This window comes from Acinetobacter beijerinckii CIP 110307, from assembly GCF_000369005.1.
Classification (GTDB): Bacteria; Pseudomonadota; Gammaproteobacteria; order Pseudomonadales; family Moraxellaceae; genus Acinetobacter; species Acinetobacter beijerinckii.
Window position 1 is genome coordinate 1,286,966 of the sequence record NZ_KB849765.1, and the last position, 57,671, is coordinate 1,344,636.

The 57,671-nt window shown below is 38.8% G+C and carries 55 protein-coding genes and 1 tRNA gene (2 of these 56 running past the window's edge); 32 read left to right on the top strand and 24 right to left on the bottom strand.

Features of this window, described 5'->3' with window-relative positions; genetic code table 11:
* The 5 genes from F933_RS11650 to F933_RS11670 form a co-directional block, all read right to left on the bottom strand.
* A protein-coding gene (locus F933_RS11650) for a DUF6915 family protein (protein WP_005061377.1) crosses the window boundary here: on the bottom strand, window positions 1-601 show its 5' portion. Its footprint begins 17 nt before the window's first position; only the first 601 of its 618 coding nucleotides appear in the window; its start codon is at window positions 599-601; its stop codon lies beyond the left edge, outside the window.
* A gap of 212 nt (window positions 602-813) precedes the next feature.
* Window positions 814-1,140 (bottom strand): hypothetical protein, encoded by a 327-nt coding sequence (locus F933_RS11655; RefSeq protein WP_005061378.1) that lies wholly within the window; start codon window positions 1,138-1,140, stop codon window positions 814-816.
* Window positions 1,141-1,168: 28 nt separating this feature from the next.
* Complete coding sequence (locus F933_RS11660; RefSeq protein ID WP_005061380.1) at window positions 1,169-1,525, bottom strand: hypothetical protein; 357 nt, start codon at window positions 1,523-1,525, stop codon at window positions 1,169-1,171.
* Window positions 1,526-1,615: 90 nt separating this feature from the next.
* Entirely contained in the window at window positions 1,616-2,125 is a 510-nt protein-coding gene (locus tag F933_RS11665; protein WP_005061382.1) for a GNAT family N-acetyltransferase, read from the bottom strand.
* Complete coding sequence (locus F933_RS11670; protein ID WP_005061384.1) at window positions 2,122-2,721, bottom strand: TetR/AcrR family transcriptional regulator; 600 nt, start codon at window positions 2,719-2,721, stop codon at window positions 2,122-2,124. The genes F933_RS11665 and F933_RS11670 overlap by 4 nt, the downstream gene beginning before the upstream one ends.
* Window positions 2,722-2,912: 191 nt before the next feature.
* On the opposite strand from F933_RS11670, the gene F933_RS11675 reads away from it, so the two are divergent.
* The 7 genes from F933_RS11675 to F933_RS11705 all read left to right on the top strand — a co-directional run bounded on the left by F933_RS11675 (window position 2,913) and on the right by F933_RS11705 (window position 12,299).
* Entirely contained in the window at window positions 2,913-4,718 is a 1,806-nt protein-coding gene (locus tag F933_RS11675; RefSeq protein ID WP_005061386.1) for an acyclic terpene utilization AtuA family protein, read from the top strand.
* 20 nt (window positions 4,719-4,738) lie between these two features.
* A complete protein-coding gene (locus F933_RS11680; protein ID WP_005061387.1) occupies window positions 4,739-5,617 on the top strand; it encodes an SDR family oxidoreductase in 879 nt (292 codons plus the stop codon).
* Between the two features lie 3 nt (window positions 5,618-5,620).
* Window positions 5,621-7,234 (top strand): acyl-CoA carboxylase subunit beta, encoded by a 1,614-nt coding sequence (locus tag F933_RS11685; RefSeq protein ID WP_034711003.1) that lies wholly within the window; start codon window positions 5,621-5,623, stop codon window positions 7,232-7,234.
* 100 nt (window positions 7,235-7,334) lie between these two features.
* Window positions 7,335-8,492 carry an acyl-CoA dehydrogenase family protein gene (locus tag F933_RS11690; protein WP_005061391.1) on the top strand — a complete coding sequence of 386 codons (1,158 nt, stop codon included), beginning with the start codon at window positions 7,335-7,337 and terminating at the stop codon, window positions 8,490-8,492.
* Window positions 8,493-8,506: 14 nt separating this feature from the next.
* Window positions 8,507-9,337, top strand: coding sequence for an enoyl-CoA hydratase/isomerase family protein (locus F933_RS11695; RefSeq protein WP_005061393.1), 831 nt, complete (start codon window positions 8,507-8,509; stop codon window positions 9,335-9,337).
* A gap of 11 nt (window positions 9,338-9,348) precedes the next feature.
* A complete protein-coding gene (locus F933_RS16880) occupies window positions 9,349-10,356 on the top strand; it encodes a protein NO VEIN domain-containing protein (RefSeq protein WP_005061395.1) in 1,008 nt (335 codons plus the stop codon).
* The gene (locus F933_RS11705; RefSeq protein WP_005061397.1) at window positions 10,353-12,299 is read left to right on the top strand and encodes an acetyl/propionyl/methylcrotonyl-CoA carboxylase subunit alpha; all 1,947 of its coding nucleotides are present in this window, start codon (window positions 10,353-10,355) and stop codon (window positions 12,297-12,299) included. The genes F933_RS16880 and F933_RS11705 overlap by 4 nt, the downstream gene beginning before the upstream one ends.
* A 29-nt stretch (window positions 12,300-12,328) precedes the next feature.
* On the opposite strand, the gene F933_RS11710 is transcribed toward F933_RS11705, so the two are convergent.
* The 10 genes from F933_RS11710 to F933_RS11755 form a co-directional block, all read right to left on the bottom strand.
* Window positions 12,329-12,796 (bottom strand): hypothetical protein, encoded by a 468-nt coding sequence (locus F933_RS11710; RefSeq protein ID WP_005061398.1) that lies wholly within the window; start codon window positions 12,794-12,796, stop codon window positions 12,329-12,331.
* Window positions 12,797-12,953: 157 nt separating this feature from the next.
* Complete coding sequence (locus F933_RS11715; RefSeq protein ID WP_005061400.1) at window positions 12,954-13,883, bottom strand: lipase secretion chaperone; 930 nt, start codon at window positions 13,881-13,883, stop codon at window positions 12,954-12,956.
* Window positions 13,884-13,902: 19 nt separating this feature from the next.
* Entirely contained in the window at window positions 13,903-15,243 is a 1,341-nt protein-coding gene (locus F933_RS11720; RefSeq protein WP_005061403.1) for a sphingomyelin phosphodiesterase, read from the bottom strand.
* Window positions 15,244-15,591: 348 nt separating this feature from the next.
* Window positions 15,592-16,011 carry a roadblock/LC7 domain-containing protein gene (locus tag F933_RS11725; protein WP_005056043.1) on the bottom strand — a complete coding sequence of 140 codons (420 nt, stop codon included), beginning with the start codon at window positions 16,009-16,011 and terminating at the stop codon, window positions 15,592-15,594.
* Window positions 16,012-16,033: 22 nt separating this feature from the next.
* Window positions 16,034-16,576, bottom strand: coding sequence for a GTP-binding protein (locus F933_RS11730; RefSeq protein WP_005061406.1), 543 nt, complete (start codon window positions 16,574-16,576; stop codon window positions 16,034-16,036).
* A gap of 8 nt (window positions 16,577-16,584) precedes the next feature.
* Complete coding sequence (locus tag F933_RS11735; protein ID WP_005061408.1) at window positions 16,585-17,553, bottom strand: hypothetical protein; 969 nt, start codon at window positions 17,551-17,553, stop codon at window positions 16,585-16,587.
* Window positions 17,554-17,716: 163 nt separating this feature from the next.
* Complete coding sequence (locus tag F933_RS11740) at window positions 17,717-18,076, bottom strand: roadblock/LC7 domain-containing protein (RefSeq protein ID WP_005056037.1); 360 nt, start codon at window positions 18,074-18,076, stop codon at window positions 17,717-17,719.
* Window positions 18,077-18,457: 381 nt separating this feature from the next.
* Window positions 18,458-19,120 (bottom strand): hypothetical protein, encoded by a 663-nt coding sequence (locus F933_RS11745; protein ID WP_005061409.1) that lies wholly within the window; start codon window positions 19,118-19,120, stop codon window positions 18,458-18,460.
* Window positions 19,121-19,139: 19 nt separating this feature from the next.
* The gene (locus F933_RS11750) at window positions 19,140-19,565 is read right to left on the bottom strand and encodes a ClpXP protease specificity-enhancing factor (RefSeq protein WP_005056033.1); all 426 of its coding nucleotides are present in this window, start codon (window positions 19,563-19,565) and stop codon (window positions 19,140-19,142) included.
* A gap of 14 nt (window positions 19,566-19,579) precedes the next feature.
* Window positions 19,580-20,239: a glutathione S-transferase N-terminal domain-containing protein gene (locus tag F933_RS11755; RefSeq protein ID WP_005061412.1), complete on the bottom strand. Its 660-nt coding sequence runs from the start codon at window positions 20,237-20,239 to the stop codon at window positions 19,580-19,582.
* Between the two features lie 127 nt (window positions 20,240-20,366).
* Here F933_RS11755 and F933_RS11760 point away from each other — a divergent pair, with 127 nt between their 5' ends.
* Window positions 20,367-20,765, top strand: a complete 399-nt coding sequence (locus F933_RS11760) for a hypothetical protein (RefSeq protein ID WP_005061414.1) — start codon at window positions 20,367-20,369, stop codon at window positions 20,763-20,765.
* A gap of 64 nt (window positions 20,766-20,829) precedes the next feature.
* On the opposite strand, the gene rpsI is transcribed toward F933_RS11760, so the two are convergent.
* Together rpsI and rplM are read right to left on the bottom strand one after the other, a co-directional pair.
* Window positions 20,830-21,216 carry a 30S ribosomal protein S9 gene (gene rpsI, locus F933_RS11765; RefSeq protein WP_004652544.1) on the bottom strand — a complete coding sequence of 129 codons (387 nt, stop codon included), beginning with the start codon at window positions 21,214-21,216 and terminating at the stop codon, window positions 20,830-20,832.
* Window positions 21,217-21,228: 12 nt separating this feature from the next.
* On the bottom strand, window positions 21,229-21,657 hold the full coding sequence (gene rplM, locus F933_RS11770) for a 50S ribosomal protein L13 (RefSeq protein WP_005056027.1): 429 nt from the start codon (window positions 21,655-21,657) through the stop codon (window positions 21,229-21,231).
* A 266-nt stretch (window positions 21,658-21,923) separates the two neighbouring features.
* On the opposite strand from rplM, the gene F933_RS11775 reads away from it, so the two are divergent.
* The 18 genes from F933_RS11775 to F933_RS11860 all read left to right on the top strand — a co-directional run bounded on the left by F933_RS11775 (window position 21,924) and on the right by F933_RS11860 (window position 42,866).
* Complete coding sequence (locus F933_RS11775) at window positions 21,924-22,565, top strand: hypothetical protein (RefSeq protein ID WP_005061416.1); 642 nt, start codon at window positions 21,924-21,926, stop codon at window positions 22,563-22,565.
* Window positions 22,566-22,841: 276 nt separating this feature from the next.
* Entirely contained in the window at window positions 22,842-23,810 is a 969-nt protein-coding gene (gene pdxA / locus F933_RS11780; RefSeq protein ID WP_005061418.1) for a 4-hydroxythreonine-4-phosphate dehydrogenase PdxA, read from the top strand.
* Between the two features lie 32 nt (window positions 23,811-23,842).
* Window positions 23,843-24,655 (top strand): 16S rRNA (adenine(1518)-N(6)/adenine(1519)-N(6))-dimethyltransferase RsmA, encoded by an 813-nt coding sequence (rsmA, locus tag F933_RS11785; RefSeq protein ID WP_005061420.1) that lies wholly within the window; start codon window positions 23,843-23,845, stop codon window positions 24,653-24,655.
* Window positions 24,655-25,494, top strand: coding sequence for a symmetrical bis(5'-nucleosyl)-tetraphosphatase (locus F933_RS11790; RefSeq protein WP_005061423.1), 840 nt, complete (start codon window positions 24,655-24,657; stop codon window positions 25,492-25,494). Before rsmA ends, F933_RS11790 begins: the two co-directional genes overlap by 1 nt.
* A 149-nt stretch (window positions 25,495-25,643) precedes the next feature.
* Window positions 25,644-26,930: a glycosyltransferase family 4 protein gene (locus F933_RS11795; protein ID WP_005061425.1), complete on the top strand. Its 1,287-nt coding sequence runs from the start codon at window positions 25,644-25,646 to the stop codon at window positions 26,928-26,930.
* Between the two features lie 25 nt (window positions 26,931-26,955).
* Entirely contained in the window at window positions 26,956-27,507 is a 552-nt protein-coding gene (locus F933_RS11800) for a phosphatase PAP2 family protein (RefSeq protein ID WP_005056014.1), read from the top strand.
* Between the two features lie 94 nt (window positions 27,508-27,601).
* Window positions 27,602-27,802 carry a Fe-S cluster assembly protein IscX gene (gene iscX / locus F933_RS11805; RefSeq protein WP_005056012.1) on the top strand — a complete coding sequence of 67 codons (201 nt, stop codon included), beginning with the start codon at window positions 27,602-27,604 and terminating at the stop codon, window positions 27,800-27,802.
* 108 nt (window positions 27,803-27,910) lie between these two features.
* A complete protein-coding gene (gene ndk / locus F933_RS11810; RefSeq protein ID WP_005056009.1) occupies window positions 27,911-28,342 on the top strand; it encodes a nucleoside-diphosphate kinase in 432 nt (143 codons plus the stop codon).
* Window positions 28,343-28,464: 122 nt separating this feature from the next.
* Window positions 28,465-29,700 (top strand): dual-specificity RNA methyltransferase RlmN, encoded by a 1,236-nt coding sequence (rlmN, locus tag F933_RS11815; RefSeq protein ID WP_005061427.1) that lies wholly within the window; start codon window positions 28,465-28,467, stop codon window positions 29,698-29,700.
* A 23-nt stretch (window positions 29,701-29,723) separates the two neighbouring features.
* Entirely contained in the window at window positions 29,724-30,518 is a 795-nt protein-coding gene (pilW, locus tag F933_RS11820; protein ID WP_378236433.1) for a type IV pilus biogenesis/stability protein PilW, read from the top strand.
* Window positions 30,509-31,300 carry a helix-turn-helix domain-containing protein gene (locus F933_RS11825; RefSeq protein ID WP_005061429.1) on the top strand — a complete coding sequence of 264 codons (792 nt, stop codon included), beginning with the start codon at window positions 30,509-30,511 and terminating at the stop codon, window positions 31,298-31,300. The genes pilW and F933_RS11825 overlap by 10 nt, the downstream gene beginning before the upstream one ends.
* A 22-nt stretch (window positions 31,301-31,322) precedes the next feature.
* A complete protein-coding gene (ispG, locus tag F933_RS11830) occupies window positions 31,323-32,438 on the top strand; it encodes a flavodoxin-dependent (E)-4-hydroxy-3-methylbut-2-enyl-diphosphate synthase (protein WP_005061430.1) in 1,116 nt (371 codons plus the stop codon).
* Window positions 32,435-33,727: a histidine--tRNA ligase gene (gene hisS / locus F933_RS11835; protein WP_005061431.1), complete on the top strand. Its 1,293-nt coding sequence runs from the start codon at window positions 32,435-32,437 to the stop codon at window positions 33,725-33,727. Before ispG ends, hisS begins: the two co-directional genes overlap by 4 nt.
* Before the next feature lie 31 nt (window positions 33,728-33,758).
* Entirely contained in the window at window positions 33,759-34,457 is a 699-nt protein-coding gene (locus F933_RS11840) for a YfgM family protein (RefSeq protein WP_005061432.1), read from the top strand.
* A complete protein-coding gene (gene bamB / locus F933_RS11845; protein WP_005061433.1) occupies window positions 34,457-35,599 on the top strand; it encodes an outer membrane protein assembly factor BamB in 1,143 nt (380 codons plus the stop codon). The genes F933_RS11840 and bamB overlap by 1 nt, the downstream gene beginning before the upstream one ends.
* 393 nt (window positions 35,600-35,992) lie before the next feature.
* Window positions 35,993-37,402 carry a ribosome biogenesis GTPase Der gene (gene der / locus F933_RS11850; RefSeq protein ID WP_005055994.1) on the top strand — a complete coding sequence of 470 codons (1,410 nt, stop codon included), beginning with the start codon at window positions 35,993-35,995 and terminating at the stop codon, window positions 37,400-37,402.
* A 58-nt stretch (window positions 37,403-37,460) separates the two neighbouring features.
* Window positions 37,461-38,114: a 4'-phosphopantetheinyl transferase family protein gene (locus F933_RS11855; protein WP_005061435.1), complete on the top strand. Its 654-nt coding sequence runs from the start codon at window positions 37,461-37,463 to the stop codon at window positions 38,112-38,114.
* 219 nt (window positions 38,115-38,333) lie between these two features.
* The gene (locus F933_RS11860) at window positions 38,334-42,866 is read left to right on the top strand and encodes an AAA domain-containing protein (protein WP_005061437.1); all 4,533 of its coding nucleotides are present in this window, start codon (window positions 38,334-38,336) and stop codon (window positions 42,864-42,866) included.
* 102 nt (window positions 42,867-42,968) lie between these two features.
* Here the strand turns inward: F933_RS11860 and secF are convergent, their stop codons facing one another.
* The 7 genes from secF to queA form a co-directional block, all read right to left on the bottom strand.
* Window positions 42,969-43,937 carry a protein translocase subunit SecF gene (gene secF, locus F933_RS11865; RefSeq protein WP_005061438.1) on the bottom strand — a complete coding sequence of 323 codons (969 nt, stop codon included), beginning with the start codon at window positions 43,935-43,937 and terminating at the stop codon, window positions 42,969-42,971.
* Window positions 43,938-43,947: 10 nt separating this feature from the next.
* Window positions 43,948-45,849, bottom strand: a complete 1,902-nt coding sequence (secD, locus tag F933_RS11870; RefSeq protein ID WP_005061439.1) for a protein translocase subunit SecD — start codon at window positions 45,847-45,849, stop codon at window positions 43,948-43,950.
* 51 nt (window positions 45,850-45,900) lie between these two features.
* Window positions 45,901-46,230, bottom strand: coding sequence for a preprotein translocase subunit YajC (gene yajC, locus F933_RS11875; RefSeq protein WP_005055987.1), 330 nt, complete (start codon window positions 46,228-46,230; stop codon window positions 45,901-45,903).
* Between the two features lie 111 nt (window positions 46,231-46,341).
* Window positions 46,342-47,472 carry a tRNA guanosine(34) transglycosylase Tgt gene (gene tgt, locus F933_RS11880; RefSeq protein ID WP_005061440.1) on the bottom strand — a complete coding sequence of 377 codons (1,131 nt, stop codon included), beginning with the start codon at window positions 47,470-47,472 and terminating at the stop codon, window positions 46,342-46,344.
* Between the two features lie 432 nt (window positions 47,473-47,904).
* On the bottom strand, window positions 47,905-48,474 hold the full coding sequence (locus F933_RS11885) for a LemA family protein (protein WP_005055983.1): 570 nt from the start codon (window positions 48,472-48,474) through the stop codon (window positions 47,905-47,907).
* Window positions 48,475-48,537: 63 nt separating this feature from the next.
* On the bottom strand, window positions 48,538-49,566 hold the full coding sequence (locus F933_RS11890) for a hypothetical protein (protein WP_005061441.1): 1,029 nt from the start codon (window positions 49,564-49,566) through the stop codon (window positions 48,538-48,540).
* A gap of 176 nt (window positions 49,567-49,742) precedes the next feature.
* Window positions 49,743-50,780 (bottom strand): tRNA preQ1(34) S-adenosylmethionine ribosyltransferase-isomerase QueA, encoded by a 1,038-nt coding sequence (gene queA, locus F933_RS11895; RefSeq protein WP_005061442.1) that lies wholly within the window; start codon window positions 50,778-50,780, stop codon window positions 49,743-49,745.
* 181 nt (window positions 50,781-50,961) lie between these two features.
* Here queA and F933_RS11900 point away from each other — a divergent pair.
* The 6 genes from F933_RS11900 to F933_RS11925 all read left to right on the top strand — a co-directional run.
* Window positions 50,962-51,048, top strand: a tRNA-Leu gene (locus F933_RS11900).
* 111 nt (window positions 51,049-51,159) lie between these two features.
* On the top strand, window positions 51,160-51,786 hold the full coding sequence (locus F933_RS11905) for a hypothetical protein (protein ID WP_005061443.1): 627 nt from the start codon (window positions 51,160-51,162) through the stop codon (window positions 51,784-51,786).
* A 178-nt stretch (window positions 51,787-51,964) separates the two neighbouring features.
* Entirely contained in the window at window positions 51,965-53,236 is a 1,272-nt protein-coding gene (locus F933_RS11910; protein WP_005061444.1) for a sensor histidine kinase, read from the top strand.
* Window positions 53,237-53,308: 72 nt separating this feature from the next.
* Entirely contained in the window at window positions 53,309-56,056 is a 2,748-nt protein-coding gene (gene glnE / locus F933_RS11915) for a bifunctional [glutamate--ammonia ligase]-adenylyl-L-tyrosine phosphorylase/[glutamate--ammonia-ligase] adenylyltransferase (RefSeq protein WP_005061445.1), read from the top strand.
* A 29-nt stretch (window positions 56,057-56,085) separates the two neighbouring features.
* Window positions 56,086-57,012, top strand: a complete 927-nt coding sequence (locus F933_RS11920) for a branched-chain amino acid transaminase (protein WP_005061446.1) — start codon at window positions 56,086-56,088, stop codon at window positions 57,010-57,012.
* A 141-nt stretch (window positions 57,013-57,153) separates the two neighbouring features.
* On the top strand, window positions 57,154-57,671 hold the 5' portion of the coding sequence (locus F933_RS11925) for a nucleotide sugar dehydrogenase (RefSeq protein ID WP_005061447.1). The gene runs 643 nt beyond the window's last position; only the first 518 of its 1,161 coding nucleotides appear in the window; it begins with the start codon at window positions 57,154-57,156; its stop codon lies beyond the right edge, outside the window.

Genomic DNA, 57,671 nt, shown 5'->3' on the forward strand with positions numbered 1-57,671 from the left:
TTAATTCTTGCAGTTTGGCTGCACTTGGTGGGACGGCCATCCCATTATCCATCCACAGTTCAAAACGCATTGGATTAAAAAAGAAGTCTGGACTGATATCAAAATCAATAAACTTGGCTTCGCTTTTCCCCATCATTGGTAAAATAGTATTGATAAACCAACTATTATGTGTGATCAGCAAAGATTTTAGTTGTCCTGTCACTGATAATGGCGAGAGTAATGTAGCGGACAGCTTTGGGTCATCAATCACATCAGCGTGGAATTTTTCTAGGCGTTTAGCCAGTCCATCAGTCGGAATATCCTGCATTGCTGCAACAAAGTCTCCAATCGTTGGAATAAAGCGGTGATGGAAATCAACTAACAGATGATCTTTTTCACAAAGGTCTTTAACTTCTATGCTATTCCCAGCACTATTTTCAAAGTGGTGTCCAAAAATCGGAATAATCACTTCTTGCACGCCCCAAAAAGTATGCAAGATACGATGGCGATTGTCAGTGCATAGCATTTTGGTACTGTCGATTAGAGCATGAATATCAATATAATCTTCAAGCTCGCCCCCACGACGTTTCACCGAAATATTGGCATGTTGGACTGGATTCATTTGTACTATTTCTTGTAATCTTTTGATGTTTAAGCAGAATAGCAGTTTTTAATTTGAACGAGAATAGAGGAAAAGGGTTAGGCGTTAAGTTGTGTCGTTGGAAGTCGATATATTTTAAATTACAGGTTTTTTTAGTTAGATTAAGGTTGTTTAATGACTAATTTCTTTTGTAAAAATATCTAAAATATGAGTTTGAGAATTCTCTAATGTGATTAATATTTGAGACGGAGAAATTTGTTGAATAACATCAATCCACCAGATGACGGTGGATTTCGATGTAATTCAAAATATTGAGAGGTTTTTTGACCGTATTGATAAACAATGAATGGTTCTTTGATAAAGTAAATAATTAGTCCACATCCTCCAATCGCACACCATTTCTCATCATGATCAATGATTGCTACTTCTAGATTCCCATAAAAATCTCCTATTTCAATGTACTCATTTATACAATTTGATTGTAACGGTACAAGATAAACAGTTTCTTCAAGGTGGATAATTTTATAATTTTGAGATTGAGTCAGTTGAATATAATTCATTTGCGTTGTTATAAATCCCCACTTTTTCTTAGTCTAGCCATGCATTGCCAATATTCCGAATATACACCTCATCAGGTTCATCCTCATCTTGATAAAGATAACCATTATCTTTCAATATGTTGAGCTCAATGAGCTCTTTAACAAGCTCAGATGTTTTATCAGGATAAGACCAGAGTGCATGTCTATCTCCAGATTCAAATGGCCAATCTAGTCCCATATCTGATACAAGTTGAATCAGATCTCCTTGGTTATTTAATAAATACCACGTGACAATAGCTGATTGGGCTACGTTACCTGCTAATTCTTTTTTCTTATTGCCATTCAAATGAATAAACGAGATGATTTCTTTTTTAGTCTCATTCACGAGTATGTATTGAATTCCCATAAGATACTCATCTTTTCACTTAATAAACGATATTTATTTTCTGACATTAGCAATAAAAGTACCATAATCATACTTTAAGAAGCTTAACTTTTAGAATGCTTGATATTTTTTATCGGTCCAATCGGCATTTAAAATTGCCCAACGCTCATGATCTTTCCATTCTTTTCCACCAACACGCAGGTATTGGCGAGAAAACCCTTCTTTTATAAAACCTGCATTTGCGACAAGGCGAATAGAGGACATATTGTCTGGTTGGATATTGGCTTCTACTCGATGCAGATTCAGTGTTTGAAATGCTTCTTTTAAAACCAGTTGTAGTCCATGTCGCATATAGCCATGTCTTGCATAAGGATAAAAGGCTTCATAACCCAAGTAAGCAGAATGAAAGTAACCTCGAATGATATTGGATATATCAAAGGTGCCAACAATGGCATGATTTTCTGTTAAACACACAAAATAACGGTGTTCTTGAGTGAGATAGTGTTCAAAATCAGTGGGTGGATAGGTCCATGGTTGATGGAGTTGAATACTATTTTGGTAAGCTTGTTTGATTTCAACTAAATCGCTGAGTTGAGGCTTACGTAAATAGATAGCACTCATTTAACCGCCATTTCCCAGACCATTTCCGTCAATTCATCAATTTTAACTTTACCTTCAGGTCGGTACCATGTGACTGTCCAAGAAATAGAACCACCGACTAAACGTCGCCAAATAAACGCATCATGTTTAACCTTGCCTAGAGCGCGTAATTTCTCAATCACATCAAGCCAGACTTGCTCATATTCATTACGCATTTTCAAAAGATAATCTTGTTTTTCTTTAGAAAGCGCAAACCATTCATGTACCAGCACCGCCATAGCCGCACCAGTATCACCAGTAATTGAAATCAATTCAGCTCTGATTAAATCACGCAATTGCTGTTCAGGATCATTTGAGCGTTCAGCTGCTTCTTTAAGTCGTGCAAAGTTATAGATAATGGTTTGTTCCATCACAGTAGCAAGAATGTCATCTTTACTTTTAAAGTGATGGAAGAGACTACCTGATTGAATACCAATAAATTCACCAAGTTGGCGAACCGTAGTTTTATCATATCCTTGCTTATAAAATAGATAGGCGGCACCTAAGAGCAAACGTCCACGTGGGCTATCGTCAAAACATACGATTTTAGGTATTTGCTCAATTGAAGTTGCGATCATGCCTGTCTGTCTATCCCGTCTTATCAAAGTGTATTGTAACAAAATTCATTTCATTAATTGTCTTATCTTTTTATAACAAGCATTTGCTTGAATTTGTCTATTTTTGCTAATACAGCATATCATTATGCACTTTACAAACCAAGCACTTGCTTGGTAATGTTGTGTTGTTTTTAATAATAATGAGAAAGCTCATGACAAGCGTCAAGCAGGATGACCAAAAGTTAGTAAAAATTGGATGTGCTTCTGGGTTTTGGGGCGATACCAATACCGCTGCTTTTCAGTTGGTACATCTGAGTGATATTGATTATTTGGTCTTTGATTATCTATCTGAAATTACCATGTCAATCATGGCTAAAGCAATGATGACCGATCCTAACCATGGTTATGCATTGGATTTTGTTAGTCGTGTGATGTCTCCACTGATCAATAAAATCGCTGAAAAGAAAATTAAAGTGATCAGTAATGCAGGTGGGGTGAATCCCTTAGCTTGTCGTGATGCTTTACAAAAAATCATTAATGAAAAGGGCTTAGATTTAAAAGTAGCTGTGGTACTTGGTGACGATGTATTGCCAAAGCACACCGAGCTACAGCAAAAAAATATCAAAGAAATGTTTAATGGTGAGCCTTTGCCTGCACATGTGGCGAGCAGTAATGCCTATTTAGGTGCTGTTGCTATTCGTGACGCTTTAGATTTGGGCGCGGATATTGTGATTACAGGTCGTGTTGTTGATTCGGCTGTGGTACTTGCACCGTTGTTGCATGAATACAAATGGTCATTGGATGACTATGACAAACTTGCACAAGGCTGTTTAGCTGGACATGTAATTGAATGCGGTGCGCAATGTACGGGCGGTAATTTTACCGATTGGCGTTTGGTTGAAGGCTTTGACAACATGGGCTTTCCAATTGTTGAAGTCAGTGCCGATGCTTCATTCATTGTGACTAAACCACAGGGCACAGGTGGTTTAGTGTCGACCGCTACGGTTGCCGAACAGATTGTTTATGAGATTGGCGATCCTCAAGCTTACTATTTACCTGATGTGACCACAGATTTTAGCCAAGCTCATTTAGAGCAAGTCGGCGAGCATCGCGTAAAAGTGACTGGCGCAACAGGACGAGCGCCTACACCACAATATAAAGTCAGTGCGACCTATGCGGATGGTTATCGTGTCTTGGTTAGTTTCCTTATTGCTGGACGCGAAGCACCTGAAAAAGCCCAAGTGATTGCGGATGCAATCATCAATAAATGTGAACGTGTCCTCGCATTGCGTTCAGTACCGCCATTTAGTGAAAAATCTGTCGAAATTCTAGGGATTGAAAGTACTTATGGCGTACACGCCAAAGTCAAAGATAGTCGTGAAGTCGTGGTCAAAATTGCAGTCAAACATATGTTTAAAGAAGCGTGTATGTTCTTCGCTTCGGAAATCGCACAAGCTTCTACAGGTATGGCACCTGCATTAGCGGGCATTGTCGGTGGTCGCCCTAAAGCCTCAGCAGTGGTGAAATTGTTTTCTTTCTTGATTGATAAAGATCAAATCAAGGTTGAGGTTGATTTTGCAGGCCAGCGACATCCTGTTGAGATTCCTACTGGCTCAGCTACACAGAATTTCGCTCCCCATCCAACTGGCGAAGTCGCAACTTATCAAGGTGATGAAATCGAAGTGCCTTTGATTGAGATTGCTCATGCTCGTAGTGGAGATAAAGGCAACCATAGCAATATTGGTGTGATTGCGCGTAAAGCAGAATATTTGCCGTGGATTCGAGCGGCGCTCACTGAAGCAAATGTTTCAGACTATATGCAGCATGTTTTAGATCCTGAAAAATCGAATGTGATTCGTTATGAGTTACCTGCGATGAATGCATTGAATTTTATGTTGGAAAATGCGCTAGGTGGCGGCGGAATTGCCAGTTTACGTATTGATCCACAAGGCAAGGCATTTGCGCAGCAATTATTGGATATGCCAGTGAAAATCCCAGCAAAGTTGTTAGAAAAATAAAGTAAAGGATGTAGAGCAAAATGAGTTATCAATCAATTTTTAGAACCGATGCATTTGCCGATAAAGTGATTATCGTTACAGGTGGTGGTTCTGGTATTGGGCGCTGTACGGCACATGAGCTGGCATCTTTGGGTGCGCAAGTCGTGATCACAGGGCGAAAAATTGAAAAGCTGGAAAAAGTTAGCCAAGAAATCATAGAGGATGGTGGCAAAGTCCATTTCATCGTTTGTGATAACCGTGATGAAGAACAAGTCAAAAGTATGATTGCTGAAGTCATTGAAAAATTTGGCAAGCTCGATGGTTTAGTAAATAACGCAGGTGGGCAATTTCCTTCTGCACTTGAAAATATTTCTGCCAATGGCTTTGATGCTGTGGTCCGTAACAATCTGCACTCTACATTCTATTTAATGCGTGAAGCTTATAATCAATGGATGGCAAAGCATGGTGGCAGTATCGTCAACATGACCGCAGATATGTGGGGCGGTATGCCGGGTATGGGGCATTCAGGGGCGGCACGTTCAGGGGTAGATAATCTAACCAAAACGGCTTCGGTGGAATGGGGTAAATCAGGCGTACGTGTTAATGCCGTTGCACCAGGTTGGATTATTTCCTCTGGCATGGATAACTACAGTGGTGACTTTGCCAAAGTGATTATTCCAAGTTTGGCAAGCAACGTTCCTTTAAAACGTATGGGTACGGAATCTGAAATTTCTTCAGCGATTTGTTTTTTACTTTCTGATGCAGCGGCTTTTGTTTCAGGCGTGACTTTACGTATTGACGGTGCAGCTTCACAAGGTACGCGCATGTACCCATTGGCGGATGCCACCAACAATGAAGCATTTAATGGTTTTCACCGTGCCTTTATTCCAGATATTTTTAAAAATACAGATGGAGAATAAATGATGACTATTCTTCAATCTGAAATCGCTGTAGGTAGTGAGCAATACGAACAAAACCGTGAAGCGCTATTAAGTCAGCTTGCAGAAGTTCGTGCTGTACAGCAAAAAAGCATTGATAAATCGTATGCTGCAAAACCGAAGTTTGACAAGAAAGGCAAAATCTTGCCGCATGAACGTGTACGTTTATTGCTTGATGCTGATTCACCATTTATCGAGCTGTGTGGCTTAGTTGGCTACAACATGCATGATGATAAAGATGGTTCTGAAGCTGGTGGTGGCATCATTGCTGGGATCGGCTTTGTGAGTGGTGTACGTGCTTTAGTGTCTGCCAGTAATAGTGCCATCAAAGGCGGCACCATGTCGCCAATGGGTGTTCAGAAAACCTTACGTTTGCAAAAAATCGCGCTTGAACAAAAGTTACCGATGGTGACTTTGACTGAAAGTGGTGGGGCAAACTTAAATTATGCCGCAGAAGTATTTACCTATGGCGGAATGACTTTTGCCAATCAAGCTCGATTATCTGCAACAGGCATTCCGCAAGTCGCAGTCGTACATGGCAATGCAACCGCAGGCGGGGCATATCAACCAGGTCTATCTGACTATGTGATCGCGGTGCGCAAACAAACTGAAATGTTGTTGGCAGGTCCACCTTTGTTGCTGGCTGCAACAGGTGAAGTGGCGACAGCTGAAGAACTGGGTGGTGCTGAAATGCATACACAAGTGTCAGGGGTAGCAGAATATCTTGCTGAAAATGATGCCGATGGTATTCGTTTGGCAAGAGAAATTTTTGAGCATTTGAACTGGAAAGAACGAACCACACGTCTCAATCAAGAATACAAAGAACCTCGTTATTCAGCAGAAGAGCTATTAGGCATCATCCCGCAAGATCCAAAACAACCTTTCGATATGAAAGAAATTGTGGCTCGCATTATTGATGATTCTGACTTTCTGGAGTTTAAACAAGAATACGATGCTTTAACGGTATGTGGCTGGGCAAAAATGGGTGGGGTGCATATTGGTATTATTACCAATAATGGTCCAATTACACCACAAGGTGCAGTCAAAGCGGCACAGTTTATTCATCTGTGTGAGCAGACCAAACGACCACTTTTATTCCTGCATAACACCACAGGTTTTATGGTCGGAACAGATGCTGAACAGAACGGCATCATTAAGCATGGTTCGAAATTAATCCAAGCGGTTGCGAATGCGACTGTACCGAAAATTTCGATTATTGTGGCTGGCTCCTACGGTGCAGGCAACTATGCGATGTGTGGGCGTAGTCTCTCTCCAAGTTTTATCTTTGCATGGCCAAATTCACATGTTGCGGTAATGGGGGCAGCACAAGCAGGGAAAGTGTTGCGTATCGTCGCAGAAGGTAAACAGAAAGCTTCTGGAATGGAACCGAATTCACAAATGTTGGATTTCCTAGAGCAAAGCACTGCGATGAAATTAGAACAGCAATCGACTGCTTTGTTTAATACAGCAATGTTGCATGACGATGGCATTATCGATCCAAGAGATACGCGTAAAGTCCTGATCTTCTTGCTACAAACCATTTATGAAGCACAACAACGTGAGTTAAATCCAACTCGTTTTGGTGTATCGAGATTTTAAGAAATCTCCCCTAGCCCCTCTTTTAAAGAGGGGAACTCCTCCCTTTGAAAAGGGAGGTTGGGAGGGATTTAAAAATATTTAATGTTTAAGGAAAAAAATAATGAAATTTACCGCAGAGCATGAAGCATTACGCCGTACCGCACGTCAGTTTGTAGAAAACGAACTTAATCCGTTTATTCCCGAATGGGAAGCAGCGGGACGTTTTCCGATCCATGATGTGTTTAAGAAAATGGCAGATTTAGGTTTGCTAGGTATCTGTAAGCCAGAAGAAAATGGTGGTCTGGGTTTGGATTATTCATATAACCTTGTGGTGGCAGAAGAATTAGGGCGTGCTGCATGTGGTGGTGTTCCACTGGCGATCGGTGTGCAAACAGATATGGCGACACCTGCACTAGCTCGTTTTGGTAGCACAGAATTAAGAGAAGAATTTTTGAATCCTGCGATTCGCGGTGAATATGTGGCATCAATTGCAGTATCAGAAGTGCATGCAGGTTCAGACGTGGCAGCAATCAAAACCACTGCGAAAAAAGAGGGTGATGATTATGTGATTAACGGCAGCAAAATGTGGATTACCAATTCACTGCAAGCGGATTTCTTCTGTTTACTTGCCAATACCTCAGATGACAAACCGCATGTCAATAAATCCATGATTATTGTACCTGCGAAGACTGCGGGGATCAGTTTTTCAGAGCCACTGAATAAATTAGGTATGCGTTCAACGACAACTGCTCAAGTCTATTTCGATAATGTTCGAGTGCCGCAGCGTTATTTGGTTGGTGCAGAAGGCATGGGTTTCATGATGCAAATGATGCAGTTCCAAGAGGAGCGTATGTGGGCATGTGCTAATGCAGTAGGTGGTTTAGAAAAAGTCATTCAACAAACGATTGATTACGCTAAAGAACGTACTACCTTTGGTCAGCCCTTGATTAATAACCAGTATGTACATTTCCGCTTCGCCGAGTTAATGACTGAAGTTGAAGCATTAAAAGCGCTGACTTATCAAGCTTGTGAACAGCATATTGCTGGGGAAAATGTCACGATGTTGGCTTCGATGGCGAAACTCAAATCGGGACGTCTCACTCGTGAAGTGGCTGATACTTGTCTGCAATATTGGGGCGGCAATGGCTTTATGTGGGATAACCCTGCTTCTCAACTTTATCGTGATGGTCGCCTTGGTTCAATTGGTGGTGGAGCCGATGAAATTATGCTTGGAATTATTTGTAAGTTGATGGACATTTTGCCGAAGAAACAGAAATAAGACAGGGGAAGATCATGACGCTTTCAACTTCTCTAACTGATTTACAAGTGGATGACAGTATCCAACTTGAACAACAGGGCAGTATTTTAACGATATGGCTTAATCGACCTGAAAGTCGCAATGCCATGAGTCTCAATATGGTCAATGCGATTCAACAAGTCTTTACCTACATTGCAGATGATGTATCGATTCGTGCTGTGATTTTACGTGGCAAAGGCGGACATTTCTGTGCAGGCGGTGACATTAAGGATATGGCAGCACTCCGTGTTGAAGCGGCGAATGTGGGTAGCTTACAGCCATATGTTGATTTTAACCGTCGTTTCGGTGCCATGATTGAACAAGTTGATCAAGCGCCACAAACCGTGGTTGCGGTATTAGAAGGTGCGGTATTAGGTGGAGGTTTTGGCTTGGCTTGTGTTTCTGATATCGCGATTAGTCGCGATACGGCACAGTTTGGCTTACCTGAAACAGGCTTAGGTGTTTTACCAGCGCAAATTGCACCTTTCGTAGTGAAACGCATTGGGCTAACACAAGCGCGTCGTTTGGCATTGTTAGGTTCTCGTTTTAATGGTGAGACTGCACAGAAGTTAGGTGTTGTGCATGATGTTGTGCATGATGAAAATGAGCTTGAGCAGTTACTGACCAATACAATTCAAAAAATTAAACGTGCTGCACCATTGGCCTCTCGCAATACTAAAGCTTTATTACATCGTACTTTGAATGAGCCTTTAGATTCTCTACTGGATGACGCTGCACAGCAATTTGCGCAAGCTGTAGGTGGAGCTGAAGGTCAGGAAGGTACAATCGCATTTATTCAAAAACGTTTACCAAATTGGACAGAATAAAGGAACTAAAAATGGCTATTTTATTCTGTAATGTTGGGTGGATGGAAAAATATCAAGGTAATAGAGCATCTGACCAAATTCAGGGTGGTGGTTCTTTTGTTGAGATAGAAGGAAGTGGTGGAGAAGTCTGTAATTTTAGTCCTGATAAAGATATGTTATATGGTTTTGTCCAAACAAGAGGACAAATTAATATTGATAATCTAGGGGCAAGTAAAACAGATGAATTTATTAATGGTGTAACGGTTGTTTGGACTGCAACAAATCCAAAGACTAAAGGTACTTATATTATTGGTTGGTATAAGAATGCAACTGTATTTAGATATTATCAAAAATTTGAAGTTATTCCAAAAGTACAACGAGAAAATGGCATTGATTGTTATCGAATTAGGGCGTTAAAAGTAGATGCAAGATTGTTATCTACTGATGAACGTATCTATTCTATTCCCAGAGCAGGGCAAAGTGGTTTTGGTATGGGGCAAGAGCTAATTTGGTATGGTAAGGGGGAGAAAAATGCAGCACTTATCAAAGAAATTTATCAATTTATAGAAAGTAAAGAGCGTGTTATTGACGTAAAAAATAGATTAAATCGTAGTTATGACCAAGCAAAGAAAGTTCAAGTTGAGAAAGCGGCAATTGAGACAAGTTGTCAATATTTTGAAAGTCTTGGATATGACGTTAAAAGTGTTGAGAAAGATAATTTAGGTTGGGATATTGAAGCTATTGCAGGAAAATTGAAATTAAGAATAGAAGTTAAAGGACTTTCAGGCACAAATTTTACAATCGGACTGACGCCTAATGAATATTCAGCATTTTTACAAGAAGACTTAGATTACCGACTTGCAGTCGTCACGAATGCACTTGTAGAGCCTAAATTATGGATTTGTCGATTTAGTATAGAACAAAATGATTGGATTGCTGAAGCTGTTGATCGTGATGAGTATCAGACGTTAAATATTGACCAAAAAGTTAGTGCCATCATCGAACTAAAGACCAAAATTAGCAAGGAAAAAACTCAATGAAATTTTCAAAAGTTTTAGTCGCAAATCGTGGTGAAATCGCAGTTCGAGTGATGCAAACGGCCAAAGCAATGGGTTATCAAACTGTTGCGGTGTATTCAGATGCAGATGCAAATGCTCGCCATGTTCAAGTGGCTGATGAAGCTGTATACATTGGTGCTTCTAAAGTCTCTGAGTCTTATTTGTCGATCACCAATATTATCGAAGCCTGTAAAAAAACAGGTGCAGATGCGGTTCATCCTGGTTATGGATTTTTATCTGAAAATACCGATTTCGCCCAAGCGTGTAGTGATCATGGCATCACTTTTATTGGTCCAAATGCTGCTGCGATTCACTTGATGGGTAGTAAGCGTTTGTCAAAAATTGCCATGATTGAGGCGGGTGTACCTTGTGTACCAGGTTATGAAGGTGATCGACAAGATATCGAGTATTTGGCAGAGCAAGCAGAAAAAATTGGTTTCCCCTTGATGGTGAAGGCATCTGCTGGTGGTGGTGGGCGTGGTATGCGTTTGGTTCACCAGTCTGCTGATTTACTCGAAGCTTTAAAAACAGCGCGTTCAGAAGCCGAAAATGCATTTGGTTCAGGTGAACTAATTATTGAAAAAGCAGTGATCGCACCTCGTCATGTGGAAATTCAAGTATTTGGTGATACGCATGGCAATTACGTTTATCTATTTGAACGAGATTGTTCAATTCAGCGCCGTCATCAGAAAGTAGTCGAAGAAGCACCTTGTCCCGTGATGACACCTGAATTACGTCAACAAATGGGCGAGGCTGCTGTTGCTGCCGCCAAAGCTTGTGACTATATCGGTGCAGGTACAGTTGAATTCTTACTTGATCAATCAGGTGAGTTTTATTTCCTTGAAATGAATACCCGTTTACAGGTTGAGCATCCAGTAACAGAAATGATCACGGGCCTCGATTTAGTTGAATGGCAACTACGTGTCGCAAATGGTGAAACTTTACCTCTACAGCAGCATGAACTCACCTTAAATGGACATGCAATTGAGGTGCGTTTATATGCAGAAGATCCACGTCAGGACTTCTTGCCTCAAACTGGAAAAGTACTCAGTTGGAAACCTGTGGACTTACCCAATGTTCGGATTGATCATGGGATGTTAGAACAGGGTGAAATTAGCCCGTTTTATGATCCAATGGTGGCGAAGGTGATTGCTTATGGTAAAACTCGTCAGGATGCGATTCGTCTGTTAGCGCGTGCAGTAGATGATTGTGTACTATTGGGTGTGAACAGCAATAAACAGTTTTTGGTAAATTTATTACGTCATCCGATTATCGTGGCAGGTGATACCAATACCGCATTTATTCAACAACATTTTCAAGATGATGTCAGCCTACATCAGCAAGCGCCAAGTTTGGAGAACCTTGCGGTTGCTGCGGCATTGTTCACCCAACTGAACCAAGCGAAAGTTTCATGGCAAACAGGTATTTCTGTGCCTTTCCCATTAAAACTAAAATGTGCAGATCAACAACTGTCACTACAAGTCGAGATGGGTCAACAGCAAGTCACCGTGCGATTATGTGATCAACACTGTACGATTCAGGTTGTAGAAATAACTGATACTCAGATCATCTATAACGTTGATGGCGTGCGTCGAAAGTTGAGTTATGTACTTGATCAAAATCAACTCTATTTAGATACAGCTAATGGTAATTTAGTGATTGAAAATATCACCTATGCCGCACCTGAAGCTGCCGAAGTGGTGGGGGATGGTAAAATCCGTGCACCAATGGATGGTGCGATTGTGAATCTATTGGTCAACGCTGGAGATACCGTTAGCAAAGGTCAAACTCTGTTGATCTTGGAGGCGATGAAAATCCAGCAACAAATTAAATCTGATGTGGATGGTGTTGTTGATGAGCTCATTGGTCAAGTCGGTCAACAAGTGAAAAAACGACAATTGTTATTAAATGTCGCAGTTGCATAAGGCCTATTAATTAAAAAGCTAGGTTAGACCTAGCTTTTTAATAATTTTTCTACAGCAACGAGTGAGCTTTCTGAATTTCCCTTTAATTCTTGTGTTGCAAACTCTGCTAAAGCCTGTTCATGTGCCAATAAATATTGCAGAAAAGTTTGGGTTTGAGCATCGGCATGTTGATTCATTCGCTCAAATGTTTCCATAAAAGGTTTGGTACCTTGTTTAAGTAAATGCATCGCAACTTTCCACGGAAGTTTTGCCATCGCAATCCCTGATGCTTTAGCTTGTAATTTGATATGTGGTCGTATCTTTGCGGTATGACCATTTTGAATCAGAAACTGTTGTAACTTATGTAAAGTTTGAGTTTCTAATTGAGCCAAAACATTCCATTTATATTGTTGCTCAGTCGAGCGGGTATGCTTTGCTGCATTCAGAAAAACTAATTCACCTAAAATTTCAGATTCAAGCGCAGTATTTAAGTCATGTTGAAATTTTGGGTAATTCATTCCATTGATTCCTATCAATCTTTTTATTTAAGTTATTCATAAACTGATTTTATCACTTATGAGTTCGTTATGGTTGGAATTGAGACTAAGTGAAGGATGCTAATTAAAAATTAAGGATTTGAGTCATCTATACCAGAGATATTGATGACTCTATCATTTAAGAAAACATCTTGAGACGTAAGCTTTCCAAACGTTGTTGATATTGCTGTTGCCATTCTGTTTCGGATATTTGTGATTTGAGTGGTTGCATCTCTTGCTGGAGCTGCTTAACAGCTTGTTGATATTGATTGGCTTGTTGCTGCTGTTGAACTTCACGTTGATCACGTTGTTGAATCTCTTGTCGCTCTTGCTCAGTTAAATATTGCTGCTGTAATTTTTGTTTTAAGCGTGCAATTTCAGCAGGGTTATTTGAGCTTTGATTGAGCAGTTGAATCGCTTGTTCATAATGTCCAAGTTTACTGTCTTGCTCAATCATCGTTGGGTATTGACGTTGCAGTTCTTCAAAGGCTTTTAAACGTTGTTCTGCACTTAGATTGTTATCTTTAGCTAAATCATTATAAGCAAAACGATAATCTGCATAGTGACGTTCATCGCCAAATCCAAGTGTCGCTTCTTTTTGTCCTAAGGTACTTTCTCTGAGTTTCCAAATCGCATCAAAACGTTCCTTAGGCGATAATGATGTGGATAGCACCATACTTTGCATCTTTTGTTCATATTGCGGCAAGTGTTTTAATAGATTTTCTACTAAACGGGCAAAGGCTTGGTCAGGGTAATTGGCTAAGGCTTTTGCCAAAGCTGCATTGCAATCTTCAACATGACAATTCGCATTGAATTCATTCAAAAATTGAGTGATATTACCTGGTTGTTGTTGCAGCAACTTAAGTTGTTTGGAAAGGGATTCTTGTAAAAGCTCTTCTTTATTCTTATCTTGCATTGTTTCATCACTAGCATTTACGGATGAGTTGTTAGATTGTGCCGTAGTTTTGGACTGTTGGATTGCAGCGGAAGAGGCAGTGCTCTTCCAAACCACAATACTGACCAAGACCACTAAAACAATAATAATTGTTAGCAATAGTCTTTTATTCATATTTTCATCTACTTATCTGTTAGTAGTTAAATTGACCCATCACAGGGAAATGATCAGATAAATCCCAAGTCATAAAAACAGGATCAGCTGCAGAACGTAAAATACGGACATCGTTACGAGATTGAATAGGTTGACGATGTGTATTAGAAGAAACCACATAATCTAAATATTCAACCGTTGTTCCACCTGAACCTGCTGCACCAGCGAGTTTGTTCACACGAGGATCAAAAGTCGAAGCGGTGTAGCCAGTGCTTATCGGTGCGGTTGCGTTCAGGTTGTTTAACATATCTTGATAGTCTTGCGGCCATAAGAATTTATTTACATTAAAATCACCGCCCATCAAGACAGCATCAAAATTTGGAATATTTTGTTGATTGACCAACTGACGAATTTGCTGAAATTGAACCTGACGTAAAGCACGTGCTTCAGTTGTATCAAATGATGCGGTATGCGTTGAAGTTACATGATAGGCTTTACCATTTTTAATGATTTCAGCATATAAGACCCCTTTATCTGCAAAACAATCTGTGCCTGTGCAGTCTGGATAAATCATTTGTGCTGTTTTCACAATTGGATAGCGACTAACAATCACTAAACCACTATCAAATAAGTTATAACCTGATCCCACTGGAATATGTGTTTGATACGGATATTGTTGAGCTAATTGATTCAACATACCTGTACGGGATGAAGCAAAGACTTCTTGCATCAAAATTACATCATAACCTTTTACGTGATTTGGCAGTTCAGCCAAGCGTTCACTGATCTTGCTCGCGACCATAGGCAAAGCATAGATATTATAAGTCAGTACTTTTAATTCATCAGCACTACTTGAAACTGGTTCTTGAACTGTATTTTGATGAATGGTGTAGTGGAAATCATCATATCCACCCGTATATTCTGCTTTTACAGCAGCTTGAGCTGCTAAACCGCCATAGTTCGTATTTAATCGATAGACACTGCGATCTGAATACCAAGGAGAAGTTGTGGTCGCAGTTTGAATACCATGTTTAATATTACTGCCAGTCCAAGTGCCAGTCATCGTTTGTTTTAAGGTAACTTGTGAACCACCGCTACTGACGATCGTATCAAAATTATAGGTTTGTCCAGATTTTATTCCTGAGTAACGATTCATCCGTAATACACGTTTGGTTTCATACGGACCGATTTGTGTGGCTTCTTGTGCCCATTGATTACCTTGCTGTAATATTTGGCTACCTGTTTGGTTAACCTGAATAGATACAGTCTGCGGTGTTGTATTGGTTACAAATACATAAGAATCTGCTAGTGCATTTTGACTGGCAAAGCCGCCTATCAATAACGCCACCCCTGCGCCTAGTTTTAAGCTATTCAGCTTCATTTTTATCTCCATAGTGCTTAATTATTCATGAACAAAAGCCAATCAAGAAAGGTTGTAATTATTCATTAATGAAAATTTTTTGATTGATGTTTGTTCGAAAACTATAATAATGAAAAAATATTGCTAAATCATTTAAATTTAATGTCATTCATCTGATCTATTAAAAACAATATGTTAAGAGGAAATTGTTTGTACGTGAAAAAACTTATAATGATGTGATAAAAAAATGGTTAATTATCGAAATAGTTCATATTCATAAACGAAAATTGAAAAGTAACATATAAAACGATAGAAATAAAAAAACTGATAGGTGGTGACACCTATCAGTTTTTTAGTAAAGAGATTAGTTTAGGCTTGGTCAGCATCTACAATTGCTGCACTTGCTTGCTTTAGGCTATATAGAAGTTGCCCTAACAGGACATCTTTATTACTTAATGTCACCATGACCATTGGATGATGAGGGGCGGGTATCGACGTTAAAATGGCTTTGCCATTCTCTGCATCAAAGGTAATACTTTGACAACCAGTGAGTTGAATCTCATTCAGGAAAGCACTCACCATCGCTAAAATTGAACTACTCACGGCAGCTAACTTAGTGCTGTTATAAGGGTTCTTTTTATAAATAGAAGCAAGCTCAAATCCATCTGTCGAGCAAAGCATGATGTAATCAATACCACGAATATTGGTTAATATTTCGCTTGCTTGAGCTTTTGCCAAATGAATCAGTTCTTTTGGCGCGGTACGTTGTTGGCTTGGAATACTGAACATAATTCTTCTCTTTATAAAGTGATTAATTTGTTGCTCGTAAATTTACTTCTAAGGCTGCAATCAGCGATTCAACCATAAGTAAAATATGTTCTTGTTTGCGCGCATCGATAAAAAACAATGGATATTGATATTCATTTTGAATCAGCCAATCACGATAAATCGAAGTAGATTGGGCTTTGTTTTCATCAATATGAGTGATACCAATCGAGATATTTTTTGTATAATCTTTAAATGTATCTAAATATCCTTCCAGCTCTTCAAGTGCAACTTTGCTATTGTGATCGACCAAAATAATTGCACCAAGAGCACCCTGACAAATCACAGGCCAAATAAAATCAAAGCGTGCTTGACCTGGTGTTCCGTAAAGTCCAATTTTGGCACCGTCATCTAATGTAATTTCGCCATAATCAATACCAACAGTTGTTTGCATTTTATTATGGGCTTGGCTATCTGTATTAAAGGCTTCAGTAGCAAGGACAGGAACTTCAGAAAGTGATCTAATCGCTTCCGTCTTACCTGCACCCATACTGCCAGCAAATACAATTTTATATTGTTGAAGAATCATAAAAATCCTTAAAGCCCAAATCGACGTCTAATCTTGCCGAAAAATTTATTTAAAAAACCTTGTTGTTCAGCAGTCTGCTCAGTCGCCTGTGTTTTTAAATAATGGCTTTCTGATGCAGAAATAATGCCTCCGTTATTGGAAATAATGCAGGCTGAAATAAATTGTTGAACCGTTTCAATAGGAAGTTTCAATTGTGTTGCTACTTGTGAGAGTTGAGCTCCTTGTATAAAACATGCAGAGAGTAAAAGTGTAATTTTTCGATCTGTGCTTTGAGTCGGTTGAGGCCAGTACTCAATTTTGTAATATTCATTTTCGTTTGGTGCTAACTTTTGAAACTCAAGTGAATGCCAAAAAAGATTCCATAACCAATCTTGTAAGTCGTATTCGATCTTACGAGAGACTTTTGTAAAATCGAAAGTAGTCGCAAACTCATAATTAAAACTATAATTGGTTTGCGTAATCGTGCGTGTAGGTTCCAACCATGCAATTTGGCTGCGTGTATCAATGACGGCCAAAGTACCATGGTCATCAAATAGATGAAGCCGCGCATTTTCTGGATTTAACATCTCATTTAAAAACTTTGCATTCACGGCATTGTGTGTCGATTGGATTTCTACTTTGGGCTGCTGTGATTGTTGTTGAGTGAGATAACTTAAAAGTCTAAGTTGAATCCAATTTTTTAAAGCATCTGTTTGTTGAAATGGTAGATAAAGTGTATTGTTTTCTTCGATATTGCACGCACCTTGTCCTTTAGATACTTTTAAACAAGGTAGTTGCTTTGTTTCTATAATACGTTGGATACCTTCAGTATCAAAAAAATTTTCATTTATTAATAACAAGTCTATATTAGGATCGGCAATATTAATCCAATTAATGCCAAATTCATTCGGTATTGTTTTTCTAAGTTCTATTTTTAATTCATCTGAAACTTTTAAACTTATACCTGAAATTGCGATATTAATGCAATGTCCATTCATAGTATCACTTTAATATTTTATAAAATATTGGACTGCACAAAATTAGTCTAAAATAATAAAGACTAATAATAGGCTCTTGCATTATTTTAACTTTATTTATTTTATAAATAAAATTAAAATAAATACATAAAGCCTAATATATTAGAAGTCTTACCTGTGCTGGTTAAGCAAAGTCTAACTCTTTCTCAAATGTTTTGAGTTCATGGCGAGACATTGCTAGGTTTGACTTAGAGCGATCCAATACCAAATAAAGGAATAGATTGCCATTGCTTTCGAGTGGACGAATTAGGTGGTATGCCTTGCCGAGAGTGATTAAAATATCTTCAATATCATCATTTAATTTTAAAGAGTTTGCAACACGGCGTTTTGCTCGAACAACTTCGGTATTACCTGCTGCAGCTAATTCTAAATCAATTCCGCCCCCACCTTGAGTTGCTAACGCTAAACCACTTTCTGTGTCTACTAATGCCGCTGCAACGAAACCATCAATATTTGTTAAGCTTTCTAATGAAATTTTAGCCATGATATTATCTCTACTAATGCATCTTTGTTTATGAATTTATATTGGCTACTTTTGTTTAGATTAGTTTTCAAAAGCAGTTAATATCATTATAGGAAAGTCTTTTATTAAATCAATAATACTTTTAAATTATTAAAATCACAGGAATGAAAATAATTGACAATTTTTGTCAATAAAACAAATTAAAATATTAAATAAGGATAATATTTTTATTTTAGTGTGATGTGATTGGCATTAATTTTTGATATGATTAATATTATTTGATTGTAAATAAATGTAAATTATATTGATTAAAATCTGTAAAATTATTGTTTAATAAATTTAAAATTTTCTTAAGTTTATGATAAAGAAGAATAAAAATCCTTCTTTATCATTATTTAAATATTATCCCGCAATAAGTTGACTATATGAACAATATAAAAATATTAGAATGACCAATGCGATAATTGGCGAAATTATGTACGACCAAGAGGGTGGAGTGATGCTTTGCTGTTGATCATCATCAGTTGTATGCTGAAGAGGTTGAGCTTGCTGATGTACCAGCTGATTGAATTCTTGCATCGTGACTTCTAAAGACGTTTCAGGTTGCTCGATTGGTTTTGAACCAATCAGTTCGATGAGTTGATTGGTGGACCATACCCAATCTTCTGCTTGACCTGAAAGATGTTCGATCTGCCCGATAAGCAATTCACCCATGCCTGTTTGACCAAAGCTTCCAGTTTGATCTAATTGATTTAATTCAGTAAATTGTAAAGTGATGACTTCAGAAATACTAGACTCAAGTTCCGTAGCACTTAGCTTCGATTGGTTAGATTTAGAGGTGGTGAGGTGGCGAGCAACTTCTTGCACATAAAGTGGATCAGATGCTTTAATTTCTTGATAAAGTTTTTGAGGATTTCGTTTCCATAAGCTAATCAGTTGTCCTAGAGAAAGGACATTTACTTCATCAATAAAATTAATTTTCTCTTTGGTTGAGTATTTATTGAAAAGCTGCGGTTTCTGAATTTTGATTTGTTCAGAAAAATATTGCACTAAATCAAATGCCATGGGTCATATCCTCATTTTTTTAATCTAAAATTCTTAAAGAAGGCTTTTTCTTACTTGGTTTTGCTTCTTGTTGTGTTTCAGTTTCGCTTGTATTTGCTTCAACGTGAACATCTGCATATTCACTTGGTTCAAAAAATAGACCTTGACCATTCTCTCTTGCATAAATTCCTAATACCGCACTGATAGGAATATAAATATCTTTAGATACACCACCAAATCTTGCAGAAAAACTAATCGACTCATTACTCATCTGAAGTTGATGAACTGCATGTGGTGCAAGATTTAATACAATTTGTCCATCTTTTACAAATTGCTGAGGCACTTCAGTGTAAGGTTGAGTTGCGTCAACCAGTAAATAGGGCGTAAGTTGGTTGTCGCAAATCCATTCATAAATGGCACGAGCAAGATAGGGGCGAGTGGGTGTGAAGGTCGTTTGCTCAGACATAATGTATAAACTAACTAAATCATTGAAATTAATTCATTGTAGCTGTTTTTTTCTTGTGCTGTCATTGATTTAATAAAAGATGGTCGGTTAAAGATACGATGACAATACAAGAAAATAGGGCGGCAGTGTTGTTGCGGAAGATCAATTCCCATGCTTTTTAGGCGTATGAAAATAGGTGCTAACATACAATCTAAAATAGAAAATGTTTCTGACATGAAAAAAGGAAAGTGTTGAAATAAGGGTGTGAGCGAAATGAGAGTATCTCTCAGTTCTTTTTGAGCTTTTTGCTTTTGCTTTAAATCTAAGCTATCAGAGTGTCTAAGCATTTGATCGGCAAGCTTAAACCAGTCTTGCTCAAATCTCCAAATATATTGACGTTGTTCGGCTCTCGCCATAGGTGCATCTGCATATAGCTTATTTTGACGATAACGATCATCTAAATATTCAGCGATGACATTACTTGAAAATAGTTTTAAGTTTTGTTCAATCAACATTGGTAGTTGATTATAAGGATTAAGATCGGCTAAATCCTCATCTTCATGGTCAGTAATAATCAGTTGGTATTTGATTTGTTTTTCAGCAAGTAAAAAACGAATCCAATGTGAGCGGAAATCATCTGCATGACTATAAAGCGTAATGCCTTGAACAGGGGTTGGGGGATTTTCTAAAGACATAAGTCCAAAAAATTATGATTGACTGTTTAGAATACTAAAATTAACGTTGGAAAGCACTTAAAGCTGAACAATATGATTGTTACAGAATAGATTTGTGATCCAATAAGTTCAAAGAGAGATAAATAGTATGAAGCAATATTACTTTGCTGCAATCTTTAGTACGGCATTGTTGGGTGGTTGTAGCAGCTCACCTGCTGTCTCGAATCAATTGAGTGTTGGCTCTTTACGAGAGAGCGATGCAGCTACAGATGTTACGATTGCTGGGGACGCTGATCAGGACAGCTCACCTTATGGGGGAATAAAAAGTCAGTATGTGGTCAAAGGCTGTAAAGTGACGATTTACAATGATGGACCAATTCAGATGATCAATGAAAAAACTGATCAGCTTTGTAATGCGCCGATCCCAAAAGATCACCAATTTTCTAAGAATACTCGAACTTATCAAGAAAATGGATGCACAGTGACTGAATCAGTTGCTGCTGATGGCTTAAGTGATGCGGTGATGGATTGTTCTAAAAAGAAGTAATGAAAATTAGGCAATAAAAAAACCTCGGATAAATCCGAGGTTTTTTGTCCAATTCGTAAAACGATTAACGTTTAGAGAATTGAGGACGTTTACGAGCTTTACGTAAACCAAGTTTCTTACGTTCAACTTCACGAGCATCACGAGTAACGAAACCAGCTTGACGAAGAGCAGGTTTTAAAGTTTCGTCAGAAGCGATCAACGCACGAGTAATACCGTGACGAATTGCACCAGCTTGACCACCGATACCACCACCTTTAACAGTGATATAAAGGTCAAATTTTTCAGTAACTTCTAAAAGCTCTAAAGGCTGACGCACAACCATACGAGCAGTTTCACGACCGAAATATTGCTCAAGTGTACGGTTGTTGATTACGAGTTTACCAGTACCAGCTGACAAGAAAACACGTGCAGTTGCGGTCTTACGGCGACCTGTACCATAATTAGTAGCCATGTGCTGTATCCCTTAGATGTCCAAAACTTGTGGCTGTTGAGCAGTATGAGGATGCTCAGTACCAGCGTACACTTTCATTTTTTTGATCATTGCATAACCAAGAGGACCTTTTGGTAACATACCTTTAACTGCTTTTTCTAAAACAGCTTCAGGTTTGTGAGCAATTAACTTCTCGAAGTTAGTCTCACGGATACCACCAGGGAAACCAGTATGGCGATAATATTTTTTATCAAGCGCTTTTTTACCAGTCACTTGAACTTGCTCAGCATTGATAACAACGATGTAATCACCAGTGTCAACGTGAGGAGTATAAGAAGTTTTGTGCTTACCGCGTAAACGACGAGCGATTTCAGTCGCAAGGCGACCTAAAGTTTTGCCAGAAGCATCAACAACATACCAGTCATGTTGAACTTCAGCTGGCTTAGCGCTGAGAGTTTTCATTTAAACCACTACCTATTATAGTTGGTTTGGACGGTGAAATCTGTCCAAACAAAAGGAGACCGAATTCTACATTAGTTTGAAAATTCACACAAGAAAAAATCATTCCTTACAACATAATTTGTGCGAATGTGACCGATTTGGTAACTATACCGACCTTTATTAGACGCTACATTTTTTGGCTTGAGTGGCTTAGGTATTTAACCTATTATTTTGTATTAATTGATTGAAATAAATAGAAGTATTTACCTCTTCTCTTGGGGAATTTGATGAAGTTGTCGTTTTCTACAAAAATAGTTGTAGTTAGCTTTTTAATAGCTGTTTGTTCTACGCAAACAAATGCACGACGCTTATATAAATGGGTAGATAATACCAGTGTTACCAATTATTCTGAGTTTAAACCGAAAGAAGGGACCAGCCGTAAGTTGGAAGTATTGGAAAGCCGAGGTGATGATCACGTTGATCCTGCGATGGCGGTGACAGCACAAATGAAACCGATTGAAATTCCGCTTGATCAAACGAATACACAAGTTCAGCCTGCGAATACAATAGCCCAACCTGCTCCTCAGCCAGCAACCCAGACAGTTGTGAAACAAGGCGCAATTGCCGCACCTTATACACGACCAATAACGACAGCTGCTAGCAATATACCGACAACTGAAAAGAAAGAAGTCCAACCAACGCAACAAGTTCAGGTTATGGAAAAGAAAGATGTCGCAAATCCTTTTGTTGAAAAAGCAGCAAGTGCAGTTGCAATGATTGAGAAAAAAGAAGAAGTTATAGTTGTGGCTCAGCCTGAGAAAAAGGTTCAACCTAAAATCAACCCTTGGACGCGAAAAGTTGAGTTTGTTCCCTCAAATTTAGTGCCGCAAAACCTTCCAAAAACATCAACTTCTGCTGATAAGAATTAAAGTAGTTAATTGATGGTCGGGTTTTAGATGAATGTTCTTGATTTTGAAGTTGTAGTTCCTTTACTTCGAAAATTAGCGAGTTAGGCTAGAGTCCGTCATAGTAATTATAATTCATAGCATTTCTTAATGTAGGCATCTGACTGTTCGAGGTTTTATTTTATACATTCGGCTTTCTACATCTTTATAATTTTCATCAACCCAATTCGTAAAATAAAAGAGGCAGAAATAGATTCTTTGGGTAAACTATTGACTAGAAACCAATGGGAATAATCATTTATGTTGCCCCTATACGTCACTTCAGGTGAACCTGCTGGAATTGGACCTGATATTTGTCTTAGTTTGGCTAAGCGTATCGATGAGCGTCCTATTGTTATTTTGGCGGATTTAGAATTACTAAAACAACGTGCTGACCAATTGGGTATGAACGTTGAGCTTATTCCGTATCAAGGACAACAAAAAACGAGTGTTTCTGGACAACTTTTTGTTGAGCATGTGCCTTTAGCCCATTCTGTTGCCTTAGGGCAATTAGATTGTGCGAATGCAGCTTATGTATTAGAACAATTACGTCGTTCAGCTGATTATGCGATGTCAGGTCAAAGTGTCGGTGTTGCAACTGCACCTGTGCAAAAATCGATTATTAATGAGGCAGGCATTGCATTTAGTGGGCATACGGAATATTACCAAGAGTTTGCAGGTATTGATCGTGTGGTTATGATGTTAGCAACGAAAAGTTTGCGTGTTGCCTTGGTGACGACGCACTTACCTTTACGCGACGTGCCTAATGCAATTACAAAAGAGCGTCTACACCAAGTGATTGATATTCTAATTCACGATTTGAAAACAAAATTTAAAATCACAGAACCTCGTATTTTAGTTTGTGGTTTAAATCCGCATGCAGGTGAAGATGGTTATTTAGGTCGCGAAGAAATTGATGTGATTAATCCAGTGTTAGAAACCTATCGAGCACAAGGCATTGAGATGAGCTTAAGCTTACCCGCAGATACCTTATTTACTCCTGAAAATTTAAGCAATGCAGATGCAGTTTTAGCGATGTATCACGATCAAGGTCTACCTGTGTTAAAATCACAAGGCTTTGGTGAAGCAGTAAACATTACATTAGGCTTACCATTTATTCGAACCTCTGTCGATCATGGTACGGCACTTTCTCTTGCAGGCACTGGACAGGCAAAAGCATCAAGTTTGCATGTTGCAGTGGATTTAGCACTTGATTTAGCTCGTCAATGATGAGCCAGTAAATTATTCACGTTGGAATTATTATGTATCAAATTAATGCCCTAAACCCTAAAGATGAAGGGCATCAGTCTCGAAAACGTTTTGGTCAAAACTTTTTACATGATCAACGTGTGATTGCCAAAATTGTACGTTCTGTAAATCCACGTACAGGCGAAAATATTGTTGAAATTGGTCCTGGTTTGGCAGCGCTTACATCACCATTAATCGGTGAGTGTGATGCTCTGACTGTAGTTGAGCTTGACCGAGATTTAGCCGCAGGTTTGCCAGGGCGTGTGCCGCATCCTGAGCGTCTCACAATCATTGAAGCTGATGCGTTGAAATATGATTTCACTGAATTATTTCAAGAGGATCGACCGCTACGTGTTGTTGGTAATTTGCCTTATAACATTTCAACGCCGTTACTGTTCCATCTCTTAGAATTTGGTGACAAAGTCAAAGATATGCACTTCATGTTGCAAAAAGAAGTGGTTGATCGCATCACTGCTGTACCGAATACCAAAGAGTATGGGCGTTTATCGGTGATGATTCAGTATTATTGCAAACCTACATTTTTGTTTGAAGTGCCACCGGGATCGTTTAATCCACCACCTAAAGTGACTTCAGCGGTTTTTCGTTTAGAGCCTTACGCAATTAAACCGATTGTGGCAAAAAATGAGAAAGCTTTGGCACGTCTGGTTGGGCACGTGTTTACCCAACGTCGTAAGACCTTGCGCAATAGCTTGAAAGGTATGTTAGTTGAAGATGGTTTTGAAAATGCAGGTGTCGATCCGATGGCTCGTCCAGAAACGCTGAATTTGGCTGATTTTGTTGCCCTTTCTGATCAGATGGTGGCTTGATGTCTAAGCGCTATAATTATGTCATTGGTGATGTGCAAGGCTGTTTTGAAGCACTGAAAACGTTGCTAAAAGAAATTCGTTTTGATCCTGACCAAGACTTTTTATGGTTTGCTGGTGACTTAGTTGCTCGTGGTGAAAACTCGGTTGGTGTATTACGGTTTGTAAAAAAGCTAGCGGATCGTGGTGCTGCCGCAACTGTATTAGGCAATCATGATCTAACGCTAATTGCTTGTGCGCGTGGTTTTAAAAAAGTCAAAGATAAAGATCGTACACAAGAGATTATTGATGCGATTGATGGCGATGAATTGATTGATTGGTTGCGTAAACAACCTTTAAGTATCTGTCCAAATGAGTACACCTTGATTACCCATGCTGGCGTGCCCTGTATTTGGTCGGCTGAGAAAACCATCGCATTGGCGAAAGAGGTACAAGATGCGGTCGGACATGACGATTTATCAGTATTAGATGCATTCCTTACAGAAATGTATGGTGAGCAACCTGATCTATGGTTGGATGATTTAAAGGGCGTAGCGCGTTTGCGTTGTATTACTAATTATCTCACGCGGATGCGTTTAACCGATGCAGAAGGGCGTTTGGAATTTGATTTTAAAGATGCGCTTGATGCACCTATGCCTAATGGATTCAAACCTTGGTTTGAGTTTGAAAGCCAAGCAGCACAAACCCATCAATTGATTTTTGGACATTGGGCGGCTTTGCAGGGTAAAACCATTAGCTCTCAAATTCAAAATGTTGATGGTGGCTGTGTTTGGGGGCAGCAGCTTGTGGCTCTACGCTTAGAAGATCAGCAAATTTTTGCTGTGGATAATCCTTTAAGTTGATGATTTAACTTTTCTTGATGCCCTTTTTTTCCATAAATGGGCATTTTTTAATTATGATTGTAAAAAAACTGTCATAAACTGATCATTAAAGTGTCAAATAATATTTATAAGCTTAAAGCATGAAAATAACGACACAAATGAGTGGCGATATGCAAAGTACATACGCGACATCTCAATTAAAGCAAGAACAGTTTCCAGAAAATTTTAAATTTTACTTTAAAAGGAAACAACTCCAAAACAAACAAGATGAACTATCTCAGCTTCGTGATCTTGTTCGTCCGCGCCTAAGAATTGCAATTGTCACTGAGACATGGCCACCAGAAATTAATGGTGTTGCACTGTCGATGATGCAGTTATGCCAAGGCTTACAGAGACTTGGACATAAGATTTTATTAGTACGACCTATACAAAAAGCAGTTTGTACCGAATTTCATCCAGAACAAGAATGTTTAGTAATGTCTCAGCCGATTCCTAAATATCCAAGTGTTCAGTTCGGTTGGCCGCAATATCTCAAAGTTTCCAAAGCATTTGAGAAATTTTCTCCCGATGTAGTGCATATTGTGACTGAAGGGCCATTGGGTTTAACTGCGTTACAAGCTGCAAAATCAAAGAAAATAGCAGTTTCGAGTGGTTTTCATTCGGCTTTTCAAGATTTTAGTCGATTTTTTGATTTGGCTTTTTTAGTCAAACCGATTCAGCGTTATTTAACTTGGTTTCATAACAGTACCGATGTGACTTGTGTGCCGAGCCAATATACAGAACAAGCACTACGTGGATTTGGCGTGACCTGTCCATTAGTTGTGGTAGGAAGGGGCGTGGATACGAGTAAGTTTTCACCTAAACATCGGTCACAACAACTCCGTCAACAATGGGGTGTTGATACTGATACCCGTGTGATGTTGTACGTCGGGCGTTTATCACCAGAAAAAGAAGTCGATGTGTTAATTAAAAGTTTCCATGCTTGGCAAGCACAGCAAGGTGCCAATACTAAATTTGTGATTGTAGGTGATGGACCTGATCGTGCGCGTCTCGGCAAATTGACGACTTCAAAAGATGTCATCTTTACAGGAAGTTTGAGTGGTAAAGAACTTTCTGCTGCCTATGCAAGCGCAGATGTTTTTGCTTTCGCCAGTCAAGCCGACACCTTTGGTAACGTAGTACTCGAAGCGATTGCCAGTGGGTTGCCAGTGGTCGCTTACGATTATGTCTGTGCACATCAGCATGTAAAACATGATGTCACGGGCTGGTTAAGTCCTCTTGGGCAAACTGCCGATTTAATCCAATCTATTTGTGATTTGCCTGCTCTCCCGCAATTAAGACAAATGGGTTTGCTTGCAAGTGAAAGTGTACAAGAGACCAGTTGGCAATTTCCTGTACAACAATTAGAACAAGCACTTTATCAGGTAGCGAAGGAATCAGTTATGAACTCTACCTAAAGTATCCTCAGAAAGGAGAAAAAGTATGAAATTTCAAAATGCAAAAATAAAAATGCTCGACCTCGATTTAAAAGGGTGTGTATACCTCAATCATCTCTCCCAGTCTCAACGCATTGCCTTATTTTTTAAAACGATTAGTCGTTTAGGTGATGGACCGTTTTGGTACGTCATGTTATTGACCGTATTAGCGGTACAAGGTCTGACTTACGGTTTGCAAATCTTATATTTGCTTGTTGCGGGATCAGTTGGAACACTCATTTATAAATTTTTAAAACACAAAACCACACGACCAAGACCCTATCAAGTTCATCAAGTCATCGTCTTAGGTGAGCGTCCTTTGGATCACTTTAGTTTTCCTTCAGGACATACGTTACATGCAGTGATGGTGACAATCACGCTCGGTTATATTCAACCCCTTTTACTTATCTTGATGTTACCGTTTACAGTGCTTGTGGCACTTTCACGTATGATTCTAGGCTTGCATTATCCAAGTGATGTGATTGTTGGTGCGGTAATCGGGGCATCTGTTGCAAGTGGTATTATCTTGCTGGCGCCAAGCTTTAATATTCTACTGTAAAAAAGATTCACTATAATTTAGCTACAGTACTATTTCTTAAAGCTTACGATTTGCTAAAGTACGCTCAATAAGATCTTTATATATAGGTATTAATATGGGCTTACGTTGGACAGATACGATTGATATTGCGATTGAACTTACTGAAGCGCATCCCGATGTAGACCCTCAATGGATTCGATTTACCGATTTACACGCTTGGGTGTGTGCATTACCTGACTTTAATGATGACCCAACAAAATCGACTGAAGGCTTGTTGGAGGCCATCCAAATGGCGTGGTTAGATGAAGTTCGTTAAAAATTCGTCAGAAAAGACATAAGTTTTACAGATTCAAGCTGCTTATTACCGATGACATCGGTATAATGCGGCAAATTTTTTTAGTTTAAACCATAATAGGAGTCAATCATGGCGATTGAACGTACTTTATCTATCGTAAAACCAGATGCAGTTTCTAAGAACCACATTGGTGAAATTTTTGCTCGTTTTGAAAAAGCGGGTTTAAAAATTGTTGCAACTAAAATGAAACACCTTTCTCAAGCTGATGCTGAAGGTTTTTATGCTGAACATAAAGAACGTGGTTTCTTTGGCGATTTAGTTGCATTTATGACTTCTGGTCCAGTTGTTGTTTCAGCTCTTGAAGGTGAAAATGCAGTACTTGCTCACCGTGAAATTTTAGGTGCTACAAACCCGAAAGAAGCTGCTCCTGGTACGATCCGTGCTGACTTCGCTGTAAGCATCGATGAAAATGCTGCTCACGGTTCTGACTCAGTTGCTTCAGCTGAGCGTGAAATCGCTTACTTCTTTGCTGATAACGAGATCTGCCCACGCACTCGTTAATCCAAAGTATTCAAGCCAGATAAGTGGTATACTACTTATCTGGTTTTTTATTTTTTATAGATTAAAGTTGCGTAAATAATGCGCAGTAAAATCTAGCGTTGATATTGTTTAGGTAAATATACATGAGTTCTGCAGTGGTCGTTTCATCAGAAAATTTAGATGAAAAACAACAGTCTGTTTCTACACCTGTGGTTCAATCTGTCGATAAGAAAGTAAATTTACTGGGCATGTCACGTCCTGAGTTAGAAAAATTCTTTGAAGATTTAGGTGAAAAGAAATTTCGCGCTGGTCAAGTGATGAAATGGATGCACCAATTTTTTGTCACCGATTTTGCCGAGATGAGTAATATCTCAGGAAAATTGCGTGAAAAATTAGAAAAAATTTGTGAAATTAAAGCACCAGAAGTTGTACACCGTAATTATTCAAAAGATGGAACTCGTAAATGGGTGTTCCGTGTAGGTGATGGCGAAGGCTCTTTAGTTGAAACTGTACTCATTCCAGCGGAAGACAAAACGGGTGCGCGAAAAACCTTATGCATTTCTTCTCAAGTGGGATGTGCATTGGATTGTTCATTCTGCTCGACAGGTAAACAAGGTTTTCAACGAGATTTATCACCAGCAGAGATCATTGGGCAACTTTGGATGGCAAATTATTCCTATATGGAAGATGTGCCAGTCGCTGAGCGTGAGCGTACAGTGACCAATGTGGTGATGATGGGGATGGGTGAGCCATTACTTAATTACGATGCTGTGCTTAGTTCTATGCAACTCATGCTAGATGATTTTGCATATGGCATGTCGAAACGTCGTGTAACTTTATCGACCTCTGGTGTTGTACCGAAGATTGACCAACTCGCACAAGATATTGATGTTGCTTTGGCAATTTCGCTACATGCACCGAATGATGAACTTCGTAATGAATTGGTTCCAATCAATAAAAAATATCCATTACAACAATTGATTGCTGCTTGTCAGCGTTATTTGGCAAAAGATGGTAATGAAAGTTCACGCCGTCATGTCACGATTGAATACGTGATGTTGGATGGAGTGAATGATAAACCTGAACACGCGCAACAGTTATTAAAGTTATTGAAAAACTTACCAAGTAAAATTAACTTAATTCCGTTTAATCCTTTTCCTCACGCGCCTTATGGACGTTCGAGCCGAAACCGCATTATCGCTTTCCAAAAAACTTTGTCTGATGCTGGATTTGTGTGTACGATTCGTCAGACACGTGGCGATGATATTGATGCTGCGTGTGGTCAATTGGTAGGACAGGTTGCTGATCGTACACGTCGTGCAGAACAGTGGAAAAAGAAAGTGGCGCAACAACAGGAAATTTTGCGCACACAAGGATAAAACTTGGGGATAACGCGTTGAATATCAATCAATCACATAAGCTTATAGCAACTGCTGTTTTGTTTACCGTATTCGGCTTAACAGCTTGCCAATCTACTGCATTAAAAAAAGACCCAGAAAAGGCAGTACAAGTTCGTACACAACTTGCAGCGGAATATATTCGTACACGTGATTTAGATTCAGCTAAACGTTCGCTTGATCAAGCTTTAAGTATTGATTCGCGTGATGCAAACGCAAATATGATGATGGGAATCTTGCTGCAACAAGAAGGCAGTAAGACCAATATGGATAAAGCGGATGCTTATTTTAAGCGCGCGATTTCCTCTGAACCTGATAATGCACAAGCTCGTAATAATTACGGTACATATTTGTATCAATTGCAACGTTATAATGATGCGATTGAGCAATTTACCCGTGCAGGTGCAACCTTGGGTTATGACCAACGCTTTCAATCGTTGGAAAACTTAGGGCGAATCTATTTGAGATTAGGTGATGTTGCGAATGCTGAAAAATCATTCAAACAAGCGCTACAAGCAAATCGAAATGCAACGATTTCAATGTTAGAGTTGTCTGAAATTTTCTATTTGCAACAAAATAATAGAGATGCATCACAACTCTATGAACAATATGTTCGTAGTGTGGGGCAGAAAAACCAAGGTGCACGTGCACTTTGGATTGGTATACGCATTGCTCGAGCAAATGCGGATCAATTAGGAATGCAAGTGTTAGTCAACCAGTTGCGTGCTTTATTTCCTGATAGTCCAGAATATCAACGTTATTTGCAATTACAGTACAGTACTGAGGCCGTATGGAAATAAATCCAAATTCACATCAGCCAACTGGCTCAACCTCGCCAACGTCAACGTTAGGAAATATTCAACGACCTGGTGAGTATTTGCGTCAAATTCGTATTGCACAAAAGAAAGAACTTGAAGAGATTGCAAACGTTTTGAATATGCCTGTCAAAACTTTGACAGCATTAGAGCAAGATGATTATAAATCATTGCCAGAAGCAACTTTTATTAAAGGTTATTATCGTGCGTATGCAAAATGTTTAAATGCGGATGCGAGTGCGATCATTCAACGCTTTGATGAAATTTATGCAAATGATACTGGGCTTAAAGCTAATCATGCTTTAAGTAATTCTCCAATCAAGACGATGGGGAAATTATCAGGTTCGAAAAGTGTAAGAAACCGTAAATGGTTAAAGCGCATTGCTATTTTGGCTGTTGTTGCATTATTGGCATGGTTGGCTGTAATGGCTGTGCAAAAATGGACATCAGGTCAAAAAGATGAAACTGATATACCTAAAATCAACAACTCTGATGTTGAAATTCTCCCAATGGGGAATACGGTAGCAACATCGGGTGATCAATTGGTCTTAAATTTTAGTCGTCCAACCTCAGTGCATATTGTTGATGCAACTGGAAAGGTATTGGCAACAGGTCGTCAGGCTTCTACACTAACTTTGTCTGGTGAATCACCATTCCAAATTCGTTTAGATGATGCGACAGCAGTTACATTGAATCTGAATCAAGAGCAAATTCCATTGTCACCTTATACGGTCAATGGTAAAGCAGAATTCCGTTTGTCTCGTTAATGCCAAAGAGTAGAGCTATACGATGATTGTGAATCCAATTAAACGCCGCCCGACACGTAAAATTCGTGTTGGCTCGGTGTATGTCGGTGGTGATGCCCCGATTAGTGTGCAAAGTATGACGAATACTGAAACATGTGATGTCGATGCGACTGTCGCGCAAATTCAGCGTTGTGCAGATGCAGGTGCAGATATTATGCGTGTTTCTGTTCCTTCAATGGAAGCAGCAGAAGCGTTCGGTGCAATTCGTAAACGTGTTTCAGTACCATTAGTTGCAGATATTCATTTTGATCATCGTATTGCTTTAGCTGTTGCAGATTATGGTGCAGATTGTTTGCGAATTAACCCAGGTAATATTGGTTCTGATCAGAAAGTACGTGAAGTGGTTGCTGCGGCAAAACATCATGGTATTTCGATTCGTATTGGAGTAAATGCAGGCTCTTTGGAAAAAGATTTACAAGTGAAGTATGGTGAACCGACAGGGCAGGCTTTGCTTGAGTCGGCAATGCGTCATATTGATATTTTAGATCGCTTAGATTTTCAAGAGTTCAAAGTCAGCGTAAAAGCATCGAATGTATTTTTAACGATGGATGCATATCGTTTATTATCCCAGCAAATTGATAATCCATTACATTTAGGTGTAACTGAAGCAGGGATTTATCGCACAGGTACCGTAAAATCTGCGATTGCTTTAGGTGGCTTATTGATGGAAGGTGTTGGCGATACCATGCGTATTTCGCTTGCTGCTGAGCCTGAAGATGAAATTAAAATCGGTTTTGATATTTTAAAATCGTTGGGCTTACGCTCGAATGGAATCAACTTTATTGCTTGTCCAAGTTGTTCACGTCAAGAATTTAATGTGATTCAAGTGATGCAAGCATTAGAAGAGCGTTTAGAGGATATTCGTACGCCAATGGACTTATCGGTGATTGGTTGTAAAGTGAATGGTCCTGGTGAGGCGAAAGAAGCTGATATTGGAATTGTTGGCGCATCGCCGCGTTCACTGGTCTATCGCAATGGTGAAAAAAGTCATTTAATTGACACAAATCAGTTGGTTGATGAAATTGAAACAATGGTTCGTCAACGTGTTCAAGAGCTTGAAGAAGCAAAATCTAAAGAAATTATTCGTAGTTCATCATGAGTTCAATTGTCGCTATTAAAGGGTTTAATGACATCCTTCCAACGCAAACTGCGGCTTGGAGAAGTCTGGAACAACAACTTGCATCACTAATGGATGCTTATGGTTATCAACAAATTCGTTTACCGATTGTTGAGCAAACGGGTTTATTCAAACGTGCCATTGGCGATGCGACCGATATTGTTGAAAAGGAAATGTATACCTTTTTCGATAAAGGAACGCCGCCAGAGTCTTTAACTTTACGTCCTGAAGGAACGGCAGGTTGTGTGCGTGCGATGTTGGAACATAACTTACTTCGTGGTGCTACACCTCGTGTTTGGTATGTAGGACCGATGTTCCGTTATGAAAAACCACAAAAAGGTCGTTACCGCCAATTTCATCAATTTGGTGTGGAAACTTTTGGGGTTGCAACACCTGATATTGATGCTGAAATTATTTTAATGACCGCACGCTTATGGAAGCGTATGGGTGTGGCTGCAAATGTACGTTTAGAGTTGAATACTTTAGGCGAAACAGATGAGCGAACAGAATATCGAGCAGCACTGGTTGAATTTTTAAACCAGCATAAAGATGCATTAGATGAAGATTCGCAACGTCGTTTAACCACAAATCCATTACGTATTTTAGATTCTAAGGTTGAATCAACGCAAAAGATTTTAGAAAATGCGCCGAAGCTGCATGATTTCTTAAAAGAAGACTCAATCAATCACTTCCAGCAATTACAGCAATACCTTACAGATGCTGGTGTTGAGTTTGTAATTAATCAAAAGCTGGTACGTGGGCTCGATTATTACAACAAAACCGTTTTTGAATGGACAACCACTATGTTGGGCTCGCAAGGTACGGTTTGTGCGGGTGGTCGTTATGACGGTTTAGTCGGTCAGCTCAAAGGTAAAGCGGATCAATCTGTGCCTGCTGTTGGCTTTGCGATGGGAATGGAGCGTTTGCTGTTATTACTTGAGCAAGTTGAGCAAGTTAAACCTGTTCGTGATTGCGAAGTGTTTTTATTGGCTGAACCTGCATATCAAGCTAAAGCTTTGGTTTTCGCTGAGCAAATCCGAGATCAATTAGAAGCTGCAAATAGTTCCATTCGTCTTAAAACAGGTTCACAAGGCAGCATGAAAAGCCAGATGAAAAAGGCTGATCAATCAGGTGCTGTTTTTGCGGTGATTTTGGGTGAGCGTGAATGGGAATCTCAACAGCTTTTAGTTAAAGAGCTTGCCACGGCTGAGCAATCACAGGTCAGTTTAAACGAGCTAACTGAGTTCTTGATCGAAAAATTTAAACAATAAATTGCACAATATTTAGGAAAAGGACAATCACATGAGTGTAAGTGATGAAGAACAACTCGACCAATTAAAGTCGTTTGGCAAAAAATATGGTTCGGCCATTATTAGCGGAATACTCATTGCTTTGATTGCCTTTTTCGGATGGGAATATTGGCAAAAGAAAAATCTTGCTGAAGCTCAGAACCAAACAGCGAAAGTACAAAAGTTGATGGATGAAGCGAAAGCTGCATCAGGTCAGCCTAATGCTTTTGCAACGGTTTCTGAAGCAGCAGATAAAATTGTGAAAGATGATGCAAATTCAGTTCAAGCAATTCAAACTCAGTTTATTTTGGCAAAACTTGCTTATGATAAACAAGATTATGCTGCTGCCGAAAAAGCATTGAAAAAAGTTGAAAATACTAAGGTTAAAGATGCTGGTTTGGTGCAAATTGTTAAACTTCGTTTAGCAGATGCGCAATTGGCGCAGAAGAAATATGATGAGGCGTTAAAAACTTTATCAAACGTGACTGAGCCTGCATTCAAAGCTTCAGTTGAAGAGTTGCGTGGTGATATTTTTGTTGCGAAAAAAGACAATGCTTCTGCTCGTAAAGCGTATCAAAGTGCGTGGGATAGTTTGCTTGAACGTAAGCAAGAGCGTCAGCTTTTACAAATTAAACTCGAAAGTGTTGGCGTTTTAGTGGATGATCCTGATTTTGAGCGCCCAATCTTAGATACCAAAGTGGATGAGTCTTAATGCAGAATAAACTAAAACTTCCTTTGGCAATTGCAATTGCTTCAGCTTTATTGGTTGGTTGTTCAAGCAATAAAGTAAAAGAGGCAAAACCAAATCCTTTGCCTAAAATCACGCAACAACAAAATCTTAATCTTGTGTTTTCACAAAGTGTATCGTCGACTAATGCTGCTGAAGCATTACGTTTACAATTAGATACAGATAATGGTGTGATTTTTGCGATTGATCCTGATGGTCAAGTCTCTGCTTATAAAGGCAAAGAGCGTCTTTGGAAAAGCAAGATAACCAAACAAGAACTTACTGCGGGTGTAGAAGCTGCTGAAGGACTTGTGGTTATCGGTAATCGAAAAGGGCAACTATTTGCTTTGGATCAAAGTACTGGTGAACAAAAGTGGACGGCTAAATTATCTGGTGCCATTTTATCACCATCTCTTGTTCAGTCTGGACGTGTAGTTACCATTGCCAATGATGGTACTGTGTTTGCGCATGATGCAGCGACTGGTCAACAAGTTTGGGCGTATAAACTTCCAAATGTTCAGTTTAGTTTACGCGGTCAGCCTGCACCTGTGCGTTTAGATGATCGTACCGTATTGATTGGTTCTGCAAATGCCTATGTGTATGCAATTGACATTATCAGTGGTGTACCTCGATTCCAACGTCGTGTTGCAATCAGTGAAGGGCGTTCAGACATTCAGCGTTTAGTTGATATTGTTGGTGATCCAGTTGTTGCAGGACAATACTTGGTAACGACCAGTTTCCAAGGGCAAGTAACGGTGACCGATTTAGCGACACAACGTGTGGTGTGGAGCGAAGATGCAAGTAGTACAAATCGTCCAGAAGTTGCAGCAGATAAAGTATTTGTTTCAACAGTTGATGGTAAGTTGAATGCTTATAATTTAGCGACGGGTGAGTTGGTTTGGCAAAATGAAGAGTTATTGAATCGTAAGCTCAGTAACCCAGTAATCTTAGGACAAAATTTAGTCGTAGGTGATTTAGATGGTGTGATTCACCTGATTGATCCTGCTACTGGAAAATTAGTTGGGCGTGCAAAAACCAGTGGTGAAGTACTATCATTACGCGTGATTGACAATCAACTTTATGTTGCGACTCGAAAAGGCGCATTAAGCATTTGGCAGAATCGTTAATTTTACCCAAGCTTGTGGTAAAATAGTTGATTAGCATTTGCTAGACAAGACATTAATCGGGGTGTTTGATAATCAAAGCCCCGAATTTTTATTTTATTTACTTGAGTTCGATATCAAATTTTTAATTAAAATATGATATTCGGAAATGTCATTCGCATCTGTTTGAAATAGGACTAGATCAATTGGATATAGTTTCTGTGACAGGTTAGGCTCATCACTATAGAACGAGTTTTGCGAACGACGATGGTTTTGCCTAATTTGGCGAAGTCTTGTGAAGCTTGAACGGCTTCTCAGGTCGAGTCGATGGTTTATCTGATAATAAGATGAACACTCGGCAATATCCCATTATGATCATTCATACCTCAAGGTTATTCTCTATATCAAGGTTAATCTATGAAACCCGTTATTGCGCTCATTGGTCGTCCAAACGTCGGAAAATCAACGCTATTTAACCAAATCACTAAAAGTCGTGATGCTTTGGTTGCTGACTTCGCTGGTTTAACTCGTGACCGCAAATACGGTGATGCGGTTTATCAGAACAAATCTTTTATTGTCGTTGATACTGGTGGTATTGGTGAAAATGAAGGTGGTATCGATACTTATATGGCTGAGCAGTCTAAAACTGCAATCCATGAAGCTGATATTATTGTATTTGTTGTTGATGCGCGTGCTGGCTTGTTAGCATCTGATGAGCAAATTGCGCGTGAACTGCGTACTTTAGGTAAAAAAGTTTATTTAGTAGCTAATAAAGTTGATGGCGTACATGCTGAAGCTGCTTTGGTTGAGTTTTATAAGCTGGGTATGGGTGAGCCAATCCAAGTAGCAGCAAGTCATGGTCGTGGTGTGCAGCAAATGCTTGAAGAAGTATTGGTTGATGTACCTGAAGATGAAAATCCAGACGAACATGACAAAGCAACAGGTTTACGTTTAGCGATCATTGGTCGTCCAAATGTGGGTAAATCAACATTAGTCAATCGCTTACTGGGTGAAGATCGTGTTGTTGCATTTGACCAACCTGGGACAACGCGAGATTCGATTTACATCCCTTTTGAGCGCGATGGTCGTCAATATACTTTGATCGATACTGCGGGTGTGCGTCGTAAGGGTAAAGTAGATGAAATGATTGAGAAGTTCTCAATTGTAAAAACACTACAAGCGATTAAAGATGCACACGTTATTGTGGTTGTATTAGATGCTCGTGAAGGTGTGGTTGAGCAAGATTTACATTTAATTGGTTATGCATTAGAAGCTGGTCGTGCCATGGTCATTGCGATCAATAAATGGGACAACATGACCGAGTATGATCGTAAACAATGTAAGTTGGATGTTGACCGTCGTTTTGACTTTATTCCTTGGGCAAAAGTACATTTAATTTCTGCATTACATGGTACTGGCGTTGGCGAGATGTATCCGACAATTCATCGTGCCTATGATTCTTCACACTTAAAAGTTTCACCTGCAAAGTTGACCCAGATCTTAAATGATGCAACTGAAGCACATCAACCTCCAATGGTTGGTGGTAAACGAATCAAAATGCGTTATGCACATATGGGTGGACAAAATCCACCAACGATTGTTATCCACGGGAATAAGGTGGATAAAACCCCAGCGGATTATCGCCGTTATCTTGAGAATGTTTTTCGTAAAGTTTATAAATTGGAAGGAACACCAGTTCGTGTCGATTTTAAAACATCTGAGAATCCATTCGAGGGGCGTAAATCACAAGTGGATGAGCGTGTAGCTGCACGTAAACGCCGCTATGTTCAAAAGTTCAAAAAGGCTGAAAAGAAATTTAAGCGTTAATTTTTATTGATGCAAAAAGCCCAAAAGTTTTGGGCTTTTTTTATAAGAGATGATAGGGATGGCTGCACGAATTATTCAGATCCATGTTCAGGCATTGACGCAGCTGCTTGAAAAACATAAAACTGATTTTGCTGATTTACGCAGTTTTAACCATTATAAAAAACAGCAGATAAAAGACCATCGCAATCAACTGCTAGCGAAGGAGCTAGGTTGTTCGATAGCTGATTTATTTTTTGAAAAACATGATCATGGTAAGCCTTTTTTAAGTTCGCATAGATTGCATTTTAACCATACTCATAGTCAGCAATATTATGCCTTGGCGATGAGTGAGCGGGTCAAAGATATTGGGATTGATGTGGAAGAACTCGATCGCAAAGTACGCTTTGATGCGTTGGCAAAACATGCATTTCATGCCGAAGAATATGATGTGTGGATGCAACAAGATCAAGACACTGAATATTGGTTTCGCGTTTGGACTACAAAAGAGGCGGTTTTAAAGGCATCAGGTTTAGGGATTCGTTTGGACTTGAATAGTTTGAACACGCAGGTTCATTCTTCAAATCATGGTGGTATGTGTTCTCATCCTTTGATCGGGACTTTTGCTTATCAAAACTTTATTTTAAATCAGAAGATAGTCCTGACTTTAGCATGGCGGGCAGAGCAATCTTGTCGTGGTTTTCAATTTCCTCAGATTCAGTTAATTCAGTACTAGAAATAGATGATATTGAAACATGATGATCTCCCTTTGAAAATGGAGATTTAAAAATATACGATAATGTATGAAAAAAATTATGTTTTTCATTTTTTAAAATTATATTTTTATGTAGAGTTTTAATGGCCTAAAATCTATATCAAAATATATGTTCAAAAATAAATTTTATTAATACTCTTTGTTTATAATACCATTAAATAAAATCTAGAAAGATCCATAATGAATTGTGAATTTGAATTAAACAACATTGCAAAGAACCAACTGATTCAGTTATTAGATTATGTATCTCATCAAGCTGAGGATACTCAAAAAATTCAATATGAAATGAGTGGTAATAGATTTTATTCTCATGATCTAGAAAAACTTCGTGGCTTAAAAATTCTGAATGATGACGATTGGTGGTTCCAAATTGAACGATTACAGCTTCAATCGATGCCGAAGCCATCTGAAATACTCTCTTCCTACATTCATGTTGATGCCGAAAAAGAACCCAGTGTTCATTTTTCTAGTTTAAATAAGATTGTATCTTTCAAAAAAGTTCATCAATTCCGCTTGCCCTACAGTAGCGTGGCATGTGATTTGATTACTAAAATTGCCATACTTCAGAAGCTGTTCAAAGAATTCGAAAGCTATCAAAATATTTGGGAAGATTGGAAACAAAATAACGATGAGATTAAAAAATCTATTGTTGTTTACGACAAATTATTCTCATGGAATACAGCGGTTAATTTAGGTGGAACAGGTGATGGTGATGAGATCGTTGCAGGCTTTGGTTTAGTTGACTGGGTACTTCCAACGACTCAAAAATCTTATTCATATCCTCTCATTACTATCCCATTAGAAATGGAGATAGAAAAAAATGGATTAATACGTGTAGGTGCCAAAGATACACGTGCCAATATAGAAATGGATGCCATCTTATTAGAGGATGATCTGCCTACTTCAGGACAAGTAAAATTAGCTTTAAAAGAAAACTTAAATAATGGTCGCTCACTACAACTATTTGAAGGTGGAACTTACTCTGATCTAGTTGACGCATTTGTTGCGAATATTTTTTCAAGAGGAGTAATTGTTGAGGCAGAAAATAGGGCTATACCATCTAAAAATCTAGCGGTGACATTAACATCAGTATTGTTTAGTCGTCCTAAAAGAAATTCTATTTTAAGTGATGACATTGAGTTATTGAAAACTAGACTTAATGATCCTTCAGTGGCTATACCTGAACAACCTTTGTCGTTAGTGACAGAATTAAAAAGCGATATTAATCAAAAAGAGACTTATAGTTTTAGAGGGCGTTCTGGTACTGAAGGATTCGGATCAAAAGTTGAAGAGCTTTATTTCCCGCTGCCTTATAACAAAGAACAAATTACTATTGTCCAGAATCTGCTAACCAGCAGTGGTGTAGTGGTGCAAGGTCCACCAGGTACAGGTAAAACACATAGTATTGCCAATATTATCTGTCATTATTTGGCGAATGGTAAAAAAGTACTGGTAACTGCACAGCAGTCACATGTCCTTAAAACAGTACATGAAAAGATTCCTGATGAATTAAAGCCTTTAGTAGTCAGTCGCATTGGTTCAAGCAAAGAAAGTAAAAATCAGCTTGAATCTTCAATCGATTTGATTGTGCAAAAAATTACCCAGATGAATGTTGCAGAAGTTCGAAAAACGATCGAATTTCTAAAACAACAAATAGATCATAACCATCATGAAATGGCTTTGATTGATCGAGAAATATATAACTTTGCAGAAAAGCATTATCAGAATATTGAGGTAGATGGTAATAAAAAATTACCTATGGATATCGTGAAAACGGTATTAGAAAGTAGGGCATCTTACGAATGGTTTACCGACCAATTAACTTTGGAGGAAAAAGACCAGTTTCCTTTTTCCCAGATCGAGTTGATTCAATTGAGAGACTCAAGAAAGAAAATCGGTACAGATTTAACATACATAAATTATGGCCCTTTGCCAGCTCTTGAAAAGCTGTTAGATTCGACCAGTCTGAAGAAATTAAGTGAGTTCTTAAAAGAAAAAGATGAGATTGAGGAATTCTTAAATCAAAATGACCAAAATAATTTCAAGGAAACTATTTCTGAATCTGAAATTAATGAGCTAAGAGATTGGTTAAAGATTTATCTAGAAGATCTAAACCTTGTTCTTGATCATGCAGAACCATGGTTATTGAGCTATTTCAAAAAGATAAATTCAGAAGATAAGGCTATGGAGCTGGATATCTATAGCAACCTTATTCAAGAAGTTCAACCTTTATTGGAATACAGAAAAACACTACTAATTGATCCCATAGAGCTGAATTTTGGGATACAACCAAACTCTAAAGAATATCAAGCTGTTCAACGTGCTGTTGATACAGGTAAGCCATTTAATTGGTATCATTTTGGTACTGCTGAGTTACAAGACCTATTTAAGTCAATTAAAGTTTCTGGAAAATATCCTGATACATCAGATGAATGGAAAAGACTTAAAGAATATCTTGATAGAAGGCAGACTCTTAATGTCTTTATGAGCAAATGGAATAGTATTGCCGCACAATTAGACATTCCTTTAATTGAGTTAAATAATCGTAATATCGATGAAATATTAAAAGAGTTTACGCAGCTCATCAGTAGAACCCAAAAATGCCTAGATTTAAAAAATAAATATTTGGATCTATTTAATGCGAATTATCTAAAAGTTTTTAAGAGAGCTAAATCTTTTGATTTCTACGGATTACCTAAAAATATTGATGGCTTAATTCAATTGTTAGGGCAGAAGTTAAAAATATTTAATTTAGAAGTCTATCAACAACAACTTGCTGATCAAATCCTTTATTTATCAGAGTTTGGTAATAAAATATCAAATCAGTTACAAAAAATTGTATCTCAGATTGATTCCGATTCATTACATGAAAGTGAACTTGGAGAGTATGCTGATCTATTAAAAAAATTATCACATTTAAAAGATCTAACTGAAGATTTTGAAAGGGTTAAATCCGCCAGTATTAGATTGAGCAAAACAAATGCTTTGCTTCTTAGTAAAGACATTCTTGAAATTCCGTACGCTGAAGAAATTGAGGATCCTATATTACGTAATACATTGCTAGAGGCTTGGGAATGGAAACGTCTTGAGATTTTTGTAATGGCCATCAGTAATACAAGTCAAATTGAAAATTTGTATGAGCGCCGTCGTATTCACGAGAAGAATCTATCTCAAAATTATGCTCAATTGGCAGCAAACAAGACATGGCTGGCATTAAAGGAAAATGCCTCAGATAAAATTTTAGTTGCATTACAGCGTTATAAAATTGCTGTACAACACTATGGAAAAGGGACAGGTAAGAATGCTCCACGTTATAGAAAAGATGCTCAAGTAGCCCTTAAAGAGGCAACAGCAGCTATTCCTTGCTGGGTCATGTCACATCTTCAGGTATCTGAATCTATGCCTGCGGAATTAGGTCTCTTTGACTTAGTGATTGTGGATGAAGCATCACAATCATCAATTGACGTATTACCTGTTTTAATGCGTGCTAAAAAGTTATTAGTTGTTGGGGATAATAAACAAGTTTCACCAAGTAATGTCGGCCTAGCAAGCGCTCAAATTGATGTATTAAGGAATCGTTATCTACATGGTCAGCCACATGCTGCATATTTAACACCAGATATGTCTTTATACGATATGGCTTCTTCTATCTATGAGTCAAGCGTGATGCTTTTAGAGCATTTCCGCTGTCATCCTGCAATCATTAGTTATAGTAATAAAAACTTTTATGGTAACCGTATTAAGCCAATGCGACTATCGAAGAAGTCTGAGCAGTTAAGCCCAGCTTTAGTCGCAATTTATACACCGCAGGGGTATAGGGAATCTAAAAACAGCAAACATATTAATCGAATAGAAGCGAAAGCAATTATTGAGGAAATGAAGCTACTTCTTAAAGATGAACGATATGCAAATAGATCAATTGGCGTGATCTCTTTGTTAGGTCCAGCACAGGCTGAGTTCATTCAATCAGAAGCTTTGAATGAATTTGGTGCAGGGACTCTTACTCAGGTTCAATTTGCTTGTGGCGATGCTTCAGCATTTCAGGGTGCAGAAAGAGATATTATTTTCTTATCTATGGTAGCAGATCCTGAGAATTGTCATGCTTTGAGTCGATCCGATCATGAACAGCGATTTAACGTGGCTGCAAGCCGTGCTCGTGAACGTATGTATCTTGTCCACTCCGTGAGTCGTGATCATATATCTCCAAAAGATCTAAGGCTGAATTTACTCAATCATTTTTATGATTTGCAAGAAGATCAAAAAGCGTCATTTGAAGCAAAATCAGCGTTATGTGAATCAGAGTTTGAAAAATCTGTATTCACGGTATTACATGAAATGGGATACACAGTTACTCCACAAGTTAAGGTTGGAAGCTATCGAATTGATTTAGTCGTTGAGTCTGATGGTGATCAGCGTTTAGCTGTTGAATGTGATGGTGATAGCTATCATGGGCCAGAACAATGGCATGATGACATGACTCGTCAACGTGCTTTAGAACGTGCAGGATGGACATTCTGGAGATGCTTTGCATCAAGCTGGGAAATTGAACGATTTAACATGATTCAATCATTACAATCAAAATTAAATTCTATGGGAATTAAAGCTACACATGGTATGAGTAGTTTAGTTAATGATGTTGAACATAAAGAATGGTTAGATAATGATATGTCAGAAATTATTATTGATGCTAGTCAACAATTGTCATTAATGTGAAGGTAGTTCAAGCTATCGCAAGATATTTTTTATTGAACCATTCCATATAAAAAAGCCAGCATTTTGCTGGCTTTTAATTTGGATCAGAAGAATCGAGTGTAATTAAGGAATCTCGTCTTCTTCAAATTCAGGTTTAACTTGAACAATAAAATCTTGACGATTCAAACCACGCCATAATGCATAAGCTGTACCAATATAAATTGAAGAGTAAGTCCCAACAAATATACCGACAAACATTGCCACAGAGAACCAATGTAAACCATCGCCACCAAGGAACATCATGGCAAGGACTACGAGTAACAATGTCATCGAGGTATGAATGGTTCGACGTAAAGTTTCTGTCAGTGCAATATCGACGATTTCTGTTGGTGTTGCGCCGCGAATTTTACGGAAGTTTTCGCGGATACGATCTGATACAACGATATTATCGTTGAGCGAGAAACCAATAACCGCAAGAACTGCTGCTAAAACAGTTAAATCGAACGACCATTGAAACAGCGCGAAGACACCAAAAATGATGATAATGTCATGAAATAATGACAGAACAGCACCAATTGCCAGTTTAAATTCAAATCGAATGGTGACGTAGATCAACATAAGAATCAATGCAAGCGCAACAGCACCTGCTGAACGAACATAGAGCTCATTGCCTACTGCACCACCTACAGCATCGACCTTATGGACTTCAGCTGTGTTGTTTGGTAATTGCACTGCTTTAGTTATGCTATCACTGAGATCTTCAACATTCAGATCATCTTGTACTGGCATACGCACGATCAGGTCAGTATTACTTCCTAATGTTTGTACCACAGCATCTTTAAAACCAGCACTATCTAAAGCTTTTACAACTTGAGCTGGTTGAACTGCTTGTTTGTAGTTCAATTCAGCAGATATACCGCCTGTAAAGTCCAAACCGAGATTTAGACCTTTAGTGACGATAAAGAAAATACTCGCAATTGTAATCAGAATCGAGAAAATTGCCGCAGGTTTTGCAATCTTCATGAATGGGATGATTTTTAGATCATCAGGACGACCGTATTGCTTTGAGTCTTGTTGAGTCAGATCAGTCATGTGAATCTCCTTAAATGCTCAACTTAGTCAAATTACGGCGTTTGCCATAAATGAGCTGTACGATTGCACGTGTTACTGTGATTGCGGTAAACATCGAACAAACAATACCAATCATCAATGTCACAGCGAAGCCTTTGATCGGGCCTGTACCAATTGCGAATAAAATAAATGCAACGAGGAATGTGGTTAAGTTTGAGTCTAAAATCGTGTTATAGGCTCGATCATAACCCGCCACAATCGCCTGTTTCGGCGAGGCACCCCAGAGCATTTCTTCTCGTATTCGCTCACAGATCAGAACGTTGGCATCGACTGCCATACCGATGGTGATCACGATACCTGCAATACCAGGTAGGGTGAGGGAAGCACCTAACCAAGACATCACTGTCAAAATCATCGCAAGGTTAAATACCAAGGCAAAGTTGGCGATTAAACCAAATAAGCGGAAGAATACGATCATCCAAATAGCAACGAGTAAGAAACCAATTTGGGTAGATAACACCCCTTTATCAATATTTTCTTGACCAAGACTTGGACCAACGACACGCTCTTCAACAAAGTACATTGGCGCAGCCAATGCACCAGCACGTAGCATTAATGCAAGTTCAGCAGCTTCTTGAGGTGAGTCAAGACCCGTGATACGGAATTGTGAACCAAGTACAGCCTGAATAGTTGCTGCATTGATGACTACCGATTCTGTATAAGGTGTACGAACCTCAGTTTGTGCACCTGTATTTGGATCGGCAACGTAAGAGATTTTTTGTTTATTTTCAATAAACAATACCGCCATACGCTTGCCTACAGCACCACGCGTCGCATCAGCCATCAGCTTGCCACCAGCGGTATCTAAAGTAATATTTACTTCTGCACCACCCGAATCTTGGCTGAAACCTGAGCTTGCATTTTGAACACGTTCACCCGTTAAAATACGGTTGCGGTTGAGGAGTAATTGACGACCGCTATCCAAAGATTCGTAAGCAAAAACTTCAGTACCAGGCGGAAGTGGTTGACCATTATATTTACCCGTATATGGGTCAATATATTGATCATTGCTATCAGCAACTAAACGGAACTCTAAGTTCGCAGTACGACCTAATACACGTTTTGCTTCAGCTGTATCTTGGACACCAGGTAATTCAACTACAATACGATTGCTACCTTGGGTTTGTACTAATGCTTCAGCTACACCCAACTCGTTAATACGATTACGTAAAGTAGTTAAGTTTTGATTGACAGCATAAGACTGAATTTCTTGACGACGAGCATCGGTATAATTCAATCGAAGTGTTGCACCTGAAGAGGTAGCAATAGATTGTTGGGTAAACTCATTGCCATTGCGACGTAAGAAATCAGCTGCAGCATCACGATCAGTGTTGTCTGCAAATTGAACCGTAATTGTATTATTACTGAGCGCAAGATTATTAAATTTGATTTTGTTATCGCGAAATTGACGACGCAAGTCAGTTGCAGATGTTTCCATACGCTGACTAATTGCTTTATCCATGTCGACTTCAAGCAGGAAATGTACACCGCCACGTAAGTCCAAACCGAGTTTCATCGGTTTAGCCCCAATTTTTTGCAGCCATTCAGGTGTCGTTGGTGCAAGATTGAGGGCAACCACGTAATTATCACCTAAATCACGGCGTAGAACTTCTTTTGCTTTTAATTGAGCTTCTGATGAGTCTAAGCGTAATAAAGCCGCATTGTTGGTGAAACTATTATCATGACTGCTAATATTGGCAGCTTTTAAAATCTGCTCAGCTTTTTGCACTATGGTTTGATCAATTTGAGTGCCTGCTTTTGCACCAGAAATTTGGACAGCAGGCTCATCTGGATACAGACTTGGAAGTGCATATAACGTACTGATCACAAACACAACAAGGATCAGTAAATATTTCCATGCAGGGTAACGCATTCGCTTTCTTCTTAAATGAAAAAGTCGTGCTGAGGCACGACTGTTTTATGATTAAAGGTTATTCAGTGTGCCTTCAGGTAAAACTGAAATAACACTTGCACGTTGGATTTTTACTTCTACACCACGACTGAGTTCTACAACCGCAAAGTCACCCTCAAGTTTGATGATTCGTCCCATTAAACCACCCGCAAATACGATTTCACTACCAACACCTAAGCTTTCAATTAAAGAGCGATGTTCTTTGGCACGTTTTGCTTGAGGTCTCCAGATCAAGAAATAAAAGATTGCAATAAATACAGCAATCATCAATAAGTTAGCCATTAGGCTAGGGCCTTGTGTAGCTGCTGGAGCTGCGTGAGCAGTAGAAATTAAAAAGCTCATTTCGATTTCCTAAAGTTAAAAAAGCCAAAAAAATAACAATAAATTCCAATTCGTTTTGCAATGTACCTTGTCTTGCGTTTAGGCGCAAATCTTGATGCATTTACTTATAAATTAATCTTCAGGGCAGGGTGGAACTTCTAATCCACGACGAGCATAAAAGTCCTGAACATATTCATCAAAAGTTCCATTATCCAATGCATCACGCATACCCTGAGTGAGGCGTTGGTAGTAACGTAAGTTATGAATTGTTCCAAGCATGGACGCTAACATCTCACCACACTTCTCTAAATGATATAAATAGGCACGACTGAAGTTTTTACAAGTGTAGCAATCACAATGCGGGTCTAAAGGACCTTGATCATGGCGATAACGACTATTACGAATTCTGACTAGACCATCAGTAACAAAATAATGACCATTACGCGCATTACGTGTAGGCATCACGCAGTCGAACATATCAACACCACGACGAACCGCTTCCACGATATCTTCTGGTTTACCTACGCCCATGAGGTAGCGCGGTTTATCTGCTGGCATTTTATTAGGTAAATAATCAAGCACCTTGATCATTTCCTCTTTTGGCTCACCTACTGATAAACCACCAATGGCATACCCATCAAAACCTACTTCGAGTAAGCCAGTAAGTGACTCATCACGAAGGTCTTCGTACATACCACCTTGAATAATGCCAAATAATGCATTCTTATTCTTCAGCCCATCGTGGTGGTGGGTTTTACAACGTTTCGCCCAACGTAAAGAAAGTTGCAATGATTTTTGCGCTTCTTCATGTGTCGCAGGGTATGGTGTACATTCATCAAAAATCATGACGATATCTGAATTGAGTACATGTTGAATCTCCATTGAAATTTCAGGAGATAAAAACACTTTTGAACCATCAATCGGAGAGCGGAAAGTCACACCTTCTTCTTTAATTTTACGCATTGCGCCTAAACTAAAGACTTGGAAACCACCTGAGTCGGTTAAAATAGGCTTATCCCAACGGATAAACTCATGCAAACCACCATGCTCTTTAATCACTTCCAAGCCTGGACGTAGATACAGATGGAAAGTATTTCCTAAGATAATTTGTGCCTGAATTTCTTCAATATCACGAGGGAGCATGCCTTTAACCGTACCATAAGTACCCACTGGCATAAACACAGGGGTTTCAACCACACCGTGTTCTAAAGTAAGTCGACCACGACGGGCGCGCCCCGACTGGCCTAATTTTTCAAATTTCATGTAATAACCTGAGCAAGATCGAAGTGCTACTTTGATTGCAGCGCAAGGAGGCGAAAAAACAGTTCGCTGATCGAAAGCAGCTATTTTCCCCGATTATGGTCTGTAGTTCTACTACTAAATGTAGCGATAGATAAAATAGATTTAATTTAATAAATTTTGAATGATATTTGTTTGAATATTGAGAAGTAAATTCTTATTTACGTTAATAAGGTTTTTGCATTTTGTAATGCGAAATTTGTGAGGAAATTTGCTATCGAGATGGCGGCATGGATGCCGCCGCGTTAGACTGCGGTAGCATGGATGTACCGTCAGTCTAACAAATGGTTTTGGTTACTTTTGCCAAAACAAAAGTAACTCCAACCGAAGGTTTTTTTGCTGAAATAGGTGAGATAACTGAAAGATGCTAAGATAATAATATGTATAACTACCGCGCTAAAAATTCGGTTTATAGTCAAAGTTTTCAGTGGCGAGATTATCTTTAAACGGGCGAATGGTTTTCTTCGATAAGGTCAGTGTATTGATCAAGTTATTTGGAAATACTTCAATTTGATTATTAAATAATTCCACATTACGGTTAAAGATGGTAATTGCAGCACCAACATTTTCGTTTTGTTCCTGAATATCATCCATCATTTTGCTATATAGCGTATCCGCTTTAAGCTCAGGATAATTTTCAACTACAACATTTAAACTACGGATCAGTTCCTTACTCATTTTCTCAATGTGTTGTAACTGAGAAATATCAGCATCATTCACATTTAGATTAAGAATTTGCTGACGTAGTTCAGTTACTTTCTCTAATGTTGATTTTTCAAATTGAGTATATTGCGCCAATGTCGCTTCTAATGCTTCGAGTGTTTTCACTTTTTGGCGTTCAAAGTTAGCTACATCAGACCATGCGCGTTTAGTCGCATTGAAATAACGGACAATATTGTTACGTGTCATAATCCCCCAAACGATGATTACAACAAAAATCCCCAAGAAAATCATTAAGCCTGTCATCTTGACTCCCCTTGTTTTTATTCGCCCACAGCATCCTCTTGATTGAAGAGTATGGTAAGAAATTTATTGAATTAAATTCAGCATGAGTTGTTGAAATTTTTGATATTGAGGCATATTCATGGTTCTTAAATGTCCACGTAATGCAGAAATATCATTAATTTCACTACGCTTACTGGCGGTTTGGAAAAGATTTTGTTCGCCAACGTAACACAAGATTTGCTCTTCATGATGATAAATTAAATCACCTGTAAAATGTTCAAAAAAATCATGTAATTTTAAGGTCATACTAGGACCGACTTCTTTTGCGAGTTGGTGTTGGTTGATGCCAAAAATATTTAGTTTTTGATTAATTAAGATATCACTGCTTTGCCAAGAACTGCTATAAGGTTGAAAAAATCGAGAGCGTTGGTTGCTCACTGCAATACCCAATGCGGGCATCTGAAAAATAAAAGCTCCCCATAAATCTTTATGGATTTCTTTGACGATTTTTTTATCGCTATTCTGATCCTGAATAATCGGCATTTCACTGACATAGTGATATTGAAATAATAAGACTTGATGATCAGTTGTTCCATCATTCCATGTGGTCGATGCAAATTGAGTAATGTCGTTGGATTCAGTTCCACGATTAAACAAAGGGAAGTGTTGTTTTAACTTACTGATGACCAAAAGTGGTTGTGCTTGGATGGGTAAATATGCAGGTAATTGTTGAAACTGTAAGCCATAACGCAATATGGTCATTCGCTGTTCTAAAAAAGAAATCACTTGAGTTAGAGGGGTTTTCGGTTCGTAAAGTAAATAGGCTAAAAAACCTGTTAAAAATCCTCCGAGTAAACTCCAGATATATTGAATATGTGGATGCAGAAAATATCCAAATACCAATGTTCCAACACTAATAACTCCTAATAAGTAGGGAAGCACATTAAAAAATTGTAGACTATGATCGTCACGCCACGGATGTAAAGCATCTAGCAAGGCTTGATCACTATGTGACTTTTGTCCTGCTTCCCACAGCCGAGCAATATTACGAAAAACCTGTGCATTTTTTTTACGTCTGATATGAAGCACTTGTTGTACAGTGTCAATTGGCATGGAAATAATCGTTTCATTATAATGAGTTGGTCTTATTTGAATTATGCGTTAAATTTAATAAACGAAGAAGTCTATAATCTGATTCTAGTTATCTTTTTATTATGAATAATTATTTTTATCAAAGGTTTGTGATAGGTGGGAATAGGCTAAATTGTGATTTAGCCTATTGAACAACTTTAAGCTTCAAGCTTATCAATAAGCATTGCATCACCATAACTAAAGAAACGATAACGTTGTTCTACTGCATGGGTATATGCAGCCAAAATGTTGTCTCGATTAGATAGCGCTGAAACCAACATCAGTAAGGTCGATTCAGGTAAATGGAAGTTGGTAATCAAACGATCCACAATACAGAATTGATAACCTGGATAAATGAAAATTTGAGTATCACCTGTCCACGCTGCAGTTTCACCTTGATTAGCTTGAGCTGCACTTTCTAAAGCACGTGTTGCGGTTGTACCAACGGCAATCACTTTATTACCACGTGCTTTGGTTTCCAAAATTAGGTCAATGGTTGTTTGTGGAACATCACACCATTCACTGTGCATAATGTGGTTACTAATATCCGTGGTGCGAACAGGCATGAAGGTGCCTGCACCCACATGTAATGTTACGAAGGTTTTCTTTACACCTTTAGCTGCTAGTTTTTCTAATAAATCTTGGTCGAAATGTAGACTTGCGGTTGGCGCAGCGACACTGGCAATTTTTTCAGGATCATGGAAAACCGTTTGATAACGTTCTGTATCAATTTCTTCAGCTTCTCGATTGAAATAAGGTGGAATCGGGAGCTGACCGTATTGATCGAGCACAGACAGAATAGGTTGCGAAAATTTCACCACAAATAAATTTTCATGACGACCCTGTACAGTTACGGGGATTGAGTCTTCACCTACATATAATTCTGCACCTGCTTTAGGTGAGTTGCTTGATTTGATGTGGCAATGTGCAATGTGACTATCCAACATACGCTCAACTAAAACTTCGATAGCACCGCCTGTAGCCCGTTTACCTTTTAATCTTGCTTTCATGACCTTGGTATCGTTTAAAACAAGCAAGTCGCCATCTTCAAGTAAATTTAGAATATCGGTGAAAGCATGATCGTGATACTGACCTTGAGCATCTATATGCAGTAGTCGTGATGCACTGCGGCTTTCTAGAGGATAGCGAGCTATAAGTTCATCTGGGAGATCAAATGAAAAGTCGGAGAGTTGCATACATCTAAAACATTGCAAAAAATTGGGCGTAGTATAATCTTTTTTGCATTTTCTCGCTGAGTTAGATGTTTATAAGATCGAAAAATATCTGAGTGATTTAAAAGTGAGCAATAAGTGATAGATGGGGTTTGACAATAAAATCAAACAGGTTATGATACGCAACACAAAGCATCGCACTCTTCCCGAGGTGGTGAAATTGGTAGACGCGGCGGACTCAAAATCCGCTGTCAGAGATGACGTGTCGGTTCGAGTCCGACCCTCGGGACCAAGATTCAAAGACCCCAAGCTGGTATTAAAGGCTTGGGGTTTTTTAATATCTAAACATATATAAATTAAAAAAATTTAATGAAACTTGTAGTTCGATTAATAAGGGGGAGAAATGTTAGATTTAATAATAAAAGCATTACCAATATTTTTAGCTGTTGTGCCGCTGTTTGTTTGGTTGGATAAAGCAAAAAGATTTACTCATCGTAGAAAATTCTATCTAGAGCGATTAATCGCTGTAACTGAGTATATCGATCATTATTATGGGCAAGATAAAGAAAAGATAGAAAAAGATTGTGCTGCGCAGGCATTAGTATGCTCTGAAAAGGTGAGCCATCTAGAGGTGGATTATGTTATTAAAGAGTATCCTCAAAGATTTTTTATGATGACCAATAAATTGATAGCTGCCCGTCATATGGTAGACACAACTTTTAATAATGGGGAGATAATTTTAACAGCAAATTCCTCAAAGCAGAGTTATAAAAAGAAAAGATGGATATTGGCTGGATGTTATTTTTTATCAATGATAATTATTCAGTCGAATAACTTGTTAGTCTTTTTGATGGATCAATTAGGATTGAAAGCATTTCAGGTTGATGCTTGGATTCTTTTAATGGGGACAGTAATTACACTTATTATTGGAATATTTGTAGCGGTTATTTCTGGGTTGTTATTTGTGAGTGTAGATGCATTAATTGAAATCTATGATGATTTAAGAGTTCAGCATGTTCCAAGGACTTAATGTATTCATTGCGATTTTACTCAAGTTTAAATTTGATGAAATTTCACGTTTTGTTGCGAATTGATAGAAACTAGAATTGCCTTTTATGTTAAAGTTTGTTAATAGTAGGTGATGGTTTTCACATTTTTTCTTAATAAAACCTACACAGTGATATAACGATAATATCCGAGAGGCGGGCATGGCTATTCAATTATTAGAATTACAGCAAGCCGAAAAGCTAAGTGCTTGTAAAATTTCTCTTTCTTTGGGGCTAACCGCAGAGCAAAACTTGCTTGAGCAGTTTTTACAGTTTAACCGTAAGCTCATGCAAGCAAGTACGGCATTGCTTGCCTTTCATCAAGAACCTTATGTTTGGCATCGTTGCCCTGAAAAGCTTCAAGCGATTGACTCTTCAAAAATTATTAAAAGTTTAAATACCTTATTTGTAAATGATGATTTGATTGATAGCCAACATACTCAGTACCAAACATTATTGGCTTTTCTCAACCCATTAAAACGAAAAGTTCAAACCGCAGTTGCATTTCATCTTAGACATCCGGATCAAACTTCATTGGGTTATATCATTTTATTTGATGAAGTGGCTCAAGAGTTTAGTGAATTACAAAAGCAATTGCTAAAAGATCATTGCATTAGTTTTATGCAGCAACTTGAATTAAAGTTTAGTCATGACGAGCTTAAAGAGTTATACGAACAAGAAGCAGCACTGAATTTCAGCAAAACCAAGTTTTTTTCGATTATTTCTCATGATTTACGTGCGCCATTCCATGGTTTATTAGGTTTTTCAGAAATCTTAGCGAAAGAACGTGACACTTTAGATGAGTCTAGCATTCAAAATATTGCAGATTATCTTTATGAAACATCACAGTCGACCTATAACTTATTAGAGAGCTTACTGAATTGGGCGATGGCAGAAGGTGGTCGTTTCGTTTATCACCCAATTAATTTTAAATTAAGACAAATTACCAATATTGTGACTGATATTTTAAAGTCATTGGCGATTAAGAAGAACATCCAACTGATTAATGAAGTAGACGAAAATTTAAAGATCTATGCCGATATGCATATGATTACCTCTTTGATCCAAAACCTTGTTTCTAATGCTTTAAAGTTTACCGATATTGATGGGTCTGGAAAGGTTTACATCGGAGCGAAAAGTGAGGGCGACTTTGTCGCAATAACGATTAAAGATTCAGGTCTAGGGATGACTGAAGAGCAGATACAAAATTTGTTCCAACCTCGGATTACTGCGAGTTTTAAGGGTACTGCTGGAGAAAAAGGTGCAGGCTTAGGTCTGACTTTATGTAAACGTTTTGTTGATTTGAATCAAGGGCAAATCAGTGTTAGTTCCCAAGAAGGAGATGGCACTACATTTAAAGTGCTGTTACCGGCTGAACGAGAACATGTCGATTTATGTACCGAACAGAATAAAACTATAGCGAAATTAGTCTAAAGAGATTTTAAAGATAAGCTTGTAACTGATATAACTATTTGAGATGACATACCATCAGTCGAGCCTTTTTATATGAATGTGGAACAGCTACAAAAAACCTTAGTTGCAAGCCAATATGCTGAACAAGTTTTAAATTTATACAAAACTGAATTAGAACAACAATATCTTGTAGATCAATTTACTGCCTCACTCTCAACTGATGCGATTTATCAACAGGTTCAGCAAGCTGTTGAAAATATCACTGACGAACAATCATGGATGAAAGCTTTACGTATCTTACGTGCTCAGTTAATGTTTCGTTGGATTTGGCAAGACGCCAATCAACTCACGAATGTAGTGACGCTGACACGTGAATTATCTGATTTCGCCGATGCCAGTATTTGTGCGGCTAAAGCCTTTGCATTACCCCCTTTATTAGCCAAACATGGTGAACCCATTGGTTATTCAGGTCAAATTCAAGATTTAATTGTGATTGGTATGGGTAAGCTCGGTGCTCAAGAGTTGAATCTTTCCAGTGATATTGACTTAATTTTTGCTTTTGATGAACAGGGCGAAACCAATGGTCGTAAATCTATTGATGTACAGCAGTTTTGTATTCTGTGGGGGCAAAAACTGATTTATCTGCTCGATCATATTACTGCGGATGGTTTTGTATTTCGCGTCGATATGCGCTTACGTCCGTGGGGTGACGGCTCTGCATTGGCGATTAGTCATAGTGGACTTGAAAAATATCTAAGTCAGCATGGGCGTGAATGGGAACGTTATGCATGGATTAAGGCACGCGTGATTACTGGTGGAGAAACAGGTGCAGACTTGCTCGACATGTCTCGTCCGTTTGTGTTCCGCCGATATGTAGATTATTCCGCTTTTGCTGCCATGCGTGAAATGAAAGCGATGATCGAACGTGAGGTCATGCGCCGTAATATCGAAGATGATATTAAATTAGGTGCGGGTGGTATTCGTGAAATCGAATTCATTGTGCAGGTATTCCAGTTGATTTATGGCGGATCAAAGCGAGAATTGCAAGATCGCCAATGTTTAATCAATTTACATCATTTGGGCGAAGCCGAATTATTAGATCAACAAGCGGTAATTGATCTTGAAGATGCCTATTTATTTTTAAGACGAGTCGAACACGCGATTCAAGCACTGAATGATCAGCAAACTCAATCCTTACCAACTGAGTCTGAACTGAGACAGCGTATGTTGGATACACTTGGGTTTGCGGATTGGCCTGCATTCTTGGAAGTGTTGAACCAAAAGCGAGATAAGGTCAAAGTTCAGTTTAAACAACTCATTCAGGAAACAGAGTTTTCTGAACCTGTGGATGATTTTGTTCTACTTGAGCAAAAACTCAATGCAGTGCTGGATGATAACGCCAAGAACCTGATTCAAAACTTTTGGCAAGGGCAGGCGTTACGTAAAATTCCTGCCAGTGCTTTAGAGCGGTTAAAGAAATTTTGGCCGCATTTAATTGAAGCTATTTTACAGTCGGATCAACCACAGGTTGCGCTATTAAGACTGATGCCATTAATCGAGTCGGTACTACGCCGTACAGTGTATCTCGTGATGCTGATGGAAAGCCGAGGTGCTTTACAGCGGTTAGTCAAAATGGCGACTGTGAGCCCATGGATTTGTGAGGAATTAGCACAATATCCAGTGCTATTAGATGAATTTTTATCGATGGATTTTGGTTTACCACAACGTAAAGATCTCGAAGATTCTCTGCGTCAGCAATTACTGCGGATTGAGATTGATCAAGTTGAAGATCAGATGCGAGTGTTGCGTTTATTTAAAAAGAGCAATGTACTCACCGTTGCAGCCAGTGATGTATTGGCAGAAAGTCCTTTAATGAAAGTCTCTGATGCTCTAACAGATATTGCAGAAGTCAGTGTTCAAGCAACTTTGGGGTTAGCATATGAAGCGGTTGTGCAACGGCATGGTTATCCGTTAGGGATAGATGGAAGTCGTTGCAGTTTGGATGCCAAAGGCTTTGCAGTGATCGGTTATGGCAAGCTAGGTGGAATCGAATTAGGTTATGGCTCAGATCTTGATTTGGTATTTATTCACGCTTTTCAAGAACATAATGAAACGGATGGACGTAAAGGCATTAGTGGGGCAGAGTTTGCGATTCGCGTCGCGCAGAAGTTTATGTCGCTGATGACCACGCAGACTTTAGATGGACGTGTTTATGAAATTGATACACGCCTTCGACCATCTGGTGAAGCAGGGATGTTGGTCACCAGTTTAAAAGCCTATGAGCAATATCAACAAAAAAGTGCCTGGTTATGGGAACATCAAGCTCTTGTCCGTGCCCGATCAATTGCGGGTGATAAAAATTTATGTCAGTTGTTTGAGCAGATTCGTTGTCAAATCCTGACACAAGTCCGAGATGAAAACCATGTACGCGAAGAGGTGCTGAAAATGCGCCAAAAGATGAAAGATCATTTAGGATCATCTTCTGAGCAAAAAAAACATGGGATTTTTCATTTAAAACAGGACTCAGGTGGTATCGTTGATATCGAATTTATGGCACAGTATGCTGTGCTTGCATGGAGTGGGACGAATACAGATCTCGCCCATTTTTCCGACAATGTAAGAATTCTAGAAGATGCTGCTAAAGCAGGCTGCTTATCCAGTGAAGATGCCACAGCATTAATACACGCTTATCTCCGTGAACGAGCTGAGAGCCACCGTTTAGCGCTTGCAAATCAATCTATGCAAGTTAATGCTGCGGATTGGCACGATACCCGCGAGATCGTTTGCAAGTTATGGCAAAGATTAATTGATCCGACTGCGCAAGCGTTGGAAAGTGAATAAATGTGTAAAAAGAAAATGGAGTATATGCGATGAGTTTGGCTGATCGTGATGGTTTTATTTGGCAAGATGGAAAGTTAGTTGATTGGCGTGATGCAAAAATTCACGTCTTAACTCACACACTACACTACAGCATGGGTGTCTTTGAAGGCGTCAGAGCTTACGAAACCCCGAATGGTACAGCAATCTTCCGTTTGCAAGATCATACTAAGCGCTTATTAAATTCAGCAAAAATTTATCAAATGAATGTTCCATTTGATCAAGCGACATTAGAACAAGCTCAAATCGATGTGGTTCGTGAAAATAAATTAGCGTCTTGCTATTTACGTCCATTGATTTGGATTGGTTCTGAAAAACTCGGTATTGCAGCAACAGACAATACCATTCATGCCGCAGTTGCAGCATGGGGCTGGGGTGCGTACCTCGGCGAAGAAGCAATGGCACGTGGTATTCGTGTAAAAACCTCTTCATTTACCCATCACCATCCAAACGTGACTATGTGTAAAGCAAAAGCATGTGGTAACTACACCGTGTCGATCTTGGCACATCAAGAAGTTGCACGTTCAGGTTATGACGAAGCAATGCTACTTGATCCACAAGGCTTTGTTTGCCAAGGTGCAGGCGAGAACGTATTCCTAATCAAAGATGGTGTATTGCATACACCTGATTTGGCTGGTGGCGCATTAGAAGGAATTACTCGTCAAACAGTGATTACCATTGCTAAAGACTTGGGTTATGAAGTGGTTGAACGCCGTATCACCCGTGATGAATTCTACATTGCAGATGAAGCATTCTTTACCGGTACTGCTGCGGAAGTAACACCAATTCGTGAATATGATGACCGTGAAATCGGTTGTGGTTCACGTGGCCCGATTACCACTGTGATTCAAAAGACTTTCTTTGATGCAGTGCAAGGCCGTAACGACAAATACGCAGATTGGTTGACTTACGTAAAATAAGTTCACATCGTCTTAAAAGCGAAGCATATGCTTCGCTTTTTTTATTGCGCTGCTGTCAACAGATTGCAATTAAATCATCATCAATCTTTCATTTAACTCGACTACGGTGGTTTCTAAGAGCAATTAGAAAATAGAGTAACAATGAAAATTACTGTGGTTGGCGCAGGTTATGTTGGATTATCCAATGCTTTATTATTTTCAAAGCAACACGATGTTATTGTCCTAGATATTGATAAAACACGAGTAAAAAACATTAATCAAAAAGTATCGCCGATTAGTGATACTTGTATCCAAAACTATTTGTCAGAATCTCATATTGAAGCGACTTGCGATAAAGAACTTGCTTATCAACATGCAAAGCTGATTATTATTGCAACGCCTACAAACTATAATCCTGAAACGAATTACTTTGATACATCGAGCATCGAAGCTGTTATTGAAGATATTGTAAAAACCAATCCTAAAGCACTTATGCTTATCAAATCGACTGTTCCAGTAGGATATACAGCGGAAATTTCTAAGCGCTTAAAGCTAAAAAATTTAATTTTTTCACCTGAGTTTTTACGCGAAGGGCAAGCCTTACAAGATAACCTTTATCCTTCTAGAATTATCGTAGGTGAAAAGTCAAAACGGGCTGAAAAGATTGCCAAACTATATTT

Bases quoted from the DNA above. Each gene is read 5' to 3' on its own strand.
- F933_RS11885 (WP_005055983.1), bottom strand. From the start codon at position 48,474: ATGACAGGCTTAATGATTTTCTTGGGGATTTTTGTTGTAATCATCGTT.
- iscX (WP_005056012.1), top strand. From the start codon at position 27,602: ATGGGCTTACGTTGGACAGATACGATTGATATTGCGATTGAACTTACT.
- F933_RS11760 (WP_005061414.1), top strand. From the start codon at position 20,367: ATGAAGCAATATTACTTTGCTGCAATCTTTAGTACGGCATTGTTGGGT.
- F933_RS11755 (WP_005061412.1), bottom strand. From the start codon at position 20,239: ATGTCTTTAGAAAATCCCCCAACCCCTGTTCAAGGCATTACGCTTTAT.
- bamB (WP_005061433.1), top strand. From the start codon at position 34,457: ATGCAGAATAAACTAAAACTTCCTTTGGCAATTGCAATTGCTTCAGCT.
- F933_RS11920 (WP_005061446.1), top strand. From the start codon at position 56,086: ATGAGTTTGGCTGATCGTGATGGTTTTATTTGGCAAGATGGAAAGTTA.
- F933_RS11705 (WP_005061397.1), top strand. From the start codon at position 10,353: ATGAAATTTTCAAAAGTTTTAGTCGCAAATCGTGGTGAAATCGCAGTT.
- pdxA (WP_005061418.1), top strand. From the start codon at position 22,842: ATGTTGCCCCTATACGTCACTTCAGGTGAACCTGCTGGAATTGGACCT.
- F933_RS11695 (WP_005061393.1), top strand. From the start codon at position 8,507: ATGACGCTTTCAACTTCTCTAACTGATTTACAAGTGGATGACAGTATC.
- F933_RS11670 (WP_005061384.1), bottom strand. From the start codon at position 2,721: ATGATCGCAACTTCAATTGAGCAAATACCTAAAATCGTATGTTTTGAC.
- F933_RS11730 (WP_005061406.1), bottom strand. From the start codon at position 16,576: ATGATTCTTCAACAATATAAAATTGTATTTGCTGGCAGTATGGGTGCA.
- F933_RS11740 (WP_005056037.1), bottom strand. From the start codon at position 18,076: ATGGCTAAAATTTCATTAGAAAGCTTAACAAATATTGATGGTTTCGTT.
- F933_RS11775 (WP_005061416.1), top strand. From the start codon at position 21,924: ATGAAGTTGTCGTTTTCTACAAAAATAGTTGTAGTTAGCTTTTTAATA.
- F933_RS11675 (WP_005061386.1), top strand. From the start codon at position 2,913: ATGACAAGCGTCAAGCAGGATGACCAAAAGTTAGTAAAAATTGGATGT.
- rsmA (WP_005061420.1), top strand. From the start codon at position 23,843: ATGTATCAAATTAATGCCCTAAACCCTAAAGATGAAGGGCATCAGTCT.
- ndk (WP_005056009.1), top strand. From the start codon at position 27,911: ATGGCGATTGAACGTACTTTATCTATCGTAAAACCAGATGCAGTTTCT.
- F933_RS11750 (WP_005056033.1), bottom strand. From the start codon at position 19,565: ATGTCTGAGCAAACGACCTTCACACCCACTCGCCCCTATCTTGCTCGT.
- queA (WP_005061442.1), bottom strand. From the start codon at position 50,780: ATGCAACTCTCCGACTTTTCATTTGATCTCCCAGATGAACTTATAGCT.
- der (WP_005055994.1), top strand. From the start codon at position 35,993: ATGAAACCCGTTATTGCGCTCATTGGTCGTCCAAACGTCGGAAAATCA.
- F933_RS11665 (WP_005061382.1), bottom strand. From the start codon at position 2,125: ATGAGTGCTATCTATTTACGTAAGCCTCAACTCAGCGATTTAGTTGAA.
- F933_RS11890 (WP_005061441.1), bottom strand. From the start codon at position 49,566: ATGCCAATTGACACTGTACAACAAGTGCTTCATATCAGACGTAAAAAA.
- hisS (WP_005061431.1), top strand. From the start codon at position 32,435: ATGAGTTCAATTGTCGCTATTAAAGGGTTTAATGACATCCTTCCAACG.
- F933_RS11710 (WP_005061398.1), bottom strand. From the start codon at position 12,796: ATGAATTACCCAAAATTTCAACATGACTTAAATACTGCGCTTGAATCT.
- F933_RS11725 (WP_005056043.1), bottom strand. From the start codon at position 16,011: ATGTTCAGTATTCCAAGCCAACAACGTACCGCGCCAAAAGAACTGATT.
- F933_RS11840 (WP_005061432.1), top strand. From the start codon at position 33,759: ATGAGTGTAAGTGATGAAGAACAACTCGACCAATTAAAGTCGTTTGGC.
- F933_RS11795 (WP_005061425.1), top strand. From the start codon at position 25,644: ATGCAAAGTACATACGCGACATCTCAATTAAAGCAAGAACAGTTTCCA.
- F933_RS11745 (WP_005061409.1), bottom strand. From the start codon at position 19,120: ATGGCATTTGATTTAGTGCAATATTTTTCTGAACAAATCAAAATTCAG.
- F933_RS11690 (WP_005061391.1), top strand. From the start codon at position 7,335: ATGAAATTTACCGCAGAGCATGAAGCATTACGCCGTACCGCACGTCAG.
- F933_RS11720 (WP_005061403.1), bottom strand. From the start codon at position 15,243: ATGAAGCTGAATAGCTTAAAACTAGGCGCAGGGGTGGCGTTATTGATA.
- F933_RS11790 (WP_005061423.1), top strand. From the start codon at position 24,655: ATGTCTAAGCGCTATAATTATGTCATTGGTGATGTGCAAGGCTGTTTT.
- F933_RS11910 (WP_005061444.1), top strand. From the start codon at position 51,965: ATGGCTATTCAATTATTAGAATTACAGCAAGCCGAAAAGCTAAGTGCT.
- ispG (WP_005061430.1), top strand. From the start codon at position 31,323: ATGATTGTGAATCCAATTAAACGCCGCCCGACACGTAAAATTCGTGTT.
- F933_RS11825 (WP_005061429.1), top strand. From the start codon at position 30,509: ATGGAAATAAATCCAAATTCACATCAGCCAACTGGCTCAACCTCGCCA.
- secF (WP_005061438.1), bottom strand. From the start codon at position 43,937: ATGACTGATCTGACTCAACAAGACTCAAAGCAATACGGTCGTCCTGAT.
- F933_RS11905 (WP_005061443.1), top strand. From the start codon at position 51,160: ATGTTAGATTTAATAATAAAAGCATTACCAATATTTTTAGCTGTTGTG.
- F933_RS11855 (WP_005061435.1), top strand. From the start codon at position 37,461: ATGGCTGCACGAATTATTCAGATCCATGTTCAGGCATTGACGCAGCTG.
- F933_RS11685 (WP_034711003.1), top strand. From the start codon at position 5,621: ATGACTATTCTTCAATCTGAAATCGCTGTAGGTAGTGAGCAATACGAA.
- secD (WP_005061439.1), bottom strand. From the start codon at position 45,849: ATGCGTTACCCTGCATGGAAATATTTACTGATCCTTGTTGTGTTTGTG.
- F933_RS11735 (WP_005061408.1), bottom strand. From the start codon at position 17,553: ATGAATGGACATTGCATTAATATCGCAATTTCAGGTATAAGTTTAAAA.
- F933_RS11800 (WP_005056014.1), top strand. From the start codon at position 26,956: ATGAAATTTCAAAATGCAAAAATAAAAATGCTCGACCTCGATTTAAAA.
- glnE (WP_005061445.1), top strand. From the start codon at position 53,309: ATGAATGTGGAACAGCTACAAAAAACCTTAGTTGCAAGCCAATATGCT.
- F933_RS11860 (WP_005061437.1), top strand. From the start codon at position 38,334: ATGAATTGTGAATTTGAATTAAACAACATTGCAAAGAACCAACTGATT.
- F933_RS16880 (WP_005061395.1), top strand. From the start codon at position 9,349: ATGGCTATTTTATTCTGTAATGTTGGGTGGATGGAAAAATATCAAGGT.
- rplM (WP_005056027.1), bottom strand. From the start codon at position 21,657: ATGAAAACTCTCAGCGCTAAGCCAGCTGAAGTTCAACATGACTGGTAT.
- yajC (WP_005055987.1), bottom strand. From the start codon at position 46,230: ATGAGCTTTTTAATTTCTACTGCTCACGCAGCTCCAGCAGCTACACAA.
- rpsI (WP_004652544.1), bottom strand. From the start codon at position 21,216: ATGGCTACTAATTATGGTACAGGTCGCCGTAAGACCGCAACTGCACGT.
- F933_RS11715 (WP_005061400.1), bottom strand. From the start codon at position 13,883: ATGAATAAAAGACTATTGCTAACAATTATTATTGTTTTAGTGGTCTTG.
- tgt (WP_005061440.1), bottom strand. From the start codon at position 47,472: ATGAAATTTGAAAAATTAGGCCAGTCGGGGCGCGCCCGTCGTGGTCGA.
- rlmN (WP_005061427.1), top strand. From the start codon at position 28,465: ATGAGTTCTGCAGTGGTCGTTTCATCAGAAAATTTAGATGAAAAACAA.
- F933_RS11680 (WP_005061387.1), top strand. From the start codon at position 4,739: ATGAGTTATCAATCAATTTTTAGAACCGATGCATTTGCCGATAAAGTG.
- F933_RS11655 (WP_005061378.1), bottom strand. From the start codon at position 1,140: ATGAATTATATTCAACTGACTCAATCTCAAAATTATAAAATTATCCAC.
- F933_RS11660 (WP_005061380.1), bottom strand. From the start codon at position 1,525: ATGGGAATTCAATACATACTCGTGAATGAGACTAAAAAAGAAATCATC.